Origin of the sequence: Protofrankia sp. Cas3 (assembly GCF_963555955.1) — a bacterium.
Classification (GTDB): Bacteria; Actinomycetota; Actinomycetes; order Frankiales; family Frankiaceae; genus Protofrankia.
Genome location: NZ_CAUVXP010000012.1, coordinates 1 through 57,671, shown reverse-complemented (window position 1 = coordinate 57,671; position 57,671 = coordinate 1). Strand labels below are relative to the sequence as shown.

The following is a 57,671-nucleotide window of genomic DNA, read 5'->3' as shown; positions in this document are numbered from 1 at the left end:
GTCACCTTCCTCGGCATCGCCACGCTGCTGTCCGGGTGCGTCTGCGCCTACCTCACCGCCTCAGCCTTGGGCCGCGCGGTCGCGCAGCGCCGTCGCGAGCTGGCGCTGCTGCGCACGGTGGGCGCCACCCCAGGACAGGTGATGAGGCTTGTCTGCGCGGAAGCCCTGCTCGTCGGAGCGCTCGGCTCCGCGGCCGGGTGCCTGCTCGGCTTGGTCGCGGGCCCGTCGCTGGCCGCCTGGATGGCCCGGCACGGGCTGGCTCCCCGCGAGTTCTCCGTCCACCTCACCGCCCGATGCCTGACCAGCCTCACGCTCGCCCTCCTCGGTGGCATCGCGATCACTCTCTGCTCGGTGATTCTCGCGTCCGCGCGCGCCGGGAGGATCCACCCCCTCCAGGCGCTCATCGAGGCAACCGACGAACCGACATCCATCGCGTTGACTCGCTGGCTGCCCGGCGCGGCCCTGCTGCTCATCGGGTCCGGGACCGCGCTGGCCATCGTGTACGTCTTTCCGAACGGCGCCGCCGACCTCAAGACCGACATCACGCTCACCCTGCTGACCGTCGGCGGCACCAGCCTGCTCGCGCCGGTGTTCCTCCGGCCGCTCGCGCACCTCACCACTTGGCCGCTACGCCGTCATCCGAGCGCCGTCACCACGCTAATCAGAGCAGACCTCCTGGCCAAAAGCAGGCGGGCGGCGGCCGTCGTCGGCCCGGTCCTGATCACCGTCGGACTGACGGCCACCGTTCTGGGCGCCACGGGAACTGCCACAGCGGCGCAGAGCAATGAGGCGCGCAGCCAGGCAGCGTCCGCACGTTTCGTCGTCTTGCCATCCGAAACTCCCGGGCTGACAGACCAGCTCCTCGCGACGATTCACACGGTGCCCGGCGTCGACGCGACCGCGGTCACGCAGACACGTCTGCTGGCCTATCAGCCAGCACTGACCTCCCTGCACCTGGAAGCGCCAGTCCCAATCCCGGTTTCGGCGATCGGTGTCGACACCGCGGACGCATTGACCCTTCCCCTGCGAAGCGGCAGCTTCAAGGGCCTGAACGACCAGACTGTGGCGCTAGACACGTCCTGGCATAAGCAGGTTGGAAACCAGATCAACATTTGGCGTGCGGACGGCACCCCCGCCTCGCTGCGTGTCATCGGCGTGTTCACCGCCGGGCTGAGTGGCCCCCAGATGGTCGTCAGCCCGCGCAACGCGGGATCCTCGATGCCCGATCGGATGTACATCCGCCTGCGCCCACACGCTGATCCCAGGACCACGCTGACCGCGCTGCGGGCTGCCGCGAACCCCACCGGCGCCACCGTCACGACCACCGCAGCCTGGACGGCGGCCCAAGTGGACAAACAGGCCGAACAGAACAGGCTTGGCCTGATCGTGCTGCTCGGCATCGCCGGCGCCTACAGCACGCTGGCGCTCGCCAACGCCTTCGTCATCTGGATCAGTGGACGTACGCGCGAACTCGGCCTGCTGCGTCTCAACGGAGCGACCCGGGGGCAGATATTCCAGATCATCTCCCTGGAAGCATCCCTGCTCGCCGCCATCGGCATCATGCTCGCGGGCGCCGTCACCGTCGCGAATCTGCTGACACTACACAGCGCCATCCACCGCCTCGTCCCGGACATCCCGCTGATCCTGCCCATGCGGTCGACAGCGACCATCGCGGGTGTCATGGTCCTCGTCGCGTTGTTCGCTTCGTTGGTGCCTAGCTGGCTTATTCTGCGATCGCACCCCGAACGTGACGGAGTCAGAGCATAAACGGCGCTGTTCGACCGTCTGCGCCAACCACGGCGCCCCGCCGTTCCGGTCGATCTCCCGGGATATCGTCGAATGGTGCCGGCCGAGCATCTGCCCGATATACCGCGCCGACTTGTGCCGGCTCAGTTCCCGGGAGATGATTTCCCGCTCCTCGATTTTCAACACCTCGCGCAGGGCCATTCATCATCCAGTCTGTCGACGTTGCCGAGATCATCCTATCGGAGCGTCGCTACGACCGTTTGAACCCGCCGGTGTCCGGGTCAGTGACCGCGACCCCGTATTCTGTGAGTGGAGCCTCGGGAAAATCGGATATGTTGTAGGTAATGATATGTGTTGCGTGCCCGGCGACCGCTGCTGCCATGTGGACGCGGTCGCCCGGATCTTTTCCGGGCATGCCAGTGATGAGATCGGCAAATTTGCCAAACGGAACCTCCGACTCGGGGAAGAATTTCCGCACCGCCGCGGTGATTGCGGCCGCCGAGGACAACGACCGCCGCCCCGAACGCACGATGACCCGTTCCCACTCCTCCAGGAGCGCATCGGTCCAGAGAATGTTGTGGATGCCGTCCTCGGTGAGCGCGAGCATGAGATCCATGACGGAGAACGGGAAGAGTACGTTCGTATCGACGAATACCCGCGTCATGGACAAGAGCGCCTCGGCCGGTCAGTACGGGATGCCGGCCGCGTCGGCCGCCTCGGCGATGGCCCGCCGACCCTCCCGCCTGGACTCGCGCCGTTGCTGGAAGGCGAGAACGTCGGACAGGCGCACCCTACGGTGCCGGCTCCCGGGGAGTCGCTCGAAGGGGATCTCTCCGGCGTCGAGCAGCCGGCTCACGAACGGCCGCGACAACCCCAGGAGTTCGCCGGCCTCCGCGGGGCTCAACAACGCCTCGGACGGCAGCATCGTGACGGCGTGACCAGCTGCCAGCTCGCGGAGAGAAGCCGCAACCAGCCGGGTGAGCGCGGGCGGGAGGGGCACATAGGTGCCGTCGGCAAGTTTCAGGACCACCTCGGCACCGACCGCCGCGGTCACGGCCGCTTGGGCCGCGGTGACCGACTCCCGATCATCATGGGTCGGCTCGATCCGCTCCGTGCCGATCAGCACACCCGGCTTCCCCATCGCAGCCTCCCCAGTATCGGAAACAACTGCAACCCGGGGCAGACGTGACGGCAACGGGTTACAGGCTTGCCACCTGCTCGTCATCGGGTTCACGGCCGAAGGCCGCACGACCTGGCGGCCAGACCCACGCCTGGTACCGCCTCATAGGCTGATGTCGTGGCAGGGACCCGCCACCTTCTGATGATCTACGGCAGCCTTCGCGCGGGGTCTACGAACGCAGCGCTCCTTCGCACGGCGCAGGCCGTCGCACCCGACGGCCTGGTGGCCGATGTCTACGGCGGGATGGGCGGCCTACCGCAGTTCAATCCAGATGATGACCGGGAGCCCCTCCCGCCCACGAGTGGAAGGTAGACGTACATCCTGTGTCCGATTTGTGACTTTCTGGGATGTCAACTTTCCACTCGTCACGGCGGTACAGCCAACGACACGATGATCTTCTCGTCGAAGCGGTCAACCTCGCCCGGCATCCCCCCGGGTGGGTCAGGAACAAGGCTTCACCACCCCGCATTTCGACGGCCACCCGGCGGTCCTGGTGCGCCTCGAACGGATCGCCTCGCGGATCTTGACGAGCTGATAGTCGAGGCGTGGCTCGCCCGCGCACCGAAGCGACTTGGCAGGGAGCACCTCGACACCTCGCCGTGAGGGCATCTTTTTGTGGCTGAAATACCCGGTCATCATGGTTTGGTGTCCGCCGAAAGCCCGCCCTCCGCCGCCTGCCTGGCGCGGCCTGCATGGTCCGGCCTGCTCGTCGTTGCCGCCGTTCTGGTTACGGTGGAAATGGCAGTCTCCGCCCGGTACGGCTACCACCGCGACGAGCTGTACTTCCTGGCCGCGTCCAAGCATCTCGCCTGGGGCTACGTCGACCAGCCGCCGCTGACCGTCGCGCTCGCCGGGCTGGCCCAGCGGGTCTTCGGCGACCGTCTGATCGGTCTGCGCCTGCTGCCGGCGCTGGCGGTCGGCGTGGCCGTCGTGCTCGCCGGGCTCATCGCCCGCGAGCTCGCTGGTGCAGCCGCATCCCGGGCGGCCCAGATCCTCGCCGCAGCCTGTGTCGCGGGCTCGGGCGTCACGATCGCGATCGGCCACCTGCACTCGACAACCACCTTCGACCTCGTGTTCTGGACGGCCCTGCTACTCACGTTGGTGCGCCTGCTGCGAACCGGGGACGCCCGACTGTGGTTCGTCGTCGGCGTGCTCGCGGGCGTCGGCCTGCTCAACAAGGCGACCGTGCTCCAGCTCGCCACGGTGTGTCTGGTCGGCCTCCTGACCGACCGCCGCGGCCGCACGCTGCTGGCCACACCGCATTTCGCTGCCGCAATGGTGATCGCCGGCGCGATCGCGTCGCCGTACCTCGCCTGGCAGGCCGGCCACGGCTGGCCACAGTTGGAGATCTTCGCGGATCTGCGGAGAGACGACGGCGGGCTCGGCGCCGGTCTGGCGTTCATCCCCCTGCAGGCGTTGATGACCAACCCGTTCCTCACCCCGGTCTGGCTGCTCGGCCTGCTGTGGCTGCTGCGCTCGCCCGAAGGCCGGCGCTGGCGACCGGTGGCCGTCGGATACCTGCTGCTGCTCGCCTTCTACCTGGTGGTGGGTGGCAAGCCGTACTACGCCTTCGGCTTCTACCCGGTTCTGTTCGCAGCCGCGGCAGTCCGACTTGCGACGCGAGGAGGTGTGCGTGGCCGGCCGTTGCGGCTGCGGCGAGCGCTGCCGGCTGTCGGGCTGGTGGCGGTGATCCCGCTGCCGGCGGCCGAACGCACCGAGGCCGTCGTGGTGACCGGTAATTACGGCGAGGCCGGCGCCCTGGAACGCTTCGCCACCGTCGACACCGCGACCCGCACCTTCAGCGGGCACAACTCCTTGTGGTTCTTCGACCGGCCTGCGCGGGACGACACCACTGCGATCGCGGTCGGCTACTCCCAGTCATGACTGGGGGAACGGTTCGACTCGGTGGCCCTGGCCCGCCACCTCGACAACGGCGCCGATGTTGAGAACGAGGAGCAGGGCACGTCGGTCTGGATCTGCCGCGGCAGCCGCGGCTCCTGGGCGTCCACCTGGATCGACTGGCGCCACTACGACGGCTGACACCTGCCGCATCCTCTGTCGGCCGTACCGCAGCACCGGCCCCCTGACGCGGGCAGGGGCACCAGCGCCCACACTGATCCGTATGTTGCGTGCCGTGACGGCGACCCGCTACGCCACCCCGCTGCGGGAGGGCGGCAGCCTGCCCGGCCTCATGGAGGGCGACGACCTCGGCACGTGGGTGGTGAAGTTCCGGGGAGCGGGCCAGGGTCCCAAGGCGCTCGTCGCCGAGGTCGTAGTGGGCGAACTCGCCCGGGCGCTGGGGTTGCCCGTGCCCGAACTGGTCGTGATCGACCTCGACCCGCAGCTTGGCCGCACCGAGCCGGATCAGGAGATCCAGGAGCTGCTGCGAGCCAGCGCGGGCAGCAACCTCGGCATGGACTACCTGCCCGGGTCCATCACCTACGATCCACTCGCCTTCCAGGTCGACCCGACCCTCGCCGCCCGAGTGCTCTGGCTGGACGCGCTGACCCTGAACGTGGACAGGTCGTGGCGGAACCCGAACCTGCTCGTCTGGGGCAGGCGGCTCTGGCTCATCGACCACGGCGCGGCGCTGTACGTACACCACAACTGGTCCGGGGCGGCCGACGCGGTCGACCGGGTGCTGCCGCGCTGGCAGGAGCACGTCCTGCTGCCCGGAGCCGACGCCCTGACGGCCGTGGACGCGGAGCTCGCCCCACTCGTCCAGGCGGACCTGCTGGGCGAGGTGCTCGCCCAAGTCCCGCCGGCGTGGCTGGACGTCACCCCGGACGTCTACGTCGACTGGCTGCTCGCCCGGGTCGGCGGTGACCGGCCGTGGTTGCGCGCGATGACGCTGTCGGTGGAGCTCGATGACCAGCCCGCCAACCAGCCGGCCGGACCGCCAGCGTGGCTGCGGGCGGCCCGCGGTGGCTGACCTGTTCGAATACGCCGTGGTACGGGTCGTCCCGAGGGTCGAACGCGGTGAATGTGTGAACGTCGGGGTGGTGCTGTGGTGCCAGCGCGCCGGCTACCTGCAGGCCCGGTGCGCGGTCGACGCCGACCGGCTGACCGCCCTCGACCCGTTCCTCGACCACACCGTGGTGTCCGCGAACCTCGCCGCGTTCGAGCAGGTGTGCACGGGCGGGCCGGCGGCGGGCCCGGCCGGCGCGCTGCCGCCGGGTGAGCGGTTCCGGTGGCTGACGTCACCACGGAGCACGATCGTGCAGACATCGCAGGTGCACAGCGGTCTCACCGACGACCCGGTTGCCGAGCTGGGCCGGCTCGTCACGCTGCTCGTCGACCGTCCCGGCCCGGTCCCTACCCCACCAGCTCCACACTGCAAAAGGATGTCGCCGCACGCGCCAGGCGACCGTCAGAGATCACGAGGGTGAGGTCACGGTCGATCGTAGCCAGGAGCTGCTGGTTCCGGCCGAACTGCGCCTGACGGGTGAGTACACCCAGCAGGAATGCCTGCAGAGACCAAGAGCGACCGGCAATAGCGGACGCGGCGTCGCGGGGCTCGGCGTCCTGACCCAGCGCGTCCCGTATGTCCTCAGGCACGTCCCGAATCGTCAAGGTAACAATTACGCCTGCAATATGCAGGCGATATGTAGTCGCCGTCAAGTCACAGCTCAGGGCCGGGCCGGGCCGGGCCAGTGCGCCGGAGTCGGATCAGATCCAGGCAGCAACAGAACGGATCGGTTCCGTAACAACCAGACCCGCTGGGGGTCAACCATGCCTCCTATGATAAGAATAACAATTATTTTGAAAATTTACTTATAGTAACGGATTGCGAGCGTTATGGATCGTCCTCTGAAGCTGTGGGTCGGCGTCGCGGCCACCAGCCTCATAGTCGCGCTGACGACGTCAGCGTGCGCGACATCCGGGGCTGCCGAGGCAGCCGGGGCAGCCGGGGCAGCAACGGCGTGTAGTGCTCCCGGCGTCACCCCGAAGGAGTTAAAGGTCGGATTAGTCTTCCCGAACACCGGTATCCTCGCCACGGTGTTCCGCTCCGTCCGCAGCGGCGTCGAGGCGCGGATCGGCGTGGCGAACGCCACCGGCGGCATCCGCGGTCGACAGATCAGCATCGAATGGCGCGACGACGAGTCGGACGCCACCAAGAACCTCACCGCGTCCCGCGACCTCATCGAGAACGTCGGTGTTTTCGGGATTCTTCAGGAGACGTCGTTCGTCAGCGGCTCAGCCGAGTACCTCAGTACCAAGGGCGTCCCGGTTACCGGTCTCGTCACCGATTCAACATGGGGCAAATATTCGAATATGTTCACCGTCTCAAACCAGTACGCCGACGGCTCGAACGTGAGCACGTTCGGGCTGTATGCCAAGCAGAACGGCGGCACGCGGGCGTACCTGCTGGAAAGTACCCTGCGGGCGTCGTCCCGGACGGCGGCAGCGAAACTCGAGGCCAGTCTCAAGTCGCAGGGTATCCGGATCGTGGGCACCGGCGACTACTCGGAGAATTCGACCGACCCGGCTCACGTCGCCGCCGATATCCGGCGCAGCGGCGCCGATGTGATCGTCGGTGCGATCTCGGGAACCGGGCTCGCCAACGTGGTCAAGGCGACGCGGGCTGCCGGGGTACCGATCAAAGCCGCGTTCGGCCCGGACGGCTACTATCCGAGTCTACTGCCGCAGTTCGGCCAGTCCATCGCCGGCATGGCCGTCTACATCGGCTTCACACCGTTCGAGGCACACTCCGCAGCCCTGGATGCATACCGAAACGCGATGGTGCAGTATGCACCCGAGCTCAATCCGCCGGATCAGGGAACCGCTGTCGTGGGCTACATCACGGCAGATCTCTTCCTCCGCGGTCTGGCAGCCGCCGGCGACTGTCCCACCCGGAACGGCTTCATCCAGTCGCTGCGGGCCGTCCACAACTACAATGCCGACGGCCTGCTCGCGGAAACCGTCGACATGGCGACGAGTTCCATCCAGGTGAATCGGTGCTACTTCTTCGTGCGGGTGAACGACACGGCGACGGCCTTCGAGGTGGTACCCGGCGGCCGTGGCACGGATGGCAAGCAATGGTGCGGCGAGCCGATCGCCGCCGAGTGACGGCATATCCGGCGGCCTGCGCCAGTGCGTGTGTGTGAAGCATCTGTCCGGCTCGCGTATCCCCGGAGCCAGACCATCGCTTCGCGAGGCCCGGCACCGGGCACCCCGGCACGAGTGGAAGGTAGACATACATCCTGTGTCTGATTTGTGGCTTTCTGGGATGTCAACCTTCCACTCGTCAGGGCCGCACAGCCGATGCGATAATGATCGCCTCGTCGTACCGCCGACCCCAGCTCCTGCCACCTTCGGCGGATGGCATAGTCGACGTTCATCATCGATCCACCAGGCTCCGGCCCCATCCGTTATCATTTCCTTTAACCCGTACGGATGATTCATGCGGCAGGCAGGTACGGATAGGCCGCGGGTCGGTGTTTCGACCCGCGGCGACAGTGTGTGGTCACCCGGTATAGTCATGCTGATTCTGGCGGTCGCGGTGACCGGTGCTCGCCTGCTGGCGGTCGGGCACGGTGACATCAGCCGATTCGTGGTTGCCGGGCGTGCTCAGGTGGATCCGAGCGCCGCGCCGCCCGACCTGCATGTCTTTCCGGGCGGCGGGTACGACGGCCAGTTCGCCTACCGCCTGGCCCTGGCCCCATACGACCTCCGCGTGGACGCGCACGGAATTGTGATCGACTCACCACTGCGACTACAGCGCATCGCGTACCCCACGCTCAGCTGGCTACTTGCCGCCGGGCGGTCGCAATGGGTCGCCGCCGCTCTGGTAGCCGTCAATATTCTGGCGCTGGCCGCACTCGGCCTTCTCGGGGGCATTCTGGCCCGTGACCACGGTCGACGTCCGCTGTGGGGTCTCCTGCTCGCGGGATTTCCCGGCTTCCTGTTCAGTCTCAGCCGTGATCTCACCGAGATCGTCGCCGCGGTCGGGGTAGTCGCTGGACTGCTCGCCTGGCGTCGGCACCGCCCGACCGTGGCGGGCATGGCGTTCACCGTCGCGGTGCTCGCCAGGGAGACAGCCCTGCTGGCCGTCGTCGCGATGGCCGTCGGCCACCTCGCCGCATGGCGGCGGGGGGTATCCAGACCATGCGGAGCACGGGTCTGGGCACTGCCGATCATCACGTTCGGGCTGTGGCAGCTGGTGTGTGTCTGGAATGCCCATGGCGTCCCGATGCTCGCCGGCACCGGGGACAACATCGTCACACCGTTGACCGGGCTGTTCCCGTCCGCAGTGGCATGGTTCGGTGACGTCACGAGACATCCCGGTGCGATGCTGCCGACCCTGCTCGCGATCCTCGCGCTGCTTCAGTTCGCAGCGCTGGGCGTGACAGCCGGACTGGCCGTCGCGCGGCTCCACACAACGACCGGACCAACGGGACCAACAGGGCCAACAGGAACCTTCGAGATGCGGGTCGGGTTTGTACTCGCACTGTTGCTCGCCATTTCTCTGTCCGGTTTCGTGCTGCGCACCCCCGCATCCTTTCGCCAGCTTGTCGATCTCCACGTGTTCGCCGCAGTCGTCCTGTTGGGCACCGACGGCCGGCTCCGGATACCCGCCGCCGTTCTCGCCGCCGCGTGGGTGGGCACCGCGCTCGCGATGACCATGGTCGTCTGAACCGGTCGTCTGAACCGGTCGTTCACAATGGTCCCGGGCCACCCGAAACGATCCGCGCTGCGCACCGGTAGCGGCCGACCAGAACGATATCGATCATGAAATCAGTTACGAGATCGTCTTCGTCCACGCTTCTCGGCGTTTTTCCCCGTTCGCAGTAGCGCGTTCTCGATCATCTGGTGAAACTGTCCTCCGGACTCCCGCACGCAGGCGCCGCAGGCGCCGGAAGGCAGGCCGCTCATGACAAGCGTCAACCGTCGAAGACTCCTGCAGATTGCTGGCGGCAGCACCGCCATGTCCCTACTCTCGCCCAGCATCGCCCGCGCGGCGGAAATCCCGGCGAACCGCCGTACCGGCTCCCTGCGCGACGTGGAGCACATCGTCGTGCTGATGCAGGAGAACCGCTCCTTCGACCACTATTTCGGTACGCTGCGCGGCGTGCGCGGGTTCGGTGACCCGCGGCCGGTGGTCCTGCCCAGCGGCAAGCCGGTCTGGTATCAGTCCGACGGCACAAAGGACGTCCTGCCGTTCCGGCCGGACGCAGACAACCTGGGGATGCAGTTCCTCGAATCCATCCCGCACGACTGGAACAGCGGTCATCAGGCCTGGAACCAGGGCCGGTACGACCGGTGGGTACCGGCCAAGACCGACGTGACCATGGCCTACCTCACCCGGGAGGACATGCCGTTCCACTACGCGCTTGCCGACGCGTTCACAATCTGCGACTCCTACCACTGCTCGCTGATCGGCCCCACGGACCCGAACCGCTACTACATGTGGACCGGCTACGTCGGCAACGACGGAACCGGCGGTGGCCCGGTCATCACCAACGCCGAAGCCGGCTATTCCTGGACGACCTACCCCGAGCGGCTGGAGAAGGCCGGGGTCTCGTGGAAGATCTACCAGGACATCGGCGACGGCCTCGACGGACCCGGTGGCTGGGGCTGGATCGAGGACGCATTCCGCGGCAACTACGGCGACAACTCGTTGCTGTACTTCGACCAGTACCGCAATGCCAGCCCGGGCAACCCGCTCTACGACAAGGCCCGTACCGGCACCGACGTCAAGCACGGTGACGGTTATTTCGACATCTTCAAGGCCGACGTGCTGGCCGGCAAACTCCCCCAGGTTTCCTGGATCGTTGCCCCCGAATCGTTCAGCGAGCACGGGAACTGGCCGGTCAACTACGGCGCCTGGTACATCGCCCAGGTGCTGGACGCGCTGACCGCGGACCCCGCGGTGTGGAGCAAGACCGCGCTGTTCATCAACTACGATGAGAACGACGGTTTCTTCGACCACATCGTTCCGCCGTACCCGCCGTCATCCCCGGCGCGGGGCCAGTCGACCGCGGACATCAGCGGCGAGCTGTTCACCCCGTCCGGTGCCGACACACATGTCGCCGGCCCCTACGGTCTGGGGCAGCGGGTCCCGATGCTCGTCGTGTCGCCCTGGAGCAAGGGCGGCTGGGTATGTTCCCAGGTCTTCGACCACACCTCGGTCGTGCAGTTCATCGAGCAGCGCCACGGGGTCCACGAGCCGAACATCTCGCCCTGGCGCCGGGCAGTGTGCGGTGATCTGACCGCGGCGTTCGACTTCTCGCGGACCAACGCCAGGGTGGCACCGCTCCCGGACACCCATGGCTACCTTCCGCCGGACCAGAACAGGCACGACGACTACGTGCCGAAGCCGCCGGCGAATCCGGCGCTGCCCCAGCAGGAACCCGGGCTGCGCCCCGCCCGGCCGCTGCCCTACGACCTGGCCGTCGACGGCCGGACCAACGCGGCCAAGAACCGTGTCCGGATCGACTTCAGCAACTACGGCAAAGCCGGCGCGAACTTCTACGTCACCTCCACGACCCAACCGGACGGCCCGTGGACCTACACCGTCGAGGCAGGGCGGGCGCTGTCCGGAAGCTGGACCATCGCACCGGCCAACCAGGGCGCCTACGAGTTCTCGGTGCACGGGCCCAACGGCTTCTTCCGGCAGTTCATCGGACGTGTGGGCGTCGCGGGAGCGCAGGTGGACGCACGCCGCGGCGGGGACGACGGTGAACTCCGGCTGGTCCTCGGCAACAACGGCGCCACGTCCGTCCGGCTCACCATCACCGACACCTACAGCCCGGCCCACCCGGCCAGCTACCAGGTCGAGCCCGGCGCACACGTCGTCCACACCGCGGATATCCGGCACAGCAACTGCTGGTACGACCTGTCAGTGGTTTCCGACCGGGACAGCACCTTCCTGCGTCGGCTGGCGGGCCACGTCGAGACGGGCGCGGCCAGCACGAGCGAACCGGCGATCGGCGCGACCGGAGATGGCCAACACCACGGTCGCCCATAAGAACGCCCGGCAACAGGGGCGTGGATCAAAGAGTGGGACTGGGGTACGTAGATCGCGAGGCGGCGGAGGGAGGCACCCCGCCTCCAAACGAAGATCATCCGATCATGCCCTGACTGATCGTGTCGACCCATCCGCGGCGTCCGCGGGTGGGTCGTTCTTAATACCATTCAGGCGGCCCAGACATGAGCTCGTAAGGCTACCTGTTCTTTGCGAGACAAACGCCGGCATTACGTCTTCTGGTCCACGCTCGGCGCGGCGCCCGCATACTCTTCCTTCCGACTGCCCGGTGGAGGCAGCCAGTAGGCCGAAGGTCACGCGAATACGATTATTTTCGCGCGGCCGGAGACCCCAAGCAGTCCAGGAAGCGTGGAGGAAATGTGCGAAGAGGACAGGTGATCCGGGCCGTTCTCGCAGCAGGCGCGACCGTGGCAGTCGGACTCGGAATGGCTCCGGGAGCACTTGCCAACCCACAAGATCACGGGGGGCTCGGGCGGCATGGTTCGGTTCTCGGTGGGTACAAGCACCTCGTTGTGATCTATGAAGAGAATCACAGCTTCGACAATCTCTACGGCCAGTGGGGCACAGTGGGCGGCCAGCGGGTCGACGGTCTGAGGTACGCGGACCGGTCGCGCACGGCCCAGATCACACAGGACGGCAAACGCTACACCTGTCTGTTGCAGAACGACGTGAATCTGACGGCGCCAAGCCCATTGCCCACAGCCTGTGTGGACGCGGCGAACGGGGTTCCGGTGAGCCATTTCCCGAACAAACCGTTCACGATCGACAGATACATTCCGGCGGATGCCAGAACCTGCCCGGCGCCCGGGGTCGAGCCGGACGACGGTGTCCTCGCGCACAGCCCCGGCAGCGAGCCCGGCGGATGCACCCGTGACCTGGTGCATCGTTTCTACCAGGAGCAGTATCAGATCAACGGGGGAAGGCAGAACCGCTACGTCACCGGCAGTGACGCGGTGGGCCTGACCATGGGCGTCTACCGCACCACCTCACTGTCGATCTACACGTACCTCCACAGCCCGGGTGCCCCGAACTACGTGATCGCCGACCGCTTCTTTCAGGCGGCATTCGGTGGCTCATTCCTGAACCACCAGTTCCTGGTCGCCGCGCGGGCCCCGATCGACACGAGCGCCGGTCCAGGCGGCGCGCACGCGAACCTGCACTCGGTCGTGGACGCGAACGGATTCCCCAACAGCTACCCGCTGTACAAACCGACCACCATCGGTGTGAAGGACGGACGGCTGACCCAGGTGTGCGGCCCGAACGCCGATCCCACGGTGGCATGCGGCGACTATGCGGTCAACACCATCCAACCGACGAGCCCACCGCACAGTACGAGCACAATCCGACTTCCGCTGATCGACGACGTCACATATCCGAACATCGGTGACCGGCTGAGCAGTGCCGGTGTTTCCTGGAACTGGTACTCCGGCGGTTGGGACGACGCGGAGGCCGGACATCCCGGCTCCCTCTTCCAGTATCACCACCAACCGCTCAACTACTTCGCCGCCTACGCCCCGGGACAGCCGGGCCGTGCCCATCTGCAGGACGAGACCAGGTTCATCGCGGCTGCGAAAAACGGCACGTTGCCGACCGTGAGTTTTGTCAAACCCTATGGCGCGGAGAACGAGCACCCCGGGTACGCCAGCGAACCGGACGGGAGTGACCACCTCGTCAACCTGCTCAGGACGATCGAAACCGGGCCGGAAGCCAAGGACACACTTGTCGTGGTCACCTATGACGAGTTCGGTGGCCAGTGGGACCACGTCTCCCCGCCCGGCCAGGGCCGCTCCACCCGGGGCGTTCATGACCAGTTCGGACCGGGGACCCGCGTCCCCGCACTGGTGATAAGCACGTCCCTGCCGCACTCCGGCGTCGACCACACCGTCTACGACACGACGTCCATCCTGGCGACCATCGAACGCAGCCTGGGGCTCAAGCCGCTCACCAGCCGGGACGCGCAGGTCGCGGACCTGTCCGGGGCACTGCGCGCCGCCGGTGTACGCCCAGCTCGACGCACCAGCTAACGATCATCGCAGGCATCACGCCAAAGGGCGTGCGACCAACCACCATCGCACGCCCTTTGGCCAGGCCAGCCTCACATGGGCCTCCGGGCGTGCGACCAACCACCATCGCACGCCCTTTGGCCGGTGCTAACCGTCCATCCCGTGCCGGTGGTTGCGCGGACGTACGAGGGTGAAACGGTCGAGTTCGGTGTAGCTGGACGAACCCGCCGCGGCACCGAAGTGACTGACGGTGATCGTCGTCTTTCCGCCGGGCGCGTTGGGCTCGACGTCGAACGAGGCGAAGCCGTACGGGGTGGCAAGGTCGCGGTAGGCCGACCACGGCGCGGGTTCGGTCGTGGTCAGGGCCCGGTGCTGCGTCGTCGGGCTACCGGCCGCGACATCGTAGATCACGACGCCGTCGTGGGGTGCGTCGAAAGCGGCAGGCGGAGTGAAGGCGGGATGCCCGCCGCCACCAATGATCATGTGTACGGTACCGCGGGTCGTGTCGATGACCGTGGCGTCGTCGGCCTGCGGTGCCGGCGTGAGCAGCGAACTGCCGGGCAGGATTCCGCGCACGGGGAAGGTCCGTTCGAAATGGTGCTCGTGACCGCCGAGCACCAGGTCGACGCCGTACTTGTCGAACAACGGCACGAATTCCTGCCGGATGCCGAGGTCCGCTCCGTTGAAGTGGGCGGAGGACATCGCGACCTGGTGCATGAACACCACGATCCAGTCGATATCACGGTCGTGCCGCGCCGCCGCCAGCGTCCGTTCGAGCCAGGCCCGCTGCTCGCCCTGGCTGTAGCCGTGGATGTACGGGTTGGAGCCGGCGCTGGCATACGTCGGGACGTGGTCGCGGCGGTAACCGCTGAAACCGCCGTCCTGAAGGCACACGTCGTCATTGTTGATCGAAATGACCCGAACCGATCCGACGGTGAAGGCATACCAGTTGCCGGCGAAGTCGGGGACCTTCGAGTCATTGCACGGAAGGGCGAACCGGGTCTGGTAGGCGAGGTAGCCCTGCGGGCCGTTGCCGACCTCGTTCTCGTGGTTGCCCGCGCATGGCATCCACGGACGGTTGCGGGCGGAACGCATGTTGTTGTTGAAGAAGCTGCGCCAGGTCCCCACCGGGTCGTCGCTGACGTTGGCATAGCACAGGTCGCCGTTGACGAGGTGGAACAGCGGGTCGAGTGCCTCGACCGCGTCCACGATGTAACCGGAGTTCGCCGACCACGGGCCGAGGCCCTGTCCGACCGCCGCCGGTACGGCCTGGTCGCCGAAGCTGGTGAAGCGGAACCGCTTACGTCCGCGCGGCGCGGTGCGGAACGTACCTTCCACCGGCGGGGCGCCACGGTGGTGCACCGCGTAGGTGAAGTCGGTGTCGGACGCCAACCGGTCCAGCTCGGCGTGGTAGGTCCAGACCGTCTGCCCGGTCAGTGCCTCGACATAGACGCGCTCCTGCGCATCGACACTCGTCCCGAAGCCCGAACCGTGCCGCCCGAGGCGCAACCGCGGTTGGCTCACCCGCTCCGGCGTCGCCCACGACACCGTGATCTGGCTGGCCGCATCCGTGCCGAACTGGACATGCAGCTGCTCCGGGGACGGCGCGCCCGCGACCGTCGGTTGGCGTACCAACTCGGCCGCAACGCCCGGACGTTCCAGCAACGGCACGGCGGCGGCGGTGAGGCCCGCCACCCCGGCTGCGCGCAGGAGCGCACGGCGCCCCAACGCCGGCTGCGATCGGGCCACAGAAGGTTCCTCGCTCATGCTGATTCCTCCCCGTTGACACGTCGGCACGTCCTCCCGGCCGCGCCTGTGCGCATCCTGATCGCCCTAGCTGTCCGCGGGGCCAACACAGAGCGAAGGCCGGTGACCACCTGCGTGAGCGGTGGTCACCGGGACGTCATTCAGGCGTCCCGCCGCTGCAGCAGGACGGCGGCACCGGCAAGAGCCAGCAGGGCATACCCGCAGAACAGCGCGAGCCCGGTCCACGGTGACAACGCGGAGGAATCGTGCACCACATTGAGGATCGACTGTCCGGCGTTGCTCGGCAGGTACCTGTTGATGTGGTCCTGCCAGTCCGACGGCAGGAAGTGCACGATGATCGGAAGTATCAGGAGCAGCGCGAACAGGGTCGCAATCCCACCGGCGGTGCTACGTAGCAGCGCACCGAGGGCGACACCCAGCACACCGACGACCGTCAGGTACAGGCCACCGCCGATCACCGCGGTGAGGACACCCGGGTGCGACAGCGTTGTGGAGATGTGTTTGGACGCCATCATCGCCTGGCCGCCGGCGAACGCCACGAACGACGCGACAGTCATCAGCACAAAGGTGACCACGGCGAAAACCACTGCCTTGGCCCAAAGTACGGGCAGCCGCCTGGGTACCGCGGCCATCGTCGCGCGGATCATGCCGGTGGAGTACTCGCCACTGACGATCAGGACGCCGAGCACCCCGACAGCGAGCTGGGCGAGGAAGATGCCGCTGAGGCTCGTCAAGGTGGGATCGAAGAAAAGACGCTCGCCCGGATTCTCCTCGTCCCAATGGCTGGCGCTCCCCCATGAGATAAGGATGCCGAGCCCGATTGTGACCGCCAGCGCGGCAAGCAGCGAGTATCGGGTTGACCGAAGCGAGTGCAGCTTCGTCCACTCCGAGCGGATGACCCGCAGCTGGGTCACCCGAACCGCCGGTTCGCTCTGCGCCTGCATGCCTGTCTGCGCCTGCGGGCCGCTGCCGCCCGTGCCGGCGTCGGTCACCGCGGTCATGACGGGGTTCCCATCGCGGACTGCGCGGTGGGGACGTCAGCATGATATTCGACGCTGTCCCGGGTGAGATCCATGAAGGCTTCCTCCAGTGACGCCTGCTGCGGCGTCAGCTCGTACAGCACGATGCCGTTCTCCGCCGCCGTCCGCCCGACCTGATCGCTGGTGAGACCGGTGACCACCAAGGTGTCCGACGCGCTGGTCTCGACCGTCACGTCCGCGCTCACGAGCAGATCGCGCAGGCCGGACGCCTGCGGCGAACGGACCTTCACGGTGTTGGCCGACGCGCTGTGGATGAAGTCCGCAACGGAGGTGTCCGCGATCAACCGACCACGGCCGATCACGATGAGGTGCTCGGCGGTCAGCGCCATCTCGCTCATCAGGTGCGAGGAGACGAACACCGTCCTACCCTCGGCCGCCAGCCCCTTGAGCAGATTGCGGATCCACCGGATGCCCTCCGGGTCCAGGCCGTTCACCGGCTCGTCCAGGATCACGGTCGAGGGGTCGCCCAGCAGGGCGGACGCGATCCCCAGCCGCTGACCCATCCCGAGGGAGAAGCCACCCGCCCGTTTGCGGGCGACCTCCCGCAGACCGACCAGGTCGATCACCTCGTCGACCCGGCGTCGAGAGATCCCGTGCGTGTGCGCGAGCGCCAGCAGATGGTTGGCGGCCGACCGGCCGGTATGGACCGATCGGGCCTCCAACAGCGCCCCGACCTCACCCAGCGGAGCGGGAAAATCACGGTAGCGACGGCCATTGACCATGACCCTGCCACTGGTGGGCTCATCCAGGCCGATAATCATTCGCATGGTCGTCGATTTGCCGGAACCGTTCGGCCCCAGGAAACCCGTCACCACCCCCGGCCCGACGGTGAAGCTCAGGCCGTCGACCGCCGTCTTTTTCCCGTAGCGTTTTGTCAGTCCTTCGACCTCAATCACAGTGCGCCCTCCATGGCTTCCGGATGCTAGCGACCCCACTGACATTACGGTCCGCCGGTACCTCCACCAACACGTCCACCTACACGTCCACCGAGTGCCCTAAAGTCGATCTTCCGCCGCTCGTCACCACACCGTCGATCATTCAACTGCCGAGCTGACGGAAATCCGACGGCAGGCCCGCTTCACTGGACCTATGCCTGGCAGGCCGCCGACATCTACGATGTGCGGTCGTGGAGTGGAATCTGCGGACCTGCGCCCGTAAGGGCCATACCACCTACCGCCCGGATGAACCGGCTTTCGCCGACCGGCTGAGAGCTCAGACCCCGGTCGGGCTGGCTTGGCGGTGCCTGCGCTGCGGCGACTTCGTCCTCGGTGATCCGGTTGCGTCCGGACCGGCACAGGACGCGCCGGTCCTGCTGCGCGGCCGGGCACTGCGCGACGCGACGGTGCTGCGGCTGCTGGCGGTGGAACGCATCGTGCGCGCGATACTGCTGATCCTGGTCGGCTACGCCGTGCTGCGGTTTCGCCGATCCGAGGCTGACATCCAGGAGCTGTTCGACAAGGCGATCCCGGCCGCGAAGCCACTCGCCTCGGTCCTGCACCTGGACCTGGACAACAGCCCGACGATTGCACACCTACGGCACCTCATTCACACCAAACCGAGCACCCTGTTGCTGGTAGCCGCCCTGCTGTTCGGTTATGCGGTCATCCAGATCGTCGAGGGCGTGGGACTGTGGCTGCTGCAACGGTGGGGGGAGTACTTCGCCGTCGTCGCCACCTCGATCTTCCTCCCCTTGGAAGTCTACGAACTGACCGACCGAATCACCGTGTTGCGAGTCGGGGCTCTTGTCATCAACCTGGCAGCCGTCATATACCTGGTTTCCACCAAGCGCCTGTTCGGGGTACGCGGCGGCCGGGCGGCATTCGAGGCGGAACGGCACAGCGCGTCCCTGCTGGAGGTCGAGCAGTCGGCTGAGCTGCCCGATTGTGAACGACCCCGATATGAACTGTCCGAGGGTGAACTGCCCGATCGCGAGCTGTCCGGTAACCCCTGATTCGTCAATTTCTGAATACGCCCGAAAGACACGCGGCGCCGGCTGCGGTGCGGTGCGGTGCCCCCGGTTAGCCGGGGGCACCTTTCTCAGCAGACGACTGTTTCTCAGAAGACGACGGTACGTCCCTCCTCGGCTACATCCGCGGCGGTATAGGAGACACCGTCGACTTTCAGGCCGTCGCGGTCGAGGAGACTGATGATGCCACCGCGGTTACCGAGCGCCGCCGGTGGCGCGAGCGGTATCCGGCGGGTTTCCCCGGCCGACAACACGCCGTCGACGACGGCGAAACGGTGGCCGTCCCGGTCCGCGATCGACCATCCGGCGAGATCTACCGGCGCCACCCCGGTATTAAGGACGGTGACTGTTTCAGCTTCGGGCGCCGGGCCGACGGGGTTGACCAATGCGGCGACGATGCGGAGCAAATGATCGGGTGCACCGGACGTGGGCCGCCCGGGCGGGGGTGGGGTGATCCGCGCGAGGGTATGACCGGTGGTGTCGTCGGTGTGCCATGCCTGGGACTGGAATGCAAGGAAAACTGCGACCCACTGTTCTGCAGCGGGAAAATGGATGAGGATTGCACCGTCCTGCCACACCCCGTCATCGCTGGTGAACCGGCCGCTGTTGCCCTGATTCATATGGATGTCGTGGATGCCGTCACCTGGGGAGAACCCGAACACCTTGTCCGGTTTCCCCTCTTCCGGACCCCATCGCTGACCGAAGGCGTAGAGCCTGCTGTCCGGGTCACGGCTCGCCCGCAGCACATAGTGGTCGAGCTTGTCGGCAAGATCGTTGTCCGGGCCGGCGAGATCCGGCGGAAGGGTACGCATCGTCAGTCGGTCGAACAGATTCCCGCGGATGAAGTCGAGCGCCGCACCACCCGGCTTGCTCGGTACCGCGGTGAACCCGTCCGCCACCGCATCCAGCTCGGCCAGCATCGGATGCCGGAAATCCTCGTCGGCCACGTACAACAGCTCTGACGGGGGCAGCGCCGAAAGGACGTTGACCGCCACCCGGAAGTCCACGCCGCCGCCACGGACGTGGATCTGGTAGTGCGGGGTGTTTTTCCCGCCTTCCCGTCTCCGGTCAGCGACCCGACCGGCAACAACACCATAATCCGACAGCGGCATCAGACCCCCACAATCTCTCCGCGCGACGGAGCCTATTGGAAGCTGTTTTGAATCTTGGTGGAAACGGAGCGCATCAGAACCGTAACACTGCCGGCTGGGAATAGCTGTCGTATACGCGACGGCGTCACGCCGACGCCGGGAACGAACAGTCAGCCGAGCGAGCCAGGGTCGGCGGGCACGTCCACTGCATGTTTCCGGAGCGCCTCGAGCGGGACGATGTCCAGGGCTCGGGAGTGCGTGGCGGCCAGGACAACGGGCGCCGCAGCGCCGGCTTCATAGGCCTGCAACCACCGGGACGCAACCACACACCATCTGTCCCCCGGGCGCAGGCCAGGAAAATGGTATTCTGGCCGAGGTGTTGTGAGATCATTCCCGACCTGTCGCTGGTGCTGCAGGAACTCGGTTGTCACAACCGCACATACAGTGTGACTACCAAGATCTTCAGGACCAGTGCTGCAGCAGCCGTTGCGGAAGAAACCTGTCACGGGGTCGCTACCACAGGCCTCCAGTTTTCCGCCGAGTACGTTTCGTTCGTCCGCCACTGCCACCGTCTCCCATCCCCCCGGCCGTCGGTCATCGATTCCGTCGGCACGGATGACTTGCGTTGCCCTTGACCTGAGTGCCCAGCGACCTGCACCGGGTCGCGAGCCGTCCGACAACCCTACCGGCGGCCGACCCACGCCGATTGCAGAGTCGGCGTACCGGCGAACCGACAGGGCTACCAGACATCACAGCCGGCAGCCGCGACGGTCACCCGGTAGACGACATCGGGCCCGGATGATGCCCGAGATAGCAGTGGTTCCGCCAATTCACGATGCATCGTGCGTGTAGAGTCCGGAGTCGGATGTGCGCACCGGGTAGCCGACAGGCCTGGTCGAGCGCCGTCGAGGACGACCTCTACGGGGGCACCACGATCCACCGGCAGTCGGTGACACTCGCTCATAACACGACCATGACTGTTGGGTAGTTCGGGGAGGCCGACGACCGTGTCCAAGGACGACAAGCCGAGGGACGCGAAGGACGACGACCCGTTCGCCGGGCTGGTCCTCGACGCCGACTTCGTCGCTGGAGCGACGACCTACGAGGCGCCCGCCCGGACCCGCGAGGCGGTCGCCCGGTACGGGGCCGCGACCGGGCCAGGGCAGGCGCGGTCACCGTATAATCGGTCTGGATTTCGCCGGGCGAATCCGCTCCGGCGCCGCTGGCTTGTCGCAGTTGTGATCGTTTTCGTCCTGCTGCTCGCGGGCGGCTATGTCGCGTTCCGCGAGGGGGGCTGGCCATCCACCGAAGCCAACGCCACCTCATCCAGCGCTACCTCGACCGGGCAATCGCTGGCCGGGTCACCAACCGCAGGCCCGAGTTCAGGCACGGTCGCACTCGACAGGCAGTCCTATTCCCGCGGGCACTGCTACACCTGGAATCAGGACATCGCCTACCCGAAGGTGGACGAGGTGTCCTGCGCGTCGCCGCACCTGTTCGAGGCGATCAAGAAGACGAGCATCGACGGTGAATATCCCCCCGGTAGCGCCTATCCGACCGACGCACAGTGGGATGAGATTTCCGATCGCCACTGCGGGCCAATCGTGCGGGGTTTCCTCGGTTACCCGTTCGACCCATACGGCCGGTTCGCAAACGGCCCGATACGGCCCACCCGATCGGGTTGGGACACGGACGACCGGAACCTGGTCTGCGGACTGATCGCCGCTGCTAAGGGCTCCGGCCCTGGACGGCTGGCCGTCTTCACCGGGCTGGTCGAGGGCGCGGACCAGGCATGGGTCTATCCCGCCGGAACGTGCCTGGAACTGACCGAGACCGAGAACAAGGGTGAGGTTCCGTGCAGCGCGCCGCACCAGGCGGAAGCTACCGGAACAGCCACCCTGCCCAACACCTCGAACGGCGAGCCCCCGTCGGATACCACCTTCGCCGATCTCGTCGGCACCCGCTGCGATGCGGTGGCCACCCAGTTCCTGGGGCGGGCTTTTGCGCGGACCTCGACCATGCAGGTCGGCTGGCTCACGATTGCCGCCGACAGCTGGCGTGCCGGCACCCGCACGTTGACCTGCACAATCAGGTTCACGGACGCGGCGGGCCGGTTGGCCGCGGTCACCGGCGAGCTGACCCGTGGTGCGACAGCTGGTGCCGGGACCGTCATGACCTCATTGCGGTCGGTATCGGTATCGGCCTGAGTCAACCTTCGTCAAACCCGGCTGGCGTCCCCGATGACCAGAGGACTCCAGCCGGGAGAGATCACGCCGCAACGGTCACCCCGTCACGGTGTTCGCTCAGATTGTTATGCCCCCTGGTCGGCCTTCCACCAGTAGCTCTTGCTCGTGGCGTCCTTCCGGAGGTCGGGCAGGATGGTACTGATGTCGTTCTCGGTGTCGGTGATGTTCCAGCCGACCCACGAGATGCCCTGCCGCTCGAACACCTCGGCCGTCCAGCGGGAACCGTCGAAGGACGTCGCCTCCGCCACAACTCCCGCAGGCCCCATGAACTCGGTGCAGATGACCGGGTAGGAGGCCTTCAGCTTGACCCACGGCTGCGAGCTGGTCTCCCAGTATGCGTGGAAGCCGACCGACGTCTTCGACCAGTCGACGACCCCGTCAAACTGGCTGGCGATGCTGAGCATGGTCGGCGGTGAGTCGGCCCCGTAGTTGGCCGGCACGGCGAACGACAGGATGACTGTGTGGGTGTCCGGAGCCTTCGACCGGATCAGCCGGTAGATCTCCTTCTGGTCGGCGATGTTCTGCGCCGTGTAGTCCGCAGGACGCCAGGTGACCGGCTCGTTGTACAACTCGTAGAGCACGTTCGTCCGATTCGCATAGCGTGGCGCGATTGTGCTCCAGAATGTACGCAACCTTTCGATCGTGTACTGCTCGTTGGCGTCGGCCGCCAGAGCGGAATGATAGTCGATCATGACGTACATTCCGTGGGCGTCGGCCTTCGCGATGATTTTGTCCAGGTAGGCGGTGATCTGGGCCATCGTCGGCGACTCGGCCGCCTCGTTGAAGGAGACTGCGACCCGCACGGCGTTGAGATTGTTGGCCTTCAGGGTCGTCCAGAACGCGTCGCCGGTGGCAGCTTCACGGGCCCACAGGACTTGCGAGGCGCCGGACGAGTAGTTCAGGTACCACAGGGTGCCCGCCCGCAGCAGGGTCCCCTGGTCGGTCACCACAGTGTTGTTCCGTACCTGTACCCGGCCACGCACACCGGCGACCACCGTCGTCGAACCGCCTGTCGGTACCGGCGGCACAGGCTTGGCGCTGGCCGTCGGAACAGGGACACCAGCAGTGGTGGACGGGGTGGCGGTCGTGCTCCCGGGCACGGACGGCGGCGTCGGTGGCCGGGTGCCGGTGGTCGCTCCGCCCGGCCCGACCGCGGCCGCGGCGGTCGGCGAGGGAGTCGGTGGCCCGGCTACCTGGGTTGACAGGGGTCGGCACCCCAGCGCCACGAACAGCAACGCGAACAGGAGCACCGGCAGGTATACCGGCCTCTTCCGACGATGAGCGTGGTGCGTCGTAATGGACATACCGTCTTCCGATCTTCGTCGGGGCCATAGCAATCAGTAGCATGTCAAGCGTTCTGCGCAACATGACTACAACACCCGGCCGACTCTTCCTCCCAAGCAACCCGCGACCACCCAGCCGCGGCTACCCAGGCGGCCCCTCCGCCGACCCTCGGTAATCGTGTCAACCCCAGATCGATCGGTCCACATAATTGGGCGTCAATTGACCAAATCAAGCGGATGCGTTTTCAAAGCGTCGGCTCCATCGGCCGGCATCGTTCAGGTGTGGTACGCGTCACTACGATGGCGGACCGCGGTGACTTCGACGGTGTGACTGGCTTCATCGATGAGATAAATAATCCGATACGCGCCTCTTCGAGCTGACCGAAGTGGTGCCAGCGGCGGGTCGAGCATCTTTCCGACCCGGTACGGGGTATCGAGCAGCACGCCGGTGATGAATTCGTAGGCGGCTACGGCGACTTTCTCGGGCAGGGTTTCCGCGAGGGCGCGCGCGGCTGCCCGCGCGATTCGTAGCCGGTAACGGTCCGCAGTCACCCAGCGCGGCCGGCACGACGCAGATAGTCTGCCAGGCCCTCCTCATCGAGATAGTCGCCGGCGCGCACCTGCGCGAGCCCTTCCCGCACCGACGCCATGAGTTCGCTGTCCGCAAGGACCGCGATGGTCTCATGCATGGCTTCATAGTCGTCCGCGGCGACCAGGACAGCCGCGGGACGCCCGTTGCGGGTGATCTCATAGCGTTCATGAGTGGTCTGCGCATCGGTCACGATCTCGGATAGGCGGGTCCGGGCGTCGGCGAGCGGCACAGTCGTCATGTACAGAATTCTAGCGCACTCCCAATGGGTCGACAAACGACATCCGCGAGTGTTCCCTCGCCCGCGGGTCAGCCGCGGCGCAAGCGTCCAATCATGGTGAGCTCGTCGCGGATGGCCCTGCGCTGCCTGTCAGGGGTCCAGTGATCCGGGTCGAACAACGCCTGGGTGCCGATCCCGTGCACGAGCAGCAGCAGACGAGAGGCCGTGTGCTGGCTCTCGTCCGGGTCGAGACCGTTGTCGTCGCCCGTCTTGCAGCCCATCTCGTCGTCAAGGACACGCCCGATGCGGGCACGCGCGGTCCGCACGCGCTCGCGCTGCTCAGCGGCAAGTTCCGGGTCGAAGGCTGCGATCCCCCAGAAGGCGAACCACAGCCGCCAGTCCTTGCGGCGGTCGTCGTCGAGGGGAAGCAGCGTTTCGAGACAGGCCTGCATCGGCTGCCCGTCGGTGCCCGTGACCGCGAGGAAGCGGGCGAGCGACCGGGCCGAAGCCGTCCGATAGGTGGACAGCAGCAGGTCCCGCTTGTCGGTGAAGTAGTGACTGACGATCGCTGTGCTACAGCCGGCGGCATCAGCCACCTGACGGAACGTGAGCGCGTCCACGCCGCGGCTGGCCACCAGGTCGGCGGCGATCGCCGCGACCTGGTCACGACGCAGATCATGATCAATGTATCGGGGCATTGACACCGATACTACTTGGATATACAACAACTGTCATATGACAAGCGTCATATATAGGCTCGCCCGCTACCCCACCACTGTGCGGTGCGGTGCCGCGAAACCTCAGAAAGGGACACGGACATGGAGGTCTTCGACGTCGTCGTGCTCGGTACGGGTGCCGCCGGGTTGACCGCCGCGCTGGCCGCGCATGACGGCGGGGCGAGCGTGGGCCTGTTCGAAAAGGCCTCGCAGGTCGGCGGGACGTCGGCCTGGTCCGGGGGGATGGTCTGGATACCCGGCAATCCCCACCTGGGCGCCCTCGGCCTGACCGACAGCCGGCAGGAGGCACTGACCTACCTGGAGTCGCTCTCGCACGGGCTGGTCGATCCCGCGCTCGCGGCCGCATACGTCGATACCGGGCCCAAGGTGATCTCGTGGCTGGAGGAAAGGACGCCAGCCTCATTCACGATTATCAAGGACTTCCCCGACTACCACCCGCAGCATCCCGGCGCGAAGCCCGGGGGCGGACGCTCGATGGAGTGCCCACTGTTTCCCTTCGATCAACTCGGCCCGTGGGCTGACCGGGTGAGCGTGGGTTACCAGCTGAGCGGCAACATCATGATGAGCGAGACCTCGCTGGGCCGTGGCGCACCGGGCGGTGTTGCGACGCAGGAGATGGCCCGCCGGCGGGTCCACGACGAGCGCGGCGCCGGCCAGGGGCTGGTCGGCGCCCTGCTGCGTGGCTGCCTGGACCGCGGCATCGAGCCGCGGACCGAGAGCCGGGCGCAGGCGCTGGTCGTCGAGGCAGGTCGGGTGGTCGGCGCACGGTTCGAGGCGGCCACCGGCCCCTTCGAGGTCGGAGCGCGAGGCGGAGTCGTTCTCGCCACCGGCGGCTTCGAGCATGATCCGAAGCTGGTGCGCGCGTTCATCCGCGGCCCGCTCGACCGCGCCGTGTCCGTCCCGACCAACACCGGTGACGGCCTGCGGATGGCCATGCGCATCGGCGCGGACCTGAACAACATGCGGGAAGCCTGGTGGGTGCCGACGATCGACGTCGTGCATCCGGTGGCCGGCATCGTGCCCTGGCAGGTCAACGGCGAGCGGTCCAGACCGCACTGCATCATGGTCAACCGCGGCGGGCGACGCTTCACCAACGAGGCGGCGAACTACAACGCGTTCGGAGCGGCCTTCCACGTACTCGACGTCTCCACCTTCGAGTACGTCAACCACCCCGCCTGGATGGTTTTCGACCACCACTACCTCACCCGTTACGGTCTCGCCGGGCACCGCCCGCCCGCATCCACGCCCGCCTGGATCATCCAGGCGTCGACCGTCACCGGGCTCGCCGACGCCATTGGCGTTCCCACCGAAACGCTGGCGGCGACCGTCTCCCGCTGGAACGAGCACGCCGGCCACAGCGCCGACCCCGACTTCGGCCGGGGCGACAGCGTCTTCGACCGGTGGTGGGGTGATCCGGCCTTCGGGGACAGCGCCGCGGCAACGATCGGCCCGCTGGACACGGCGCCCTTCTACGCCGTGCAGGTCCACAGCGGCACGCTCGGGACCAAGGGCGGACCGCGGACGGATCCCGACGCCCGGGTCCTCGACGTCGACGGCCGGATCATTCCCGGTCTGTACGCGGCGGGCAACGCCATGGCGTCCGCCATGGGTATGACATACGGCGGTGCCGGCGGCACGCTCGGCCCGGCCATCGTCTTCGGGTATCTGGCCGGGCGCGACGCCGCCGCCAGAGTGCACCCCCACGCCGTTGGTGGCGACCTCGCGGGTTGACCGCACCCTGGAACCGTCGCCGGCCTGGGAACGCGATCCGGACAGGCGGTTTTCAGCGGCAGCCGTGAGGATGTACGCATGCGCGCAGTCGTTGTCAGAAAGCACGGCGGACCGGCTGTACTTGAGGTGAGCGACCGGGACGCCCCGCACGCCGGTCCCGGCCAGCTGGTCGTCGACGTCGAGGCGGCCGGCGTCAACTTCATGGACATCTACCAGCGACAGGGCAACCCGCACTACGTCGGGGATCTACCCTACGTTCCCGGCGCCGAGGGCGCGGGCACCGTGGCGACTGTCGGGCCGGGCGTCACCGATTTCACCGAGGGCGACATGGTCGCGTGGACGGGCGTGCCGGGCAGCTACGCCGAGCAGGTCGCCATCCCCGCCGACCGGGCCGTCCCCATCCCGGACGGGGTCGCGCCGCGGCTGGCCGCAGCCGTCATGTTGCAGGGCATGACCGCCCACTATCTGGCCAACAGCACCTACCCGGTCGCGGCCGGCGACCCCGTGGTCGTGCACGCGGCGGCCGGCGGGGTGGGTCTGCTGCTCACCCAGATGGTCAAGATGCGTGGTGGGATCGCCGTCGCCACCACCTCAACGGCTGACAAGGCCGAGCTCGCCCGCCACGCCGGAGCGGACCACGTCACCGACTACGAGGACTTCGCCACCGTGGTACGAGAGGTCACCGACGGCGTCGGCGCGGCTGTCGTGTACGACGGCGTCGGCCGGGCGACCTTCGACGAGAGCCTGTCCGCCCTTCGTCCACGCGGCTACATGGTCCTCTACGGCGCGGCCAGTGGGCCGGTTCCTCCGCTCGAGCTGCAGCGCCTCGCCGGCGGCGGGTCGTTGTTCGTCACCCGCCCGACGCTTGTCCACTACATCGCCAGCCGTGATGAGCTGCTGAGCCGAGCTAATGATCTTTTCAGCTGGATCGCGCGGGGCCAGCTTGAGGTCCGCATCGGCGGCACCTATCCACTCGACGGCGCTGCCCGAGCGCATGACGACCTCGCCTCCAGACGCACGACCGGAAAACTGCTGCTGCTTCCTCGTTAGCGCTCGGGGGACTGCGGCCTCCGGGCCTCCGGGCCTCCGGGCCACCGGGTCACCGGGGCGGTTTGCGCATGATCAGCGGCGGTAACCTGAAGTCGATCAGCGATCGGTCGGTGGACCAGGGAGCGTACGGCGCCTGCGCAAGCATGCCAAGGGCGATCAGCGGACGGTCGTAGTTGACCCGCCAACCGGCCCAGTCCCGCCATGCCTGGTCCCGGTCCGCCCGGACGGGCAGGCCGGTGTCGGCGAAGCCGTCGACGACCGCGTCCCACTCGTCCCGGGCAATGCTGATCGGGTCTTCCGGCCGCGGATCGGGCGAGTAGGAGATCATGAAAAAGTCCGCGATGCGCCGTAGCGCCAGGTACCCCGACCGGATACACAGCTCGGCTTCGACGTCCCGCGGGACGTCCAGGACCGCGGTGAGGAAGGCCGCGGAGTCGAGGACGGCGCCGGCTGCGGTGATCCAGGAATGGTCGGGCTGAGGTGATCGGAAGAACACCAGTACCGAAAACGATGTATGGGTCTCCTCGATGTCGACGAACCACATCTCCATCTCACCCCAGGTCGCGGTCAGCCGGTCGAACCGCTCAAGGCGCCATGCACGGGTGAGTAGCTCGAAACCCGTGGGAGGGCTCCCGGCCCGGACCTCGAGCTTGGCGACCATGGCCTCCCGCCGGCTGAAGGAGCCGTAGATCGCCGGCAGGAAAGAGATCAACAAGGTGACCAGAAGAAGGCCGATCGAGGCTTCGACGAAGGCGAGCCCGATCGACAGCATCCCCTGGGGTGCGTCGAATCCCAGCGTGAACAGGGACGATCCTGACATTCTGAACGCGTCGCCGAGGCCCCGGGCCGGCTCCGCGGCCCACTGGGCGAGGACGAAACCCCCGTAGACCAGCAACAGCCAGGACTGCAACAGGAGCAGCAGGACGAACGGACCGTAGTTGGCATACACCCGGTCACGTAAGTCATACGTCGGGGCACGGCCCACCCGGAGCCGGAACGCCCACCGCACCAGCACGAAGACGAACCGGCTGAGCCGGGAGGGGACCCCGCGGGGCAGCACGGTCGTACGTACCGCCGACAGCACGGTGGCGATGACGACCGCCAGACCGGCGAGCACGCCCACAATCCTCACAGCGATCACTGCGAAAGCCAGGCGCGCATGACACCGCCATCAATGATCACTATCCGCGGGCCGAGGTGGCAGGTGCTTCAGGTTATACCGAGCGTCGGTCGAGACGCCCATGCGACGCGCGGCTCAGCCTGCTTTCCGATCGTGGCTCAAACGGCTCAGGCGGCCTCTTCACGCCACGCGGGAGGCCGGCTCGTCGGCACGGATGCGGCGTCCGGCGGCCGGCGTCCACCGCGTCGGGAACCACCAGTTCCAGTCGCCGAGAAGCTTCATCATCGCCGGGACGACGACAAGCCGGACGATGGTCGCGTCGACCAGGATAGCGGTGGCCAGGCCCACGCCGAGTTCTCTGGGTGAGGTACCCCCGGCAAAGGCGAATGAACCGAAAACGGTGACCATGATAAGTGCGGCAACCGTGATCGTCCGAGCGCTGGCAGCCAGACCCTGCCCGACGGCGGTGGCATTGTCCGCGCCGGCAAGATACCGCTCGCGGATGCGGGTCAGGAGAAACACCTCGTAGTCCATCGACAGGCCGAATACAATCGCCAGAAGCAGGACGGGCACGATCGAGTCGATATACCCGGGCGAGGAGAAACCGAGCCAGTCGAGCCAACCCCACTGGAATATCGCGACGAGGACCCCATAGGCCACGCCAACCGAGAGAATATTCATCATGACGGCTTTGAGGGGCAGCAGCACGCTACGGAAGAGGAAAATCAGGACCAGATAGGAGAAAACCAGAATGAAAAGAACAATCTTCCAGAGATCCCCGAAGATGGCTCGGTCCATTGCGACTTCGAACGAGGTGGTACCACCGATGTCCGCGTCCTTTCCGCTGAGGGCCGTCACCGTGGCGAGCAGGGCGCGGGCCTGGTCCGATTCGGGGTCGGCGGCGGGGGTGACCTCGACGAGATAGTGCCCGGCGAAAGCGACCGGCGGCGCAACGGCGGCGACCCCGTCCAATCGGCCGACATCCGCGGCGATCCGGTCAGCCGCCTCCTTGCCTGAGACGACGAGTTCCATCATTCCCAGCGCGCCCGGTCCGGCCAGCGCCGTGAGCTGGCCGGTGGCCAGCCGGACTTCCGCGTCGGGAGGAAGCTGGTCCAGGGCACCGTTGCGGGTGTGGATGCTCAACAGCGGGCTTGCCGCAAGGAGCAGGACCGCGACGCCGGCAGCGAGGAAGGCGACGGGCCGACGCATGACCATCCCGGCCCAGCCCACCCAGAATCCGCCGTCACCATCGGTCAGTCGTCGCTGCACGTGTCGTCGCTGGACGTGTCGTCGCCGGATGCATTGCGGGAAACGGATGCGTAGCCGTTCGATCCGGGGTCCGGCCAGGGCGAGCAGCGCGGGCAGCAGGGTGGCTGTGGCCAGGACCGCGACACCGACGACGATGATCGCCCCAGCCGCCATGGAACGGATCGCGTTGACGTTGACGAACAGGAGGCTGGCCAGCGACACGATGACGGTCGCACCCGAGTAGACGACCGCCGTGCCGGCGCTCGCGAACGCGCCGCGCAGTGCCTCACCGCCATCGCACCCGGCACGCAGTCGGGCCCGGTAGCTGGCAACCACGAACAGGCAGTAGTCGACGGCAACCCCGATCCCGACCATCGACGCGATGTTGGTCACGTAGATCGAGATCTCGAACGAGCCCGCGAGAAAATAGATCGCCGCTCCGGTCACGGCAACAGCGACCAGGCCCAGCGCTATCGGGGTCAGCGCGGCCAGCAGCGTCCCGAACGCGGCAAGAAGAATGAGAAGCATCAGCGGGAAGCTGACCGTCTCAGCCCGGACAGCCTGCTTCCTGGAGACCTCCTGGAAATTCGACCACATCGCCGCCTCGCCGACCACCCGCGTCGACACGCCCGCGCGATCGGCGACCAGTGCCCGGCGGAGCTCGGCCGCGAAGTCGAAGATTCTCTCCTGTTCGACCGCGCGCAGGGGAACGAGTGCGGCGCGTCCACCGTCAAAGCGCTGGACCGGACCACCCGAAAGCAGCCTTGGATAGCGCCGGAGCTCGGTGGCAACCTCTTCCAGCCGGTCGTCGACAGCGGCGTTGTTCGTGCCCTGGACAAATACGGCGAGTGGTTCGCCCTCCCGGCCGGGAAACTCCTTCAGTCTCTCCATCGCCAGTGCGGCCGAGCTGCCGGGAACGTCCCAGCCGCTGCCGGAGAGGCGGCTGGTCTGCGTCGCGGCGAGCGGCACGGCGACAATGAAGAGCACGAGCCAGACTCCGATGAACAACAGCCTTCGGCGTGCGACGAAACCGGCAAGGATATCGAGGAACCGCTCAATACGCCCAGACCGAGCGTTGCCCACAAATTTCCCCCTTTCGGCTGTCGTGACACCGACCGCCGGGTCCGGGCGTGCAGAGCGGATTTCCGCACAAACGAGGATGCGACCGCCCAGCTTGCGGCACCCGTCCTCGGACGCTTGTGATTCCGCGTCCTGCCCCCCGGGGAGTCTGCCATCGCGGGCCGCGGTCCAACGTCACCCTCGACCGGCGTTTCACCGCCCGGCGGCGGACGGCTCAACCCGACTCCCCTCCGGTGAACTCCCGCGCCCCGCCGCCATCACCAGCCGGAAAGCGCTCCTACCAGCTGCGGGATGATCGAGGCGGCCGCGTGGAGGTGCGGCCGCGTGGCGGTGCGGCCGCGTGGCGGTGCGGCCGCGTGGCGGTGCGGCCGCGTGGCGGTGCGGCCGCGTGGAGGTGCGGCCGCGTGGAGGTGCGGCCGCGTGGAGGCTCAATGCCCGAGGATGCGGCGGAGGATCTGGTCGACGCGCTGCCACGCCTCTGCCGGAATGGGCCCGAGCCGGTGAGACAGGCCAGCTGTCGGGATCCACGCGATCAGCTCGGGTAGCACCGTGCCGGGGATCGGATCGGTGATCCCCGCATCGGCGGCGTAGTCGTCGTGAGGCAGGGGATCGCCCGGAATGACGGGGCAGGTGACCACTCGCCCGGTGCCGGCACTGTTGTACATGTCAGCCGACACGATCAGTACGTAGACCGGTGCGTCGGCCCGCGCCCACACCTCACCCTGTTGCACGCTGGCGCAGCTCCTCCAGGCGGGCGTACTCGCCGTCCAGATACGCCGGTGTCATGCCGAGAGCAACGTTGCGCTCCTGCTGCCGAACAAACCGAGTGGTCCAGATGGACTCCGTCAGGGTCTTGTCCACCCAGGCCGACAAAGTGAGCCCCGCGGCGGCGGCCTGGGCGCGGGCCTCCGCCAGCGTCGCGGTCCGCACAGACACGTTGAGATTCGGCATGTTACACAGCATAAGGCGGTCCATCGCAGGCGTCGTCAGTCCTCCATCCGCCCGCGATGCAGCTGACGCTCCCACCCGGCGGGTGTGACAGCGGCGAGGCCTGCGGCGCTGAGAGAGTCGGGGCCTGGCCCTACCGCATCCGGCCGGTGGCCGTACCCCACCGGCCGGATGTCGGGGCCTTGCCCGGTCACCGTCCCCCGGGCGAGGCCTCACCGCTGCGCCACCCACCCACGGCCGACGGTGGCTCACGTCAGCCTGATGCGACCGTGCGCCTTCTGGATCATCGCCCGCATCGACCAACATCCATCAGACACGCCCTAGTCGCCGTTCGCTGTCGTCGTGGCCGAAGCTTCCAGGGTCGTGCCCGGAGCCACGGTGACCGTGGCCTGCCCCGACGCGGGCTGGCTTCCTTCGGAGTCGTCAGCCTGGCCTTTTGTCTTCTTATCGGTTCCTTTGGTTGCGTGTCCCTTGCCGTGGCCAGCTGACTGGCTCTCGGGTTCCGCGGTTGGTGTCACTGTGCCGGTCGGGTTCGCGCTCTCCCCCGCGGCACGATCGTCGGCGAGTGCTGCCGCACAGTAGGTAGGGACCTGCCCCTTACCTCCGGCGGCGGTGACCAGTGCGCTGTAAGCCGGGGTGTCGAGGGCCGTGCCGGGATTGTCAGCTGCACCGGCCGTGTAGGCGCGGCATAACCCCACCAGCGATGCCGAGACGGCTGGACTGGCGTTGCGCCCATGGCCGGATGACGTCGCCTCATGAGCCCAAGCCAATACGGAGGCGGAGGCGGACGTCGCCAGCTGCGCGGCAGGAGAGTCACTCCCCCCTGGCGAGGGCAGGACAACCGTGCTGGCGACAACAGCAAAACCACCAACAGTAGTGGCTGCGACCACCGCTGTGACGGCCTTGACCGTCAGGAGCTTCCCAACGCCGATGTTGATCGGCGAGTCGCGCCGAGGCTGGGTGGCGGGAGCCAGACGTGCCTCCCGGAAGGCGGCAACAGCCGATTCCTCGCCAGCGAGCTCACCGACACGAGCCGAACCGGCCGCGGCCGCGAGCAGGTCTGCGAGGGAACCCGGACCGGCCTGCCGATTGACCGTGCCGCCGCGCAGCATCCGCTCTGCGTCGTCCCGGCCAATCTGACGGGGTCGGTGTGTGCTCATCTCATGTCCTTCAGCGTCGGATCCGTCAGCGTCGCGGCCTTCAGCGTCGCAGCCCCTGCTGACGCCAGACCCAAATAAGATCATTGTGACGGGAGTCGCGGGTGGCCCTGAGCGGTCCCGTCCACGACGCCATCCCCGGGCTGTCCGACCTGTTCGGCGAGGCGGCGTAGCCCGCGGTACGCCGCGGTGCGGACGGCACCTGCGCGTTTGCCCAGCACCCGCCCGGCGGTCTTCGCGTCCAGACCCATGACCACACGCAGCAGTACCGCCTCGGCCTGGTCCCGCGGCAGAGCTGCGATCATCTTGAGCGCCGCATCGGTGGACACCGCCTCGAGCGCACGTCCAGCGGTGTCGTCATCGGCCGCCATATCGACCATATGTTCGAACGGTGCGCCGAGCTGAGGGCGGCGCCGTTGCCGACGCAGGTGGTCCAGGGCGCGGTGGCGGGCGATCGTCGCGGCCCAGCCGCGGAACCCGTCGATGTCCCCCTGAAGGGACGGCAGGTCTCGGGCGATCTGCAACCACGCCTCGGATGCGACATCCTCCGCGTCCTCACCGACGAGTGCGCGCAGGTAGCGCAACAGCCCGGGCTGGACCGCCCGGTAGATCATCCGAAACGCATCCTCGTCACCGCGTTGTGCCTCACCGACGGCGGCCGAGAGGTCCTCGGCCGCCGTCGGTGATCGCTCGACGCCCCCCAGTCGCTGATCGGCGTCCGCTGGTAACCGCTCGACCTCCCGGCACGACTCCTGGCCCTGTCGGGGGGTACGGGCAGGGGCCGACGTGGAGCCGACAAACCATTGCCGTGGAAGGTCGATGCCGACGGTGCCGGCACCTCCGTCACTCGACTCCGCGCTCTGATCCACCAGCGACATAATGGGGCACGCCACATAGGACGTGCACAACACCCAGAACACCGATATCCGCTGGAAAGATCACGACTGTCGTGACGTGAGCGCAGCCATCCGCGCTGGCAGTAGGTGCCTGCCGTACGTCGAGACGAGCAGCCGTGCCTACGCCCGCGGACGGATGCCAGGGCGGTCCGGGCGCGGCTACCGTTGTCGGAATGGACGGTAAGCCGATGGTCACGATTGGCCGGTGGCTGCACGCCGATGTCCTACCGACCGCCGTCGCGGCGACGGTGCTCATCGCCGGCTCGTCCAAGGCCGGGAAGGATCAGGTGCCACCGCACCGATCGATCGATGCCGCCGGCTACGTCCTACTCGCGCTTGCCGCGGCCGGGCTGATGGTGCGCCGCCGCGCCCCGATGGCAATGTTGATGCTGGAGAGCCTGCTGGTCGGGGGATATCTGGCTGCCGGCTATCCGCACGGCCCGGTGTTCCTGACCGTGGCGGTGGCCGCCTACACGGTCGGGCTGCGGCTGGAGCCACGGGCGTCGGTTGTCGCCGCCGGCGTCGCAACCAGCCTCCTGGTCACCGGTAGCGTTGTCGCTGTCGCGTCGGGTTACGCCGACGGCGGCTGGACGTATGTCTTCACCCTGACCGCCACCGTGGTTGTGGCTGGCGTTCCGGCTCTGATCGGCGCGCTGCTGCGCAAGGCCCGGCAGGCCGCGGCGCTGGCGGACGAAGAGGCGACCAGACGCCGGATCGACCAGGAACGACTGCGGATGGCCCGCGAGGTGCACGACGTCGTCGGGCACAGTCTGTCCGTCATCTCCTTGCAGGCCGGGGTGGCGCTGCACGTACTCGACCGCCGACCCGAGCAGGCGCAGGTCTCGCTGGAGGCGATTCGCCGCACCAGCGTCGAGGCGCTCGAAGAGCTGCGAGCCACCCTCGCGCTCACCCGCGCCGAGCGAACGCCACTCACCGGTCTGGGCCGCCTGCCCGGCCTGCTCACCGAGGTGCGCCTGGTTGGCCTACCGGTCGAGACCGTTGTCGAAGGCAACCTTGCCGCGCTGCCGGCCGAGGTCGACCTGGCTGCCTTCCGGGTTGTCCAGGAATCGCTGACGAACGTGCTCCGCCACGCCGGTCGGTCCCGGGTGCACGTAGAACTGCGGCTGACGGCCGGTCAGCTCACCGTCGACGTCACCGACACGCCCGAGCCGTCGGACCTGCCTGCGCCATTGGATGCATCCGCCGGGCAACCCGCGCCCCGCGGCACACTCGACCGATCCGGCCACGGCCGATCCGGCCACGGCCTTGCCGGCCTGCGGGAACGCGCCGCCGAGCTCGGTGGCTCGGTCAGCGCCGGCCCGCGGCCCGGGGGCGGCTGGCAGGTACGGGCCGTCCTGCCGACGGTGACCACCGCGTTGAGCGGGGTCACGGTATGACCGGCGCGCAGCTGATCCGCGTACTGATCGCCGACGACCAGCCACTGATCAGATTGGGCCTGCGGGTACTCATCGAGACCGAGGACGACCTCGAGCTGGTCGGGGAGGCCGACGACGGGCGGGCCGCGCTCGACCTGGTCCGGCGCGCCCGACCCGACGTCGCCCTGCTCGACATCCGGATGCCGGTGCTCGATGGCCTTTCCGCGCTGCGCGCCATCACCGAGGACCCGGATCTCGCCCACACCCGGGTCGTCATGGTCACGACCTTTGAGCTGGATGAGTACGTGTTCGAGGCGCTGCGCTGCGGGGCCTCGGGGTTCGTGCTCAAGGACGCCCCACCCGCCGACCTGCTGCGGGCGATCCGGGTGGTGGCCGCCGGTGATTCTTTGCTGTCACCGACGGTCACCCGGCGGGTGATCAATGCCTTCGCCCGCCGACCCGCTCCCGCGTCCGCACCCGACCTGAGCAGCCTCACCACTCGCGAACGGGAAGTGATGGGCCTGGTCGGGTGTGGACTGTCGAACGAGGAGATCGCCACCCACCTGGTCATCAGCCCGGCCACCGCCCGCACCCATGTAAGCCGGGTCATGGTCAAACTCGCTGCCCGGGACCGGGCACAGCTTGCCGTCCTGGCGAACCAGGCCGGGCTGGTCGACACCTGAACCAGCGTCCCCGGCGCGCCAGCCCCCGAGTCACCACGGCCCCGGGTGCCGCCACGGTTCCGGTCCACCGCGGTCCGCCTCTACGCAACCGGCCCATCCACATACGCGCGGATGGGTAGGCCAAGTCACCCCGCTGAGCGGACGACACGACAGGCCTGGTCGGACGAGCGTGGACGGCATGACAACGACTCTCGACGGTTCCAGCGCCACTCCCGGCGCCCATCCCGGCGCTCTGCCTGCGAATCCCGGTATCTTGCCGCCGACGCTCGCCAAGCCGCACCCGCCGGCGATCGACGTGCGCGGGCTCACCAAACGCTTCGGCCGCCGAACGGTCGTCGACGGCCTCGACATCACCGTTCCCACCGGAGTGGTCGCCGGCTTCGTCGGGCCGAACGGAGCGGGCAAGACGACAACCCTGCGGATGCTGCTCGGGCTCGTCCGCCCAACGGCTGGGAGCGGCACGATTCTCGGGCATCCGCTCACCCGTCCAGCGGACTACCTGCCCAGGATCGGCGCCCTGATCGAAAGTCCGGCGCTGTACCCGGCGCTGTCCGGCGAACGCAACCTCGCGTCGCTGGCCGTCCTCGCGGGCCAGGATCCGGATCGTGTCCCGGACGTCCTGGACACGGTCGGGCTGGCCGGCCGGGGCGGCGATGCCTTCCGCACCTACTCGCTGGGGATGAAGCAGCGCCTTGCGATCGCAGCCGCTCTGCTCTGCGATCCCGAGCTGCTCGTTCTCGACGAACCGACCAACGGCCTCGATCCGTCCGGTATCCGCCAGATGCGGGATCTCGTCCGTTCGCTCGGCGGCGACGCCCGCGGCTCCGGCGCGGACCCCTCGGCCCATCCGCGCCGGACCGTGCTGATCTCATCCCATCTGCTCACCGAGGTCGAGCAGATCTGCGACTGGATCATCGTAGTCGAGCGGGGCAGGTTGGCCTACCAGGGGCCGACGGACGGCCTGATGGCCGATGGAAGCCATCGTGTGACGTTGCGCCCGGAGCAGCCCGATCAGCTTGGCATGCTGGCCGATCTGGTCGCCGGCTTCGGCCTGCGGGTGACGCGCGACGACGATCACATCACCCTGCACCTGGACGGTGTCGCGGCTGGCACGACGCACAGCACGACGCACAGCGACCAGAACGCGGCGGCGAGGACGTCTCTGCTGGCCGAGCTGAACCGGGCGACGCTCGCCCGCGGCATCACCCTCGTCGAGATCGCGCAGCAGCGGGTGAGCCTTGAAGAGCGCTATCAGGGCCTCGTCGAGACCACCACGAACAGCCAGGCTGGGGAGGAGACACGATGAACATCACCACCACGGTGGCCCGCGCCTACCGGGCCGAAATGATCAAACTGCGCCGGCCGAGCACTCTTGCGGCGATGGGAGTGATCGGGGCGCTGAGCGTGCTGGCGACCGTGCTCGCGTACGCGCTCGCGCATGCGACCCCTGACCTCACCGTCACCGCGAGGGGCTCGGGCTTTCAGGTCATGCTGGCCCAGCTCGCCGCCCCGGCCGGGCCGACGCTGGGGTTCGTGGGCGGGACGACGTTCATCGGACTGCTGGTCTTCGTCGTGTTCACCGTAAGTATGACCAACGAATACGGTCAGGGAACCCTGCGCACGCTCTTCCTGCGGGAACCCCGCCGTCTGGGCTGGCTCGGTGGACGGCTGGGCGCCATGTTCTCGGCCCTTGCCGCCGCGCTGCTCGTCGCACTGATGCTGAGCGTCGCCACGGCACTGCTCATGAGCCAGATACGCGGTATCGACACATCACAGTGGTGGACGGGCGCAGCGCTGCGCGAAGCTGCCGACAACTACCTCAACGCCCTGGTGGGAACGGTGTTCTTCGCGCTGGTCGGGACCACGCTGGGCATCCTGCTGCGGTCCACCACCCTCGCCCTCGCGATCGGCATCGCCTGGATGTTCCCGGTCGAGCACATCGTCCAGAACGCCTGGAGCGGCGCAACCGGGGTCTTCCCCGGTCTCGTGTTCGACGCGGTGGGACGAGGCGGGGTGGTCGACGCCTCGTACGGTTCCGCCCTGGCGGTCGGCACCGGGTACGCCCTGATTGCCGCCGTCCTCGGCGCGGTCAGCCTCGCCCGCCGCGACGTGACAGCCTGACTCCGCTCCAGCGACTCTCACAAATTCAAGAGAATTGACCATTTTTCGATTGATCCATTCTGATTTCGAATGGCAGCCGCCCAGCCCCGGCCGACATCGTCGGAGTTGGTGGGAAATTCATCGCCGATTTATGGTGGGGCCAACCGCTCCGGCCACGACTGCGCGACCATTCCCTCGCTCCCGAAGGCGGTCCGCGAAGCGTGCGGATCTTCGACGACGAATTCGCGAGAAAATCCCGACGACCTGTCATCGCCTCCGGACCTCGGAAAGGTCACGCCATGAATCCAGCCACAGTCGGGCCGCCGGTAGCCGACCCACCGACCGTGGTCTTCGATGGCTTCGACCCGGCACACCGCGCTGATCCCTATCCGCGCTACGCCGTGGTACGGGAGGCCACAGCGCTGTACCGCAGCGCACTCGGGCCACACCTGGTGACCCGGTACGCCGAGTGCGCCGCCGTGCTGTCGGAGCCGGCATGGAGCCATGCCGGCGAGGCGGAGCTCTTCCACCCGGACGTGGACCAGCACGAACTGCCGGCGTCCTTCCTGTGGATGGATCCCCCCGACCACACCCGGCTGCGCGGGCTGGTCAGCAAGGCGTTCACCGCCAGGCGGGTGCTGGACCTGCGACCGCGGATCGCCCAGATCGTCGACGGACTGCTCGACGCGGCGCTGGCCGCCGGCGAGGTGGACGCGGTCGAGTCGCTGGCCTATCCGTTGCCGCTGACGGTCATCTGCGAACTGCTGGGCGTACCCGCGGCCGACCACGACCTCATCCACCGGTGTGCACCCGCGCTGGCCCGCGGGTTCGACCCCGATCTGCTGCTGACCCAGCGGGAGCGGACGGCCAGGAGCGACGCCGCAGCCGAGCTGCTGGCCTACTTCGCCCACCTGATCGCCAGCAGGCGTGCGGAGCCCGCCGCCGATCTGGTCAGCGAGCTCGGTGCGGTACAGGAACGCGGCGACGTCCTCACCGCGCAGGAGATGCTCGCGACCTGCGTGACCCTGCTCGTGGCCGGACACGAGACCACGGTCAACCTGGTCGGCAACGGGTTGCTCGCCCTGCTGCGCCATCCCGGGCAGCTGGCTCTGCTGCGGGCCCGCCCGGAGCTCGCCGCGCCCGCCGTGGACGAGCTGCTGCGCCACGACTCACCGGTGCACATGACCACCCGGGTAGCCCGCCGCGGGCTCATGCTCGGCGGACAGGCCTTTGCCCCGGGTGAGGGCATCGTGCTCCTCATCGGGTCCGCCAACCGGGACCCGCGGGCCTTCGATCGACCCGATGAGCTCGACCTCGCCCGCTACGCCGACGAAGCCGGCACCGCCCGTCACCTCACGTTCAGTCTGGGCATCCACTACTGCCTCGGCGCACCGCTGGCGAGGTTGGAGATGGAGGTTCTGCTCACCGCGATCGTCCGCCGGGTGCGGCGGCTCCTGCCCGGCTCCACCGGGCCGACCTACAAGCCGAACCTGGTGCTGCGCGGCCTGGCCAGGCTGCCCGTCCAGGTGCGCTGACCGTCCAGATGCGCTGACCGTCGTTATTCCGAGGACACCGTCGTTACTCCCGAGGACGAGGAGAAGTAGATGACGAGCGCCCCGACCGCGGACAACCCGCTGGCAGTCTTCGGCCCGCAACACCGGGCCGACCCCTACCCGGTGTATCGGCGGATCCGGGAGGGCGGGGCGCTCCAGCCGATCGGCCCGACGCTGTGGCTCGCTCCCCGCTACCAGGAATGCGAAGCCGTGTTGGCGAACCCCGACTGGGGCCACGGTTACGACGACGGCATCAACCCGTTCCGGCCCGACGTCGCGGCGGCGGACGTACCGGGGTCGTTTCTGGTACGCGACCCACCCGAACACACCCGGCTCCGGGCGCTGGTCAGCCGGGCGTTTTCAGCACGGACGGTCGCCGAACTGCGCGCCGGCGTGACTGCCACCGCCGATCGGCTCACCGCCGAGATGCTCCAGGCCGGCGGGACGGACGGGACGGGCGAGGCCGACGTGATGACGTCCCTGGCGGATCCGCTGCCGCTGCACACCACAGCCGCACTGCTCGGCATTGCCGTGCAGGAGACCGAACGGCTCCGTGACCCGCTGCGGGCGATGTCCCGCGGCGTCGACCCGGATGTGTTCCTCTCCCCGGCCGACATCGCCGCCCGGGAGGCGGGCGAGCGGACGCTGGAGAGCACCTTCGCCGACCTCATCGAGCAGCGGCGGGCCACCCCGACAGACGATCTGCTCGGCATGATCGCGACGGCTGCGGGCATCGAGGGCCCAATCAACCGGGAGCTGCTCTCCCTCGCCGCACTGATGATCGTCGGCGGCTACGGCACCTCGGAAAGCATGATTGGCAACGCCGTGCTCGGCCTGCTCCGAAACCCCGACCAGCTGGCGCTGCTACGCCGTCGCCCGGAACTGGCGGAGTCGGCGGTCGAGGAGCTCGTGCGGTTCGAACCACCCGTCCAGTTCACCCATCGCGTGGCCCTGCGCGAGCTCACGGTCGGCGGCCAGGTCTTCCCGCGTGGCAGCGGTGTGATCGTCATGCTCGCCTGCGCCAACCGGGACCCGGCGGTGTTCGTCGAACCGGATCGGCTCGACATCACCCGCTACCACGGCCCGTCGCCGGCCCGGCGCCACCTGGCATTCAGCCTCGGCGTCCATTTCTGCATCGGCGCCGTCCTCGGGCGGATGCAGGTCGAGGCCGCCATCATGGCGCTGCTCCGGGCGACCGGCGAACTCACGCTGGCCGCCGAACCTCGCTACCGCGCCAATGTCGCGATCCGGACGTTGGACACGTTGCCGGTCAGGCTGCGCACGGCCTGACCGGCTATCGCCTACCGCCAACCCGTATCATCGACGGCATGTTCGAACAGGTTCGACATCGCCCACCGGCGCTGCTAGATCGGCCGAGGGAAATTGTTGTCGCCTGCGCTCCAACCCGTAGCCATGTGAACATGGCCAGTATAGTCCGTACTGCAGGTTGTTGTGCAGTCAAAAAGGTAATCGTCTGCGGGAATGCTCGTATCGATCCGAAAATTACCCGGGACAGTACGGAGCAGACCCCGATCGAGCACCGCCGCACGCTGAGCCCGGTGTTGAGAACTCTCGCACAGGACGGCTACACACTCGTGGGCCTCGAACAGACGACCAACTCGGTGAATCTGCACGAGTTTCAGTTTTCGCGTAAGACGGCGCTGGTGATCGGCAACGAACGACTTGGCCTCAGCGAGGAAGAACTGGCGCTCATGGGTGCATGCGTGGAGATTCCCGTGTGGGGACTGCCGCACAGCTATAACGTCTCGGTGGCCACCGCCATGGCCTTGTACGAATACTGCCGGCAATATCCAGCCGGTTGACGGTTGACGGTTGACGGTTGACGGCCGTGCACCTGATAAACATGATCAATCAGCCGCTGACGGGTAGCCGCCGGTCTCGTCGTGAACTTCCCTTGAGGATGGCATCGGCCGCATCCAGAAGTTCGTCGGGAGAACGGGGTGCCAACCCCCGGACAACAGGTTCCCAGAAGTCGGTACCAGGTTTGGCTTCAACCTCGACCCGCTGCGGCCGGGGCGCTGCCGTCTCAAAAGCGATCCGCAATGAATGAAGATGGGTACGCGGTGTCGGTGCGTCGGTCTTCTTGCTGAACAAGGGATCGCCGACAATGGCGTGGCCGACCCAGGCGAGGTGGACGCGGATCTGGTGCCTGCGGCCGGTCACGGGCATCGCAAGGACCACGACATGCTGGTCGTCATCCCAGAGGTTCACGAAGTCGGTACGTGACGGGTAGTTCTTACGTGACAGCAGGTTGGCGGCCTTGACATACCACGTGCCGACCGCTGGATCATGCTCGATATGCTGCCGTTCTGCTGCTACTCGAATCCTGCCGCTGCCAGCGGTCAGCAGCGGCAGGTCGATGGTGCCCCGGTCAGGAAAGTGGCCAGGCTGGCATATCGCCAGGTATGCCTTGGCCACGGTTTGCTTCACGAACTGGCGAGTGAGCGCGCCATGGGATTTCTGCGTCTTGGCGAGCACCACCGCGCCCGAGGTCACCTTGTCGATTCGGTTTACCCACCACAGGAGCTCACCGGCGTCGGCAGCCATCGTGACGAGGTCTGTGTCGTGGCGTTCACCCATGACGGACAGCCCAGGTGGCTTGTTGACCACGAGCGCGAAGTCGTCCTCCCAGAGAACGATCCGCTCTCGGAGCCCACTCCAGTCCGCCACTGGTGTTTACCGCGCACCTGCGGCACCGGCGGGTGCCTCGTACCCTGGGATGACCAGCGGCGGGACGCCCGGCGAACCACCGGCGAACAGCTCCGCCCGGGCACTCACAAGATCTTCAACGGTCCAGCGCGCGTCCCGTTCGACCCGACCCACCTCGTGCCACGGCCCGATCCAGATCACCTGGCCACCGCCCACGCAGAAGACCTGCCCGTTGACGTCGGACGCGTGCGGGCTGGCCAGAAAGGCGACCAGCGGCGCGATGTTCGCCGGCGAAAGCTCGTCGAAACCGTCCTCCACCTCCTGCGTCATACCGATCGTCGCGGTCAGCCGCGTCCGCGCCCGTGGTGCGATCGCGTTGACGGTCACGCCGAAGCGTTCCAGCTCGCGGGCGAGGACGAGGGTCATCGACGCGATCCCCGTCTTCGCCGCGGCGTACGAGGACTGCCCGGGGTTGCTGAACAGGCCCGAGTCGCTGGTCGTGTTGATGATCCGCCCGTAGGTGGGCTGGCCTGCCTTCGAACGTTCGCGCCAGTAGGCGGCGGCAAACCGTGACGGCGCGAAGTGACCCTTGAGATGGACGCGGATCACCGCGTCCCAGTCCTCCTCGGTGACGTTGAAACTCATCCCGTCACGCAGGATCCCGGCATTGTTGACCAACACGTTCAGGTCGCCATAGGTGTCGACCGCCTGCTGGACCAGCCGCTGCGCGCCAGCCCAGTCCGCGACGTCGTCCCCGTTGACAACCGCTTCGCCGCCTGTGTCACGGATCAACTGCGCGGTCTCCTGAGCCGGCGTCGCATCCGCTCCGAGCCCGGTACGGTCACCACCAAGATCATTGACAACGACCCGGGCGCCCTCGGCCGCGAGCCACAGGGCCTCCTCCCGTCCGATGCCCCGGCCCGCCCCGGTAACGATGGCCACCTTGCCGTCCAGTGAGCTCATTGCGCCCCCTTCTCTCGACCTCTGTCCGAATACAGTGAACATAGTTCAATATTTCATTCGGACAAGTGGATGCGATCGCGGATCGAACGCCGTCATTCAGCGGCCCCCTAGACGGTCACGGGCGGCTCGGCTACCCCGAACACCTCGTTGAAGCAGTCGATGGTGATGCGGCGCCGCACGTCCTGCGCCACGTCGTCGAACAGCTCGTGCAGCACCTTCTGGGTGTTCGGGAAGGTCCCCTCCAGATGTGGGTAGTCACTGCCCCACATGACGTTGCGGAAACCCAGCGCGGTCGCCGTACCGATGGCGCTGGGATCATGCTGGAAGGATGCGTAGACCTGGCTGTAGATGATCTCGCTGGGTCGCCGCGACAGCTTGGGGCGAACGAACATGTCGTGCTGGCGGTAGGCCTCGTCCATCCGGTCGGCGAGCGCCGGGACGAACGTGGCGCCGCTTTCAGCCATCACGATCCGCAGGCCGGGGTAGCGATCCAGCACACCGGATGCCACGAGATGGGCAATGGTGCGCTGGGCCGGGTAGAAGGTCTCCACGTAGTTGATGACGGCGCCACCCGGGCCCCGGGCCACCTTCTGTTCGGCACCGGTGCCGATGTGGAAGCAGATCGGGATGTCGGCCTCGGCCGCGGCCGCCCACAGCGGCTCCCAGACCTCGTTGTTGAAGTCGCGGCCTTCCGGCGGGGTCGCCGGCAGGAACACCGCCCGGTAACCGGCCGACACGGCGCGCGCCAGCTCGGCGACGGCATCGTCGGTGTCAAGCACCGAGACCACGGCCACTCCCACGAAACGCGGCGAGACGCCCATGACCTCCGACAGGCACCAGTCGTTGTAGGCCTTCCCGCACTCGCGGGCCAACTCCCGATCAGTCATGATCGTCGTCCAGAGCGCCCGGGACGGGAAGACGACCTCGGCCCAGACCCCCTGCTCGTCGAGGTCTTCCAGCCGGATGCGAGGGTCCTCCGCGCCGGGCGGCCGCATCGCGTCGGAGAACGCGATCGGATCGCGGCGAATGATCTGCCCGTCGACGTAGACGGTCTCCCTGCCATCCGCCCGCTCGGCGCGTGGAGCACGGTCCGCGAGCCGCTTCGGGAGGGCGTCCCTCCACAGATCGTGCGGCTCAAGCACGTGCGAGTCCGCCGAGTTGACCCAGATCTTCGCCATGTGTGACTCCCCGCCACTCGGTATAACGACTTTATCTTGTATACCTCAATTCGAGCGGAGTGTCGCCTCTGCCGCAAGGCCCCCCGGCAAGGGGGATGACGGGCCCCGTCAGGATGGTGACGGGGACGCGGGGGTCACGCCGGCGGCTCGCGCCCGGGTCTCGGCGAGCCGGTTGCGCAGGCCGCTGATCACGGTGTCCAGGCCGTACTCCCGAAAGTCACGCCCATGCAGGTTGGCCTGAGCGGGACCGACCAGGTCCAGCGCGGGGAAACCAGCGGCCACCGGCGCCCGGCTACGAGGTGCTCGCCGTCCCCGCATCGCCGCCTCCACGTTGAAACGGCCGTACATGAACGTGTGGACCGTTGCATAGGCGAGCCCGGCTTCGGTCTCGTCAAACCCGGCGTCCAACAGGAACGACAGGGAGGCCTCCATCAGTCGGCGGCCGTTGGGCGGCAGGCCCGGTGTGTCGGCCAGTCGCGCGGCAACACCGGGATAACGGTCCAGGGCATCCGCGACGGCCAGCGACAACGTCCGCAGGCGCTGCTCCCAGGAGCCCTGGGTGGGTACCCGCACCTGCGCGAGCACAGCGTCCACAACAAGATCTACCAGGGTCTGCTTGTCGCGGACGTGGTGATAGAGCGCCATCGGGGTGGTGCCGAAATGGCCGGCGACGGTCCGCATGGTCAGGCCGTCCAGGCCGAGCTCCCGAGCGAGATCCAACGCCACCGACACGATCTCGTCGAGGCCGAGCGCGGGCAGCCGCTCGCGGGGTTCTGTCGGCGTCATCGCCACTACACCTCCAGCTCCCCGCCGGGACGATTGATCCCAGTTCACCAGGACGACCTCGCGAGAACTACCCGAAGACGGCGTCCTCGTCACGAATCATCCTGGGAGTCTAGAAGACCACGCCCCCGTCGAGCCGCAGGGTCGTCGCGTTGACGAAGTCCGCATCCGGCCCGGCCAGGAAGGCGACCGCGGCAGCGACGGTCATCCCCCCAGTGCGCGAAACGGGTGCCGCCGCCGACCGGGGACACATAGTGTCGGCGTGCGCCGACCCGCCACCAGAAGAAAGATCAACATGCAACTCTTGGATCTCACCGCGGATGAGCTGCTGAGCACCACCCGCAGCGTGCGCAGACGGCTCGATCTGGAACGGCCCGTCGAGCCGGAGGTGATCGACGAGTGCCTGCGGATCGCTCTGCAGGCACCGACCGGGTCCAATGCGCAGAACTGGCACTGGGTGGTGGTCACCGATCAGGGCCTGCGGACCGCCATCGCCGAGTACTACCGCACATCGTTCACGGCCTACATCACGACGTCCCAGCGAGCGATCGCCACGATCGCCGATCCCGACCGTCAGGCATCCCAGCTACGGGTGGCCTCCTCCGCCCAGTACCTCGCCGACAACCTCCACCGGGTACCGGTCTTCGTGCTCGGCTGCCTGGAGGGTGACCCGCAGGGGTACCCGGCATGGCAACTGCCGGCATACTGGGGCTCGCTGCTGCCAGCCGCCTGGAGCTTCATGCTGGCCGCGCGCGCCCGCGGCCTGGGGACGTCCCTGACCACGGTGCACCTGCGTTACGCCGCCGAGGTCGGCGAACTGCTCGGCATCCCGGCGAACGTGAGCCAGGGTGTACTCATACCGGTCGCCTACACTGTGGGCACCGACTTCAAGCCCGCACCGAGGCCGCCGCTGGAGACGGTCGTCCACCGCGACCGGTGGTAGGCGGCCGGGAGCAGACGGGACCGCCGGTCCGCCGGTCGGCGGTTGTCGGGGAGCGGTCCAGGGAACAAGCCATCGGGTGTGGTCTGGTCACTCGCCGTTGACGCACCAGGGGATCCCTGCCGCCGCTCCCCTCAAGCCGCGCGCGGCCGGCAGTCCGGAGATGGTCGACGATGACGACCGTTCGGCGCGACAGCTCCGACCAGAATGTCAGCGTTCACAAACAGACGACCCCGACCGACCCGCCGGCGAACGATCCGCTGGCCCCGCTGCGGGACCCCCGTTACCTCGGATTGCTCGCTCTCGCCGGGATCCTCGGCGTACCGATCTCGGCCGTGGCATACGGCTTCCTCAAACTGGTCTCCACCACCCAGGAGTGGATCTTCACAGACCTTCCTGTCACGCTGGGCTTTCGTGCGCAGCCACTGTGGTGGCCGGTACCCACGCTCGCGGTGGCGGGCATCCTGGTCGCGCTTGCCATCCGATACCTGCCCGGAACGGGCGGTGCGTCACCAGCCGACGGATTCACAACACATGGCGCACCCGCACCCGCTGAACTGCCGGGCATCGCGATCGCCGCGCTGGCGACCCTGTGCTTCGGCGCGGTGCTCGGGCCTGAAGCGCCGCTCATCGCGATCGGTGGCGGCCTGGCAGCGTATGCGGTGCGGCTGGCCAGACGCGACCCGCCCGCACGAGTCAGCGCGGTGCTGGCCGCGGCCGGCGGCTTCGCGGCCATCAGCACCCTGTTGGGCTCGCCGCTGATCGCGGCCTTCCTGCTGATGGAAGCGGTGGGGCTGGCCGGAGCGACGCTCGAGCTGGTACTGCTGCCCGGTCTGCTCGCCGCCGGGATCGGCAGCCTGATCTTCATTGGCCTGGGTTCCTGGACCGGCTTCGGAACCTTCTCACTGGCGATTCCCAACCTTCCCCCGGTCGGCCAACCGAACGTCGCCGAATTCGGGTGGGCACTGGTCATCGGGGTCGCCGCAGCTCTGATCGGATCGGCCATCCGACTGCTCGGCCTGCGGCTGCGGTCCCCGGTGGAACGGCGCCTGCTGTGGGCGACCCCGCTGGTGGGCCTGATCATCGCCGGTCTGGCGATCGCGTATGCGCAGGGCAGCGGGCGGGACACCGCCGAGGTGCTGTTCTCGGGGCAGGACGCGCTGGGACCGCTCATCGCCCACGGCGCGGGCTACTCGCTGGGAGCGCTGCTGCTGCTCCTGGTCTGCAAGGGCCTCGCCTACGGCGCGTCGTTGAGCAGCTTTCGGGGCGGACCCGTCTTCCCGGCGATGTTCCTGGGCGCGGTGGGCGGCATCGCCATGTCTCACCTGCCCGGCCTGCCGCTGGTGGCGGGTGCGGCCATGGGCATCGGGGCGATGAGCGCGGCGATGCTCAGGCTTCCGATGACCTCGGTCCTGATGGCCACCCTGCTGCTGCTGACCGACGGCCTGGCCACCATGCCGTTGGTCATCGTGGCGGTGGCGGTGGCGTATGTGACGACCGTGCGGCTGACCCCGGCGCGGGTCGGTTCGACATGATAGCCCGCTTGCGGAAAATCAGTTATCTTATCTATCACTTCAGGGCACGAGTGCCCGACACGTGGGATGGACGGTACGGCCCGACATCGGAGGCACTGCATGGCATCGGAGTTCGGTGGGCGGGTCGCCCTGGTGACGGCGGCGGCGGGACAGGGCATCGGCCAGGCGACGGCCAGGCGACTCGCCGCCGGTGGCGCCCGGGTCGTCGTCACCGACATCCACGAGCGACGGACCCACGCGGTCACCGCCGCGATCGCCGCCGACTATCCGGACACCACCGTGGTCGGATACCCGATGGACGCCGGTGACCGTGACCAGATCGACAAGGTCGTCACCGAGGTGACGGGCACCCTCGGCCCGGTGCAGATCCTGGTCAACAACGCCGCCGTGAACGTGCTCGGCGGCATCTTCGACTACGATCCGGCCGCCTGGGACCGCGTCCTGCAAGTGAATCTGACCGGCCCCTGGTACCTGTGCCGGGTGACCATGCCGCTGATGCGCGAGGCCGGCGGCGGCGTCATCGTCAACATCGGCAGCTATGCCCCGGACGTCGGCGGCAACGGCATCGAGTCACCGTACGCGGTCACCAAGGGCGGTCTCAACGTGCTCACCCGCAGTTGCGCGCACGAGGGCGGCCCGCACGGCATCCGGGCGGTCACGGTATCGATGGGCCTGGTAAAGGGGACCAAGTTCGTCGACGACCATCCCGAGCTGGCAGACATCCCCGGCGCTCTGGGAGTGCTCGCGGACCTCACGACCGCGGACGAGATCGCCGAGACGGTGGCCTTCCTCGCCTCCGACCGCGCCCGCCACATCACCGGCGAGATCGTCAATGTGTCCGGCGGCGCCTACATGCGCACCTGACCGGGACACAGGGCGTAGCCAGCCGCCCGTCATGGCCAGATCAACTGGCCGACGGTGCCAGTGCCGCGTGCGTACCAGTGCGAGCACTCCAGTGACACGTGCAGAAGTTCGTTTCCTCCCCGGCGTGAACGCCGGGGTTTCCACGGAGGATCATGATGACGCTGCAGACAGCGGAAGCCTCATCGCTCGAGACCGTCGACGCGGCCGTCGACCGCCTGCTCGCCGAGTACCCGCCGGCGTCCACGCCGCCGGCGGAGTTCCTGGGTGCGCAGTACGACGCGGGCCTGGCCTGGGTCTCGTTCCCGGTCGGCCTGGGCGGCCTGGGCCTCGGCGTCGGCCTGCAGAAACACATCACCGCCCGGATCACCGCCGCCGGCGGCCCCAGCGGCTTCTTCCGCAACCCGCTGGGATACGGGATGGGCGGACCAACCGTGCTGGCGCACGGAACGGACGAGCAGCAGCAACGGTATCTGCGCCCGCTGTTCACCGGCGAGGAAGTCTGGTGCCAGCTGTTCAGCGAGCCCAACGCAGGCTCGGACCTGGCCTCGCTGGCCACCGTCGCCGTCCCCGACGGGGATGGCTGGGTGATCAACGGGCAGAAGGTGTGGACCTCCTGGGGGCACGTCGCGCGCTGGGGCATGCTGGTCGTCCGTACCGACCCGTCGGTCATCAAACACCGCGGCCTGACCTTCTTCCTGTGCGACATGACAGCCCCCGGTGTCGAGGTGCGGCCGCTGCGGCAGATGACCGGCGACGCCGAGTTCAACGAGGTCTACCTCACCGACGTCCGGCTCTCGGATGCAACGCGCATCGGTGCGGTCGGCCAGGGTTGGGGGGTGGCGCTGACCACGCTCAACAACGAGCGCTACATGCTCAGCGACGGGCTCTCGGCGCGGCCGGCGATCGATGCGGCGATCCGACTGTGGCGGGAGCGGGCCGACACATCCTCGGCGCAGGCGCAGGTGCTGCGTGACCGGCTGCTCGACCTGTGGGTGCAGATCGAGGTCACCCGGCTCACCGTCCTGCGCAGCGACACCGACCGCGAACGCGGCGGGACCGGCCCGCAGGGCGCCGTCGCGAAGCTCGCCACAGCACAGTTGAACAAGCAGGCGACCGACCTCTGCGTGGACCTGCTCGGCGCGGCAGGCATGATCTACGGTTCCTACGACACCCGCGAATTCAACATCGAGGACGCCGCCGACCAGGGCAGCCCGGTCCGCGCCTTCCTGCGCGCCCGCGCCAACACGATCGAAGGCGGCACCTCGGAGATCCTGCGTACCACCCTCGGCGAGCGGGTGCTCGGGCTGCCCGGAGACATCCGGGTCGACAAGAGCCTGCCCTGGAGCGAGGTTCGCCGTTCGTGACCGGATCGGCGGATGGTCCGGATGGCGGATGGCCCGGATGTCGGATGTCGGATGTTCGAAACTCCGACATCCGACACCCGGGTTTCTCAGTCGGGATGGGCGAACTCACCCGGCGCCAGCACCGAACCGCCGTCCACATCGATCACCTGGCCGGTGACCCAGGATGCGTCTGCGGACAGCAGGAACGCGACGACCGAGGCTATGTCCTCCGGTTCACCGAGCCGACGCAGCGGGACCACCCCCGACTGAATGTCCTCCTTGCCCTCCCAGACGAACCGCGAGCCGTCGGTCTTCACCAGGCCGGGGGCGATCGCGTTCACCCGGATGCCTTCCGGGCCGAGATCGAGCGCCAGATCGCGGGTGAGCGCCTCCAGCGCGGCCTTGCCCGCGGTGTACACGGCGGCGTAGGGGACGAGCTTGCGGATGCTGATGGCGGACACGTTGACGACCGCTCCGCCACCGTCCGCCAGGCCCGCCTTCATCGCCTCCTGGATCATCCCGACCGTGATCCAGGAGTTACCGACGACATCACGGGCGAAGCTGTCGCGATCGGCCAGGTGCGGGCGGCCCAGGTAGGTGCTCAACCCCAGGTTGTTCACCAGGAAGTCGATCCGGCCGAACGTCTGGGTGGCAGCGGCGACCAGCAGCGCGGCCGATTGCGGCTCGGCGGCGTCCGCGACGACCGCGTCCACGCTCAACCCGGCGGCCTCGAACTCCGTGCGGGCACTCTCAAGATCATTTTTGTTACGGGCGTTGAGGACGACACCGGCGCCTTCCGTCGCCAACCGCCAGGCGATCGCCCGCCCGATCCCCCGTGATGACCCGGTGACGATTGCCACCCGTCCGCTGAAACGTCCAGCCACAGCCGTTCCCCCGCTCCCCCGAGTCCGTTGTGTACGCGGGACTTTACGGCAACATCCACTTGACAAACGAGCAATGAAATAATATCACTAATTTTAAGAATTAATGCAGTCTCCGAGGGCGGTCGGCCAGCCCTGAAGGGCACTCCCGCCGACGGGACACGGGCAGGAATGAGGAGTCGGCATGGATAAGATCTGGGTGAACTCGGGAGATTCGCACCTGTTGGAGCCGGCCGACCTGTGGACGTCGAGGCTGCCGGCGCACCTGGCGGACCGCGCTCCACGTAGCGAGCGGGGCGACCGGCACGAGACCATCTACGTCGACAACGTGATTCAGCGGCGGGCGCTCAACGACTTCCTGGACTCCTTCCGTCCCCCGGGCGCCTACGACCTCACGCTCCGGCTTCAGGACATGGACGCCGAAGGCATCTGGGGGCAGCTCGTCTTCCCGTCGATGGGCTTTTGGACCGTGCTGATCACCGACCGTGAGCTCGCCGCCGCGTCCGTGCGGGCGTACAACGACTGGTGCCGCGAAGAGATCATGAATGGTTCACCGCGCATCGTCGGCGCAGCCATCCTGTCGATGGCCTCGATTGAAGACGCCGTGGCCGAGATCGAGCGGGTCGCCGGGATGGGCTTCCAGTGTGTGTTCCTGCCCACCGTGGTCGCCGACGGGAAGGAATACGCCCAGGACCACTGGGAACCGGTGTGGGCGGCCGCCGAAGCGGCGAACCTCACGATCGCCTTCCACATCGGCACGGGCTCGGACGCCAAGGCGTTCCGCGGCCCCGGAGCGGCTGTCATCAACTACGTCGAGACGACGTTCCCGGGCATGCGGGTCGTCACCCACCTGGTCGCCGCCGGCGTGCTCGACCGCCACCCGCGGCTGCGGATCCTGATCGCCGAGGGTGGGGCGTCATGGGTGCCGGCCCTCGCCGACCGGATGGACGAGGGCTACCGCCAACACGGCAACTGGGCGCTGCCCAAGCTCTCGGCGCTGCCGAGCGAACTGATCTACCGGCAGGTCTACACCTCCTTCCAGCACGACGTGAGCGCCGTCCCCGCGGTGACCGCGATGGGCTACCGCAACGTCATGTGGGGTGACGACTACCCCCACCTCGAAGGCACCTACGGCCACACCCAGAAGACGCTGCGCGAGCTGTTCCAGGACGTTCCGGACGAGGTGCGCCACACCATCACCCTGGACACCTTCCGCAAGCTGTTCACCGTGCCGGACCGGGTCGAGGCCTGAGGAACACACCCGACTTCGGGCACCTGAGCACCTGAGCACCTGAGCAACGAGGAGAACCCCTGACTGCGGCGCTGCAGTCAGGGGTTCTCCTCGTTCGACGCCTGGCCGCGAGGTCAGACGCCTGCCTGGGCCAGCGGTGCACCGGACAGGTAGGACTGGGTGATGTCGTCCAGGCGTCCACGCAGGTCCTGCGCGGTGCCGCTGAGAACGATCCGGCCACGGCTCATCACATAGGCCCGGTCTGCGAACTCAAGAGCCTTCGCGATGTGCTGCTCGACGAGGAGGACCCCCACGCCGCCGTCCGCGGCGTCGCGGACGGCGCGCAGCAACCGCGTGACGACCAGCGGCGCCAACCCGAGCGAGAGCTCGTCGGCCAACAACAGACTCGGGCGGCGACCCAGCGCCCGGGCCAGGGCCAACATCTGCTGCTGACCGCCGGACAGCAGCCCCACCCGGGTCTTGCGGAACGCCTCAAGCTCCGGGAACAGCTCGAGTGCGAGCGCCGGGTCGCTCCCGCTGACCCGCAGGTTCTCATCGACGTTCAAGCTCATGAACACCGACCGTTCCTCGGTGACAAGACCGAGGCCCGCGCGTGCGCGGCGGTACAGCGGAGCCTTCGTCACCTGCCCGCCGACCCTGACCTCCCCGCCTAGGAGCGGTAGCTCACCACACAGCGTGAGCAGTGTAGTGGTCTTGCCCGCGCCGTTAGGGCCGAGCAATGCGACAACCTCTCCCGGCTCCACGTGCAGGTCGAGGTCGCGCACGACCGCGAGCGAACCGTAACCGGCAGCCAGTCCTATCGCTTCGATCAACGCTGTCATCGTGTGCTCCTCAGCCGGACCTCGAGCGGCGCGCTCATCGAACTTTCGCGATCATACTTTTTCGGATGGAACCAGCTCGTCGGCTCCATCCGGCTCCGCCGAACCGGCCGACTCGGCGGGCTGCTCCGGCTGCTCCGGCTGCTCCGCCGAACCGGCCGACTCGGCGGGCTGCTCCGGCTGCTCCGCCGAACCGGCCGACTCGGCGGGCTGCTCCGGCTGCTCCGGCTGCTCCGACGGCACGGGCACCGCCGGAGCCGGACCGGCTGACGCGCCGCCAGACTCCTCACCGGTCGCGTCCTCACCGAGATAGGCACGGATTACATCGGGATTGGTCCGGATCTCGCCAGGGAGCCCTTCGGCGATCTTCTGGCCGAAGTCGAGTACCGCGATGCGGTCACAGATGCCGAGGACCAGCGGAATGTCGTGCTCGATCAACAGCACGGCGGTGTTGCGCCGCTCGGCGATCCCCCGGATGACCGTCCCGATCTCGGCACTCTCATGGGAGTCCAAGCCCGCGGCCGGCTCGTCGAGGAAGAGCACGCTCGGATCAGCGAGCAGGGCCCGGGCCACACCGACGAGTCGCGCCCGGCCGTGCGGCAGCTCCGCGGGCATGCTGTCAAGCAGATCCGCCAGCCCGAACTCCTCGACGACCTCGTCCATGAGTGCGGACGGACGCTGCCGCCCGGGGCGGATGAGGTCGGTGAGGTAGTACCTCGTCTTCTGGACATCCGCCGCGGCGAGCAGGTTCTCCCGGACGGTCATGTCCGGGAACAGCTCGACCGCCTGGAACGACCGGGCGAGGCCGGCCCGTGCCCGGCGCACCGGGGACCACCTGGCGATGGAGTTCCCGTCCAGCAGCACCTCTCCCGATGTCGGCGGGGTGAAGCCGGTGACGATGTCGAGCAGTGTCGTCTTGCCCGCGCCGTTGGGGCCGATCAGGCCCAACACCGTGCCCGGTTCGACGCGCAGGTTGACGTCCTTGAGCGCCTGCACCCCGCCGAAACGGACGCTGAGGTTACGTACCTCGAGCACGGCGGGCTCCCGGCGGCGGCCGGACGACATCCTGGTGGCGGTAGCCGGTGCGGTGACGGTTGCGGTGGCCGGTGCGGTGACGGTTGCGGTAGCCGGTGCGGTGGCGGTAGCCGGTGCGGTGGCGGTAGCCGGTGCGGTGACGGTAGCCGGTGCCGACTTGCTGCCGCGCAACCGTGCGACGAGTGCCCGATAACCGTCGGAGTTGATCTTTGCGACCCCGTCCGGAGCCTGGAAGAGCGTCAGGATCACGCCAGCGCCCGCGATGAGGGGCAGCCAGCCGCTGATGTCACCGAGAGAATCAACGATCTTCGCCACAGCACCACCAGCAATCATGGTGCCGCCCGCCAGGCTACCCGACGCCCAGCCGATTCCGCCGATCACCGCGTACATGACGACGTTGATGGACCCGAACACGTCGAACTGCGTGAAGACCACGGTCGGGCTACGGAACCCGGTGAGGATCCCGCCGATCGCGGCGATCGCGGCGGCCAGGCCGAACGCGTAGAGCTTGGCCCCGTACACCCCGATACCGATCGATGCCGCGGCCCGCTCGTTACTGCGGATCGCCAGCAACCGGCGCCCGGTGCGGCCACGGCGGACGTTGGCCACCAGGAGCCCGAGCAGCACCAGCATGATCAGGATGAGGGTCGCGTAGCGACGCGGGTAACTGATCGGATCAAGATCGATTCCGAACACGGACGGCGACCCGACGTTCGTCCCGTCGAGCCCGCCGGTGAGCTCACCGTTGTTCAGGATCATGTTCTGGATCACCAACGCCAGGCCGAGCGTGGCGACCGCGAGGTTGACACCGCGGGTGCGCAACGCGGGGAGCGCCACCACGAGCCCGGCCGGGATCGCGACGAGGATGCCGACGAGTGCCGCCAGCCAGAACGGCCACCCCGATGTGGCGACCAGCCGGGCGGCGACCCAGGCGCCGAACCCGGCCAGTGCCCACTGGCTCAGCGACAGCTGCCCGGCGTAACCGGTGACGACCACGACGGACAGCACGAGCACCGCCGCGATGAGGGTCGTCGCGAGCGAGTCGACCCAGTCGGCGGGCACCGTCCAGACGAGCACCGCGCCCACCGCGATCGCCGGCAGCAGGAACAGCAGGTTCACCCGTCCCGGGCCGGGCAGCGGCAGGCGCACGGGAAGGTCGCCGCGAGCGGGTCGGGCGCGGCCACCGAGGGTGAGGATGACGACGATCAGCAGGAACGGCACCGAGTCCGCGAGCCCGGTGACCTGGGCGTAGCGTCCGACCTCCGCCTGCGCGACGCCGAGCACCATGGCGCCGGCGATCGTGAGCAGGAAGGACGAGAAGCCGCCGACCAGCGCCGCGGCGAGTGCCGGTACGACAAGCAGGGTGAGCGAACCCGCGGACAGTCCGGTGATCGGCGCAAGGAAGATCGCCGCGGTCGCGTACAGGGCGCCGCCGACGCTCCAGTTCACCAGTTCGATCATGGATGTCGACCATCCGGAGGCCGCCGCGGTGCGCCGGTTCTCCGCCACCGCCGTGGTCGCGAGACCGAACCGGGTCCGCGAATAGATCAGCCACAGGACGATCGCAAGAATGATCAGCATGCCGATGAGGACGATGCGGTCCTTACCGATGACCAACGAGCCGGTCACGTGCACCGGTTTGGTCGGCAGGATCGATTTCACCAGGTCCTGCGCGGACCCCCAGATGAGCACCACCACGCCCTCGACGAACGACAGGACGCCGAGCGTGGCGATGAGCTTGACCAGCGCGGAGGCCTTGCGCAGCGGAACCATGACTAACAGGTGGGTGGCGCCGCCCAGCGCCGCGCCGAACGCGATGCTCACAACCAGCGCGATGATCCAGTTCACCTGATGGGTGTCGCGCAGGTCGTAGAAGACGAAGGCGGCGAACCCGCCCGTCACACCGCTGGCGAAGTTCAGTACTCCGGAGGCTCGGAAGACCAACACGATCCCGAGCGCGGCCAGCGCGTACAAGCTGCCCGTGCCGAGACCCAGCAGGGCAAAGCGGAGGAATTCCACGTCGGAGAGCCTTTCTTCCGAGAACGCGGATACACCCGCGCACCCGACCGCGCCTGGAGCGCGATCGGATGCGCGGCCGGCCGCGGGTCAGGAGCTGGTGAGTACGTCGAACGCCGTGTTGTCGAACAGTGGAGTGCGGATACCGTTCTTGATCTCCGAGAAGTAAACCGCCGTGGTGAAGATCCTGTTACCCTCGAACAGAACCTTGATCGATTTAGAGAAGTCGACCTTGGGAAGCGGCGAGAAGTTGATCTCACCCGCGGTGCTCAGGGCGTTGGCGAGGCTCTCGCCGTCGATCGTGGGCAGCTTCTGGGCATACTGGGCCACCAGGTGGACGGTCGCCCACGCGGTCAGGGCACCTTCGCTGCGGGTGTCCGCAGGCACGCCCGCAGCGTCCAGCTCGGCGTTGAACTGCTTGATCGCCGGAATGCTGGTGTCGCCGGCCGGCGGCGTGGAACCGACGAGGACCAATCCGTTCGCGGCAGCGCCGAGCGTCTTGACCATTTTGTCCTCGATGACGGTCGCGCCGTAGGCGGGCGTGGCCTTGGAACCCGCCTGCGACAGCGCCAGCAGCAGTTTGGTCGCCTGGGTGGTACCCACCACCAGATCGATGCAGTCGGTGGTGCCGCTGGTCAGCGTGGCCGTGGCGGTCGTCAGATCCGAGGCGGTCGGGGCAATCGGCACCGTCTTGTTGATGCTCAGGTTGAACGGCTTGAGACCGATACCGAAGAAGTTGGCCGAGTTGCGGCCGGCGGCGATGTCGACGACCGCGACGGCCGGATCCTTCTTGCCGAGCTTGCCGCAGGCTGTCCCACCGCCGGCGATGTTGACCGCGCCGCTGCCGAACGGGAAGGAGTACGGACTTTTCAGTTCGGAAGCGCTGCTTGGCACCTCGCCGATCGACGGGATCTTCGCCTTCTCCAGGATCGGCATGTACCTGTCGCCGGTGCTGCTGTTGGCCGTGACGAACAGGTACTTACCCTGGGCCGCCTTGGTCGCGCAGTCGGCGCCCTTGTTCGGGTCGAACTGGTCGTCACAGACAGTGACTTCCAGTGGTCGGCCCTTGATACCGCCGGCCTTGTTGACCGCCGCAGCGGCAGCCTGCACGGCTGCCGGCAATCCCGGGTAGGTGTCGGACGGGCCCGACATCGCCTGGATCGACATGATCTTTATAGGCTCACCCGAAAGCGTGGTTGCGGACCCCGTTCCGCTACCCGCGCTGTCCGATGTGGAACTACCACACGCGACGAGCGCGAGAGCGCCAACGAGCGCTACCGCAAGGGGCGCCTTCGTAGGGACTTTCATGATCCTCCTTGAGAGTGGCAGCTGAAGTCACCAACCGTAGCCATCTGAATCGCTTAATCGGATAGATATTTCAGCAGTCCGCGAAGTGTGACCTTTGACACCCATCACGTCAACCCCCCAGATTCGCCTCACATCCACCGACCCGGATCCACCAGCGGCCCGTTGGCCAAGCAACGCCTTTTCGGTATATTTCGATGACTGTTTACCAGGTGATCTCCACTGGCGTCGCCCGCACCTGCACCCAGACGTCGGGCACCCGGCTCGACCCCACATGATCAACACCGAC

The 57,671-nt window shown here is 67.6% G+C and carries 50 protein-coding genes and 2 pseudogenes (1 of these 52 running past the window's edge); 26 read left to right on the top strand and 26 right to left on the bottom strand.

Going from position 1 to position 57,671, the window contains the following annotated elements:
- Positions 1–1,767, top strand: partial view of an FtsX-like permease family protein gene (locus U9983_RS04385; protein ID WP_322752781.1) — the 3' portion only. The gene continues 723 nt to the left of window position 1, outside the view; the window shows 1,767 of its 2,490 coding nt (coding positions 724–2,490); the start codon falls outside the window, past its left edge; its stop codon occupies positions 1,765–1,767.
- A 54-nt stretch (positions 1,768–1,821) separates the two neighbouring features.
- Here U9983_RS04385 and U9983_RS04380 read toward each other — a convergent pair.
- The 3 genes and pseudogenes from U9983_RS04380 to U9983_RS04370 form a co-directional block, all read right to left on the bottom strand.
- Positions 1,822–1,947, bottom strand: a pseudogene (locus U9983_RS04380) (helix-turn-helix domain-containing protein); the annotation flags it as partial.
- 49 nt (positions 1,948–1,996) lie between these two features.
- Complete coding sequence (locus tag U9983_RS04375; RefSeq protein ID WP_322752780.1) at positions 1,997–2,410, bottom strand: PIN domain-containing protein; 414 nt, start codon at positions 2,408–2,410, stop codon at positions 1,997–1,999.
- A gap of 21 nt (positions 2,411–2,431) precedes the next feature.
- Positions 2,432–2,887 (bottom strand): helix-turn-helix domain-containing protein, encoded by a 456-nt coding sequence (locus U9983_RS04370; RefSeq protein ID WP_322752779.1) that lies wholly within the window; start codon positions 2,885–2,887, stop codon positions 2,432–2,434.
- A gap of 493 nt (positions 2,888–3,380) precedes the next feature.
- Here U9983_RS04370 and U9983_RS27715 point away from each other — a divergent pair.
- From U9983_RS27715 to U9983_RS04330, 9 genes and pseudogenes are all read left to right on the top strand, one after another.
- A pseudogene (locus U9983_RS27715) lies at positions 3,381–3,529 on the top strand (MmcQ/YjbR family DNA-binding protein); the annotation flags it as partial.
- A gap of 42 nt (positions 3,530–3,571) precedes the next feature.
- Entirely contained in the window at positions 3,572–4,810 is a 1,239-nt protein-coding gene (locus tag U9983_RS04365; protein ID WP_322752778.1) for an ArnT family glycosyltransferase, read from the top strand.
- A gap of 21 nt (positions 4,811–4,831) precedes the next feature.
- Positions 4,832–4,966: a hypothetical protein gene (locus U9983_RS04360; RefSeq protein ID WP_322752777.1), complete on the top strand. Its 135-nt coding sequence runs from the start codon at positions 4,832–4,834 to the stop codon at positions 4,964–4,966.
- Positions 4,967–5,048: 82 nt separating this feature from the next.
- Positions 5,049–5,858, top strand: coding sequence for a HipA family kinase (locus U9983_RS04355; protein WP_322752776.1), 810 nt, complete (start codon positions 5,049–5,051; stop codon positions 5,856–5,858).
- Positions 5,851–6,315: a DUF3037 domain-containing protein gene (locus U9983_RS04350; protein ID WP_322751853.1), complete on the top strand. Its 465-nt coding sequence runs from the start codon at positions 5,851–5,853 to the stop codon at positions 6,313–6,315. The genes U9983_RS04355 and U9983_RS04350 overlap by 8 nt, the downstream gene beginning before the upstream one ends.
- 409 nt (positions 6,316–6,724) lie before the next feature.
- A complete protein-coding gene (locus tag U9983_RS04345; protein WP_322752775.1) occupies positions 6,725–7,996 on the top strand; it encodes an ABC transporter substrate-binding protein in 1,272 nt (423 codons plus the stop codon).
- A gap of 412 nt (positions 7,997–8,408) precedes the next feature.
- Positions 8,409–9,563, top strand: a complete 1,155-nt coding sequence (locus U9983_RS04340; protein WP_322752774.1) for a hypothetical protein — start codon at positions 8,409–8,411, stop codon at positions 9,561–9,563.
- A gap of 237 nt (positions 9,564–9,800) precedes the next feature.
- Positions 9,801–11,897 (top strand): phosphocholine-specific phospholipase C, encoded by a 2,097-nt coding sequence (locus U9983_RS04335; protein ID WP_322752773.1) that lies wholly within the window; start codon positions 9,801–9,803, stop codon positions 11,895–11,897.
- 392 nt (positions 11,898–12,289) lie between these two features.
- The gene (locus tag U9983_RS04330) at positions 12,290–13,939 is read left to right on the top strand and encodes an alkaline phosphatase family protein (RefSeq protein WP_322752772.1); all 1,650 of its coding nucleotides are present in this window, start codon (positions 12,290–12,292) and stop codon (positions 13,937–13,939) included.
- Between the two features lie 126 nt (positions 13,940–14,065).
- On the opposite strand, the gene U9983_RS04325 is transcribed toward U9983_RS04330, so the two are convergent.
- The 3 genes from U9983_RS04325 to U9983_RS04315 all read right to left on the bottom strand — a co-directional run bounded on the left by U9983_RS04325 (position 14,066) and on the right by U9983_RS04315 (position 17,621).
- Positions 14,066–15,685 (bottom strand): metallophosphoesterase family protein, encoded by a 1,620-nt coding sequence (locus U9983_RS04325; protein ID WP_322752771.1) that lies wholly within the window; start codon positions 15,683–15,685, stop codon positions 14,066–14,068.
- A gap of 140 nt (positions 15,686–15,825) precedes the next feature.
- The gene (locus U9983_RS04320) at positions 15,826–16,686 is read right to left on the bottom strand and encodes an ABC transporter permease subunit (RefSeq protein ID WP_322752770.1); all 861 of its coding nucleotides are present in this window, start codon (positions 16,684–16,686) and stop codon (positions 15,826–15,828) included.
- Positions 16,683–17,621, bottom strand: a complete 939-nt coding sequence (locus U9983_RS04315; RefSeq protein WP_322752769.1) for an ABC transporter ATP-binding protein — start codon at positions 17,619–17,621, stop codon at positions 16,683–16,685. Before U9983_RS04315 ends, U9983_RS04320 begins: the two co-directional genes overlap by 4 nt.
- Positions 17,622–17,851: 230 nt before the next feature.
- On the opposite strand from U9983_RS04315, the gene U9983_RS04310 reads away from it, so the two are divergent.
- On the top strand, positions 17,852–18,676 hold the full coding sequence (locus U9983_RS04310; RefSeq protein ID WP_322752768.1) for a DUF2127 domain-containing protein: 825 nt from the start codon (positions 17,852–17,854) through the stop codon (positions 18,674–18,676).
- 104 nt (positions 18,677–18,780) lie between these two features.
- On the opposite strand, the gene U9983_RS04305 is transcribed toward U9983_RS04310, so the two are convergent.
- Both U9983_RS04305 and U9983_RS04300 read right to left on the bottom strand, forming a co-directional pair.
- Positions 18,781–19,803 (bottom strand): DUF2278 family protein, encoded by a 1,023-nt coding sequence (locus U9983_RS04305; protein ID WP_322752767.1) that lies wholly within the window; start codon positions 19,801–19,803, stop codon positions 18,781–18,783.
- 149 nt (positions 19,804–19,952) lie between these two features.
- Positions 19,953–20,345, bottom strand: coding sequence for a DUF2237 domain-containing protein (locus tag U9983_RS04300; RefSeq protein ID WP_322748362.1), 393 nt, complete (start codon positions 20,343–20,345; stop codon positions 19,953–19,955).
- A 444-nt stretch (positions 20,346–20,789) separates the two neighbouring features.
- Here U9983_RS04300 and U9983_RS04295 point away from each other — a divergent pair, with 444 nt between their 5' ends.
- Complete coding sequence (locus U9983_RS04295; RefSeq protein ID WP_322752766.1) at positions 20,790–21,989, top strand: septum formation family protein; 1,200 nt, start codon at positions 20,790–20,792, stop codon at positions 21,987–21,989.
- A gap of 104 nt (positions 21,990–22,093) precedes the next feature.
- Here U9983_RS04295 and U9983_RS04290 read toward each other — a convergent pair whose 3' ends face one another.
- From U9983_RS04290 to U9983_RS04275, 4 genes are all read right to left on the bottom strand, one after another.
- Positions 22,094–23,332: a glycoside hydrolase family 5 protein gene (locus U9983_RS04290; RefSeq protein ID WP_322752765.1), complete on the bottom strand. Its 1,239-nt coding sequence runs from the start codon at positions 23,330–23,332 to the stop codon at positions 22,094–22,096.
- A 255-nt stretch (positions 23,333–23,587) separates the two neighbouring features.
- Positions 23,588–23,863, bottom strand: coding sequence for a type II toxin-antitoxin system RelE/ParE family toxin (locus U9983_RS04285; protein ID WP_322752764.1), 276 nt, complete (start codon positions 23,861–23,863; stop codon positions 23,588–23,590).
- Positions 23,860–24,141: a type II toxin-antitoxin system Phd/YefM family antitoxin gene (locus U9983_RS04280; protein ID WP_322752763.1), complete on the bottom strand. Its 282-nt coding sequence runs from the start codon at positions 24,139–24,141 to the stop codon at positions 23,860–23,862. Before U9983_RS04280 ends, U9983_RS04285 begins: the two co-directional genes overlap by 4 nt.
- A 68-nt stretch (positions 24,142–24,209) precedes the next feature.
- Entirely contained in the window at positions 24,210–24,818 is a 609-nt protein-coding gene (locus U9983_RS04275; RefSeq protein ID WP_322752787.1) for a TetR/AcrR family transcriptional regulator, read from the bottom strand.
- A 120-nt stretch (positions 24,819–24,938) separates the two neighbouring features.
- Here U9983_RS04275 and U9983_RS04270 point away from each other — a divergent pair, with 120 nt between their 5' ends.
- Positions 24,939–26,588 carry an FAD-dependent oxidoreductase gene (locus U9983_RS04270; RefSeq protein ID WP_322752762.1) on the top strand — a complete coding sequence of 550 codons (1,650 nt, stop codon included), beginning with the start codon at positions 24,939–24,941 and terminating at the stop codon, positions 26,586–26,588.
- Positions 26,589–26,666: 78 nt separating this feature from the next.
- A complete protein-coding gene (locus U9983_RS04265) occupies positions 26,667–27,638 on the top strand; it encodes a quinone oxidoreductase (RefSeq protein WP_322752761.1) in 972 nt (323 codons plus the stop codon).
- Between the two features lie 49 nt (positions 27,639–27,687).
- Here U9983_RS04265 and U9983_RS04260 read toward each other — a convergent pair whose 3' ends face one another.
- The 6 genes from U9983_RS04260 to U9983_RS04235 form a co-directional block, all read right to left on the bottom strand.
- Positions 27,688–28,755 carry a hypothetical protein gene (locus U9983_RS04260; RefSeq protein WP_322752760.1) on the bottom strand — a complete coding sequence of 356 codons (1,068 nt, stop codon included), beginning with the start codon at positions 28,753–28,755 and terminating at the stop codon, positions 27,688–27,690.
- Positions 28,756–28,938: 183 nt separating this feature from the next.
- Entirely contained in the window at positions 28,939–31,089 is a 2,151-nt protein-coding gene (locus U9983_RS04255; RefSeq protein WP_322752759.1) for an MMPL family transporter, read from the bottom strand.
- A 425-nt stretch (positions 31,090–31,514) separates the two neighbouring features.
- Positions 31,515–31,817 carry a type II toxin-antitoxin system PemK/MazF family toxin gene (locus tag U9983_RS04250; RefSeq protein WP_322748346.1) on the bottom strand — a complete coding sequence of 101 codons (303 nt, stop codon included), beginning with the start codon at positions 31,815–31,817 and terminating at the stop codon, positions 31,515–31,517.
- Positions 31,804–32,037, bottom strand: coding sequence for a hypothetical protein (locus U9983_RS04245; RefSeq protein ID WP_322748345.1), 234 nt, complete (start codon positions 32,035–32,037; stop codon positions 31,804–31,806). The genes U9983_RS04250 and U9983_RS04245 overlap by 14 nt, the downstream gene beginning before the upstream one ends.
- Before the next feature lie 317 nt (positions 32,038–32,354).
- Positions 32,355–33,194: a hypothetical protein gene (locus tag U9983_RS04240; protein WP_322752758.1), complete on the bottom strand. Its 840-nt coding sequence runs from the start codon at positions 33,192–33,194 to the stop codon at positions 32,355–32,357.
- An 80-nt stretch (positions 33,195–33,274) separates the two neighbouring features.
- The gene (locus U9983_RS04235; RefSeq protein ID WP_416210488.1) at positions 33,275–33,805 is read right to left on the bottom strand and encodes an RNA polymerase sigma factor; all 531 of its coding nucleotides are present in this window, start codon (positions 33,803–33,805) and stop codon (positions 33,275–33,277) included.
- A 398-nt stretch (positions 33,806–34,203) separates the two neighbouring features.
- On the opposite strand from U9983_RS04235, the gene U9983_RS04230 reads away from it, so the two are divergent.
- The 7 genes from U9983_RS04230 to U9983_RS04200 all read left to right on the top strand — a co-directional run bounded on the left by U9983_RS04230 (position 34,204) and on the right by U9983_RS04200 (position 41,622).
- On the top strand, positions 34,204–35,484 hold the full coding sequence (locus tag U9983_RS04230) for a sensor histidine kinase (protein WP_322752757.1): 1,281 nt from the start codon (positions 34,204–34,206) through the stop codon (positions 35,482–35,484).
- Between the two features lie 11 nt (positions 35,485–35,495).
- On the top strand, positions 35,496–36,146 hold the full coding sequence (locus tag U9983_RS04225; protein WP_322752785.1) for a response regulator transcription factor: 651 nt from the start codon (positions 35,496–35,498) through the stop codon (positions 36,144–36,146).
- Between the two features lie 178 nt (positions 36,147–36,324).
- Positions 36,325–37,452, top strand: coding sequence for an ABC transporter ATP-binding protein (locus U9983_RS04220; protein WP_322752756.1), 1,128 nt, complete (start codon positions 36,325–36,327; stop codon positions 37,450–37,452).
- Positions 37,449–38,267: an ABC transporter gene (locus U9983_RS04215; RefSeq protein WP_322752755.1), complete on the top strand. Its 819-nt coding sequence runs from the start codon at positions 37,449–37,451 to the stop codon at positions 38,265–38,267. Before U9983_RS04220 ends, U9983_RS04215 begins: the two co-directional genes overlap by 4 nt.
- A 278-nt stretch (positions 38,268–38,545) precedes the next feature.
- Positions 38,546–39,781 carry a cytochrome P450 gene (locus U9983_RS04210; RefSeq protein WP_322752754.1) on the top strand — a complete coding sequence of 412 codons (1,236 nt, stop codon included), beginning with the start codon at positions 38,546–38,548 and terminating at the stop codon, positions 39,779–39,781.
- 69 nt (positions 39,782–39,850) lie between these two features.
- Positions 39,851–41,089, top strand: a complete 1,239-nt coding sequence (locus tag U9983_RS04205) for a cytochrome P450 (RefSeq protein WP_322752753.1) — start codon at positions 39,851–39,853, stop codon at positions 41,087–41,089.
- 38 nt (positions 41,090–41,127) lie between these two features.
- Positions 41,128–41,622: an RNA methyltransferase gene (locus tag U9983_RS04200; RefSeq protein ID WP_322752752.1), complete on the top strand. Its 495-nt coding sequence runs from the start codon at positions 41,128–41,130 to the stop codon at positions 41,620–41,622.
- Between the two features lie 49 nt (positions 41,623–41,671).
- Here U9983_RS04200 and U9983_RS04195 read toward each other — a convergent pair whose 3' ends face one another.
- The 4 genes from U9983_RS04195 to U9983_RS04180 form a co-directional block, all read right to left on the bottom strand.
- Positions 41,672–42,430 (bottom strand): RNA pseudouridine synthase, encoded by a 759-nt coding sequence (locus tag U9983_RS04195; protein WP_322752784.1) that lies wholly within the window; start codon positions 42,428–42,430, stop codon positions 41,672–41,674.
- Between the two features lie 66 nt (positions 42,431–42,496).
- Entirely contained in the window at positions 42,497–43,432 is a 936-nt protein-coding gene (locus U9983_RS04190) for an SDR family oxidoreductase (RefSeq protein WP_322752751.1), read from the bottom strand.
- 107 nt (positions 43,433–43,539) lie between these two features.
- Positions 43,540–44,610, bottom strand: coding sequence for an amidohydrolase family protein (locus U9983_RS04185; protein WP_322752750.1), 1,071 nt, complete (start codon positions 44,608–44,610; stop codon positions 43,540–43,542).
- 108 nt (positions 44,611–44,718) lie between these two features.
- Positions 44,719–45,396: a TetR/AcrR family transcriptional regulator C-terminal domain-containing protein gene (locus U9983_RS04180; RefSeq protein ID WP_322752749.1), complete on the bottom strand. Its 678-nt coding sequence runs from the start codon at positions 45,394–45,396 to the stop codon at positions 44,719–44,721.
- Positions 45,397–45,688: 292 nt separating this feature from the next.
- Here U9983_RS04180 and U9983_RS04175 point away from each other — a divergent pair, with 292 nt between their 5' ends.
- From U9983_RS04175 to U9983_RS04160, 4 genes are all read left to right on the top strand, one after another.
- Positions 45,689–46,336: a nitroreductase family protein gene (locus U9983_RS04175; RefSeq protein WP_322752748.1), complete on the top strand. Its 648-nt coding sequence runs from the start codon at positions 45,689–45,691 to the stop codon at positions 46,334–46,336.
- A gap of 170 nt (positions 46,337–46,506) precedes the next feature.
- The gene (locus U9983_RS04170) at positions 46,507–47,868 is read left to right on the top strand and encodes a chloride channel protein (RefSeq protein ID WP_322752747.1); all 1,362 of its coding nucleotides are present in this window, start codon (positions 46,507–46,509) and stop codon (positions 47,866–47,868) included.
- 99 nt (positions 47,869–47,967) lie between these two features.
- A complete protein-coding gene (locus U9983_RS04165; protein WP_322752746.1) occupies positions 47,968–48,732 on the top strand; it encodes an SDR family oxidoreductase in 765 nt (254 codons plus the stop codon).
- 155 nt (positions 48,733–48,887) lie between these two features.
- A complete protein-coding gene (locus U9983_RS04160) occupies positions 48,888–50,096 on the top strand; it encodes an acyl-CoA dehydrogenase family protein (protein WP_416211268.1) in 1,209 nt (402 codons plus the stop codon).
- Between the two features lie 86 nt (positions 50,097–50,182).
- Here U9983_RS04160 and U9983_RS04155 read toward each other — a convergent pair whose 3' ends face one another.
- Complete coding sequence (locus U9983_RS04155) at positions 50,183–50,959, bottom strand: glucose 1-dehydrogenase (RefSeq protein ID WP_322748190.1); 777 nt, start codon at positions 50,957–50,959, stop codon at positions 50,183–50,185.
- Between the two features lie 181 nt (positions 50,960–51,140).
- Between U9983_RS04155 and U9983_RS04150 the strand changes: the two genes are divergently transcribed.
- Positions 51,141–52,208 carry an amidohydrolase family protein gene (locus U9983_RS04150; RefSeq protein ID WP_322752744.1) on the top strand — a complete coding sequence of 356 codons (1,068 nt, stop codon included), beginning with the start codon at positions 51,141–51,143 and terminating at the stop codon, positions 52,206–52,208.
- 113 nt (positions 52,209–52,321) lie between these two features.
- On the opposite strand, the gene U9983_RS04145 is transcribed toward U9983_RS04150, so the two are convergent.
- From U9983_RS04145 to U9983_RS04135, 3 genes are all read right to left on the bottom strand, one after another.
- Positions 52,322–53,029, bottom strand: a complete 708-nt coding sequence (locus tag U9983_RS04145; protein ID WP_322752743.1) for an ABC transporter ATP-binding protein — start codon at positions 53,027–53,029, stop codon at positions 52,322–52,324.
- A gap of 51 nt (positions 53,030–53,080) precedes the next feature.
- Complete coding sequence (locus tag U9983_RS04140) at positions 53,081–56,080, bottom strand: ABC transporter permease subunit (protein ID WP_322752742.1); 3,000 nt, start codon at positions 56,078–56,080, stop codon at positions 53,081–53,083.
- 87 nt (positions 56,081–56,167) lie between these two features.
- Positions 56,168–57,385: an ABC transporter substrate-binding protein gene (locus U9983_RS04135; RefSeq protein ID WP_322752741.1), complete on the bottom strand. Its 1,218-nt coding sequence runs from the start codon at positions 57,383–57,385 to the stop codon at positions 56,168–56,170.
- Positions 57,386–57,671 lie beyond the last annotated feature (286 nt).

Excerpts from the sequence above, each read along its gene's own strand:
- U9983_RS04165 (WP_322752746.1), top strand. The coding sequence starts at position 47,968 with ATGGCATCGGAGTTCGGTGGGCGGGTCGCCCTGGTGACGGCGGCGGCG.
- U9983_RS04190 (WP_322752751.1), bottom strand. The coding sequence starts at position 43,432 with ATGAGCTCACTGGACGGCAAGGTGGCCATCGTTACCGGGGCGGGCCGG.
- U9983_RS04355 (WP_322752776.1), top strand. The coding sequence starts at position 5,049 with ATGTTGCGTGCCGTGACGGCGACCCGCTACGCCACCCCGCTGCGGGAG.
- U9983_RS04370 (WP_322752779.1), bottom strand. The coding sequence starts at position 2,887 with ATGGGGAAGCCGGGTGTGCTGATCGGCACGGAGCGGATCGAGCCGACC.
- U9983_RS04205 (WP_322752753.1), top strand. The coding sequence starts at position 39,851 with ATGACGAGCGCCCCGACCGCGGACAACCCGCTGGCAGTCTTCGGCCCG.
- U9983_RS04325 (WP_322752771.1), bottom strand. The coding sequence starts at position 15,685 with ATGAGCGAGGAACCTTCTGTGGCCCGATCGCAGCCGGCGTTGGGGCGC.
- U9983_RS04150 (WP_322752744.1), top strand. The coding sequence starts at position 51,141 with ATGGATAAGATCTGGGTGAACTCGGGAGATTCGCACCTGTTGGAGCCG.
- U9983_RS04200 (WP_322752752.1), top strand. The coding sequence starts at position 41,128 with ATGTTCGAACAGGTTCGACATCGCCCACCGGCGCTGCTAGATCGGCCG.
- U9983_RS04215 (WP_322752755.1), top strand. The coding sequence starts at position 37,449 with ATGAACATCACCACCACGGTGGCCCGCGCCTACCGGGCCGAAATGATC.
- U9983_RS04220 (WP_322752756.1), top strand. The coding sequence starts at position 36,325 with ATGACAACGACTCTCGACGGTTCCAGCGCCACTCCCGGCGCCCATCCC.
- U9983_RS04270 (WP_322752762.1), top strand. The coding sequence starts at position 24,939 with ATGGAGGTCTTCGACGTCGTCGTGCTCGGTACGGGTGCCGCCGGGTTG.
- U9983_RS04180 (WP_322752749.1), bottom strand. The coding sequence starts at position 45,396 with ATGACGCCGACAGAACCCCGCGAGCGGCTGCCCGCGCTCGGCCTCGAC.
- U9983_RS04210 (WP_322752754.1), top strand. The coding sequence starts at position 38,546 with ATGAATCCAGCCACAGTCGGGCCGCCGGTAGCCGACCCACCGACCGTG.
- U9983_RS04185 (WP_322752750.1), bottom strand. The coding sequence starts at position 44,610 with ATGGCGAAGATCTGGGTCAACTCGGCGGACTCGCACGTGCTTGAGCCG.
- U9983_RS04235 (WP_416210488.1), bottom strand. The coding sequence starts at position 33,805 with ATGATCTACCGGGCGGTCCAGCCCGGGCTGTTGCGCTACCTGCGCGCA.
- U9983_RS04145 (WP_322752743.1), bottom strand. The coding sequence starts at position 53,029 with ATGACAGCGTTGATCGAAGCGATAGGACTGGCTGCCGGTTACGGTTCG.
- U9983_RS04160 (WP_416211268.1), top strand. The coding sequence starts at position 48,888 with ATGACGCTGCAGACAGCGGAAGCCTCATCGCTCGAGACCGTCGACGCG.
- U9983_RS04135 (WP_322752741.1), bottom strand. The coding sequence starts at position 57,385 with ATGAAAGTCCCTACGAAGGCGCCCCTTGCGGTAGCGCTCGTTGGCGCT.
- U9983_RS04305 (WP_322752767.1), bottom strand. The coding sequence starts at position 19,803 with ATGCCGCTGTCGGATTATGGTGTTGTTGCCGGTCGGGTCGCTGACCGG.
- U9983_RS04340 (WP_322752774.1), top strand. The coding sequence starts at position 8,409 with ATGCTGATTCTGGCGGTCGCGGTGACCGGTGCTCGCCTGCTGGCGGTC.
- U9983_RS04320 (WP_322752770.1), bottom strand. The coding sequence starts at position 16,686 with ATGACCGCGGTGACCGACGCCGGCACGGGCGGCAGCGGCCCGCAGGCG.
- U9983_RS04335 (WP_322752773.1), top strand. The coding sequence starts at position 9,801 with ATGACAAGCGTCAACCGTCGAAGACTCCTGCAGATTGCTGGCGGCAGC.
- U9983_RS04240 (WP_322752758.1), bottom strand. The coding sequence starts at position 33,194 with ATGAGCACACACCGACCCCGTCAGATTGGCCGGGACGACGCAGAGCGG.
- U9983_RS04345 (WP_322752775.1), top strand. The coding sequence starts at position 6,725 with ATGGATCGTCCTCTGAAGCTGTGGGTCGGCGTCGCGGCCACCAGCCTC.
- U9983_RS04170 (WP_322752747.1), top strand. The coding sequence starts at position 46,507 with ATGACGACCGTTCGGCGCGACAGCTCCGACCAGAATGTCAGCGTTCAC.
- U9983_RS04245 (WP_322748345.1), bottom strand. The coding sequence starts at position 32,037 with ATGCCGAATCTCAACGTGTCTGTGCGGACCGCGACGCTGGCGGAGGCC.
- U9983_RS04280 (WP_322752763.1), bottom strand. The coding sequence starts at position 24,141 with ATGACGACTGTGCCGCTCGCCGACGCCCGGACCCGCCTATCCGAGATC.
- U9983_RS04275 (WP_322752787.1), bottom strand. The coding sequence starts at position 24,818 with ATGCCCCGATACATTGATCATGATCTGCGTCGTGACCAGGTCGCGGCG.
- U9983_RS04375 (WP_322752780.1), bottom strand. The coding sequence starts at position 2,410 with ATGACGCGGGTATTCGTCGATACGAACGTACTCTTCCCGTTCTCCGTC.
- U9983_RS04265 (WP_322752761.1), top strand. The coding sequence starts at position 26,667 with ATGCGCGCAGTCGTTGTCAGAAAGCACGGCGGACCGGCTGTACTTGAG.
- U9983_RS04290 (WP_322752765.1), bottom strand. The coding sequence starts at position 23,332 with ATGTCCATTACGACGCACCACGCTCATCGTCGGAAGAGGCCGGTATAC.
- U9983_RS04175 (WP_322752748.1), top strand. The coding sequence starts at position 45,689 with ATGCAACTCTTGGATCTCACCGCGGATGAGCTGCTGAGCACCACCCGC.